57 protein-coding genes, 1 tRNA gene and 2 pseudogenes (1 of these 60 cut by a window edge) are annotated in these 55,542 nt (G+C 65.2%); 45 read left to right on the top strand and 15 right to left on the bottom strand.

Features of this window, described 5'->3' with window-relative positions:
* The 4 genes in view from pdxA to D002_RS0102585 are tightly spaced (at most 7 nt apart) and all read right to left on the bottom strand, a layout consistent with a single transcriptional unit that may run on beyond the window.
* A protein-coding gene (gene pdxA, locus D002_RS0102600; protein ID WP_018140350.1) for a 4-hydroxythreonine-4-phosphate dehydrogenase PdxA crosses the window boundary here: on the bottom strand, positions 1-883 show its 5' portion. Its footprint begins 176 nt before the window's first position; 883 of the gene's 1,059 nt are visible here — the first part of the coding sequence; the start codon lies at positions 881-883; its stop codon lies beyond the left edge, outside the window.
* Positions 849-2,285 (bottom strand): peptidylprolyl isomerase, encoded by a 1,437-nt coding sequence (locus D002_RS0102595; protein WP_018140349.1) that lies wholly within the window; start codon positions 2,283-2,285, stop codon positions 849-851. Before D002_RS0102595 ends, pdxA begins: the two co-directional genes overlap by 35 nt.
* Positions 2,269-4,521, bottom strand: coding sequence for an LPS-assembly protein LptD (locus D002_RS0102590; RefSeq protein ID WP_026181465.1), 2,253 nt, complete (start codon positions 4,519-4,521; stop codon positions 2,269-2,271). The genes D002_RS0102595 and D002_RS0102590 overlap by 17 nt, the downstream gene beginning before the upstream one ends.
* 7 nt (positions 4,522-4,528) lie before the next feature.
* A complete protein-coding gene (locus D002_RS0102585; protein WP_018140347.1) occupies positions 4,529-5,170 on the bottom strand; it encodes an adenylate kinase in 642 nt (213 codons plus the stop codon).
* Between the two features lie 285 nt (positions 5,171-5,455).
* Between D002_RS0102585 and ppa the strand changes: the two genes are divergently transcribed.
* The 10 genes and pseudogenes from ppa to D002_RS13930 all read left to right on the top strand — a co-directional run bounded on the left by ppa (position 5,456) and on the right by D002_RS13930 (position 14,891).
* Entirely contained in the window at positions 5,456-5,992 is a 537-nt protein-coding gene (gene ppa / locus D002_RS0102580; RefSeq protein WP_018140346.1) for an inorganic diphosphatase, read from the top strand.
* Positions 5,993-6,108: 116 nt separating this feature from the next.
* Positions 6,109-7,986: a penicillin-binding protein 2 gene (gene mrdA / locus D002_RS0102575; protein WP_018140345.1), complete on the top strand. Its 1,878-nt coding sequence runs from the start codon at positions 6,109-6,111 to the stop codon at positions 7,984-7,986.
* Entirely contained in the window at positions 7,983-9,101 is a 1,119-nt protein-coding gene (rodA, locus tag D002_RS0102570) for a rod shape-determining protein RodA (RefSeq protein ID WP_018140344.1), read from the top strand. The genes mrdA and rodA overlap by 4 nt, the downstream gene beginning before the upstream one ends.
* Positions 9,098-10,129 carry a lytic murein transglycosylase B gene (gene mltB / locus D002_RS0102565; protein ID WP_018140343.1) on the top strand — a complete coding sequence of 344 codons (1,032 nt, stop codon included), beginning with the start codon at positions 9,098-9,100 and terminating at the stop codon, positions 10,127-10,129. Before rodA ends, mltB begins: the two co-directional genes overlap by 4 nt.
* A complete protein-coding gene (locus tag D002_RS0102560; protein ID WP_018140342.1) occupies positions 10,086-11,087 on the top strand; it encodes a septal ring lytic transglycosylase RlpA family protein in 1,002 nt (333 codons plus the stop codon). The genes mltB and D002_RS0102560 overlap by 44 nt, the downstream gene beginning before the upstream one ends.
* An 85-nt stretch (positions 11,088-11,172) precedes the next feature.
* Complete coding sequence (locus D002_RS0102555; RefSeq protein ID WP_026181463.1) at positions 11,173-12,426, top strand: D-alanyl-D-alanine carboxypeptidase family protein; 1,254 nt, start codon at positions 11,173-11,175, stop codon at positions 12,424-12,426.
* Between the two features lie 15 nt (positions 12,427-12,441).
* Entirely contained in the window at positions 12,442-13,329 is an 888-nt protein-coding gene (locus D002_RS0102550; RefSeq protein ID WP_026181462.1) for a D-amino acid aminotransferase, read from the top strand.
* Positions 13,326-13,589, top strand: a complete 264-nt coding sequence (locus D002_RS0102545) for a YbeD family protein (RefSeq protein ID WP_018140339.1) — start codon at positions 13,326-13,328, stop codon at positions 13,587-13,589. The genes D002_RS0102550 and D002_RS0102545 overlap by 4 nt, the downstream gene beginning before the upstream one ends.
* A complete protein-coding gene (lipB, locus tag D002_RS0102540; protein WP_018140338.1) occupies positions 13,586-14,296 on the top strand; it encodes a lipoyl(octanoyl) transferase LipB in 711 nt (236 codons plus the stop codon). The genes D002_RS0102545 and lipB overlap by 4 nt, the downstream gene beginning before the upstream one ends.
* A 389-nt stretch (positions 14,297-14,685) precedes the next feature.
* A pseudogene (locus tag D002_RS13930) lies at positions 14,686-14,891 on the top strand (hypothetical protein).
* Positions 14,892-15,217: 326 nt separating this feature from the next.
* Here the strand turns inward: D002_RS13930 and lipA are convergent.
* The 6 genes from lipA to D002_RS0102510 all read right to left on the bottom strand — a co-directional run bounded on the left by lipA (position 15,218) and on the right by D002_RS0102510 (position 19,974).
* On the bottom strand, positions 15,218-16,174 hold the full coding sequence (gene lipA, locus D002_RS0102535; RefSeq protein ID WP_018140337.1) for a lipoyl synthase: 957 nt from the start codon (positions 16,172-16,174) through the stop codon (positions 15,218-15,220).
* 69 nt (positions 16,175-16,243) lie between these two features.
* Entirely contained in the window at positions 16,244-17,449 is a 1,206-nt protein-coding gene (locus D002_RS0102530; protein ID WP_018140336.1) for an HDOD domain-containing protein, read from the bottom strand.
* A 7-nt stretch (positions 17,450-17,456) separates the two neighbouring features.
* Positions 17,457-18,668 (bottom strand): HDOD domain-containing protein, encoded by a 1,212-nt coding sequence (locus D002_RS0102525; RefSeq protein WP_018140335.1) that lies wholly within the window; start codon positions 18,666-18,668, stop codon positions 17,457-17,459.
* A 90-nt stretch (positions 18,669-18,758) separates the two neighbouring features.
* Positions 18,759-19,313, bottom strand: a complete 555-nt coding sequence (locus tag D002_RS0102520; RefSeq protein ID WP_018140334.1) for a hypothetical protein — start codon at positions 19,311-19,313, stop codon at positions 18,759-18,761.
* Positions 19,310-19,714 (bottom strand): hypothetical protein, encoded by a 405-nt coding sequence (locus D002_RS0102515; protein WP_018140333.1) that lies wholly within the window; start codon positions 19,712-19,714, stop codon positions 19,310-19,312. Before D002_RS0102515 ends, D002_RS0102520 begins: the two co-directional genes overlap by 4 nt.
* 20 nt (positions 19,715-19,734) lie before the next feature.
* Positions 19,735-19,974, bottom strand: coding sequence for a BolA family protein (locus tag D002_RS0102510; protein WP_018140332.1), 240 nt, complete (start codon positions 19,972-19,974; stop codon positions 19,735-19,737).
* A 198-nt stretch (positions 19,975-20,172) separates the two neighbouring features.
* Here D002_RS0102510 and D002_RS0102505 point away from each other — a divergent pair, with 198 nt between their 5' ends.
* Genes D002_RS0102505 through D002_RS0102495 form a run of 3 tightly spaced genes read left to right on the top strand, consistent with a single transcriptional unit; the run spans position 20,173 to position 22,618 of the window.
* Complete coding sequence (locus D002_RS0102505; protein ID WP_026181461.1) at positions 20,173-20,925, top strand: MBL fold metallo-hydrolase; 753 nt, start codon at positions 20,173-20,175, stop codon at positions 20,923-20,925.
* A gap of 44 nt (positions 20,926-20,969) precedes the next feature.
* Positions 20,970-21,893 carry a nucleoside triphosphate pyrophosphohydrolase gene (gene mazG, locus D002_RS0102500; protein WP_018140330.1) on the top strand — a complete coding sequence of 308 codons (924 nt, stop codon included), beginning with the start codon at positions 20,970-20,972 and terminating at the stop codon, positions 21,891-21,893.
* Positions 21,890-22,618 carry a ferredoxin--NADP reductase gene (locus D002_RS0102495; RefSeq protein ID WP_018140329.1) on the top strand — a complete coding sequence of 243 codons (729 nt, stop codon included), beginning with the start codon at positions 21,890-21,892 and terminating at the stop codon, positions 22,616-22,618. The genes mazG and D002_RS0102495 overlap by 4 nt, the downstream gene beginning before the upstream one ends.
* A gap of 205 nt (positions 22,619-22,823) precedes the next feature.
* On the opposite strand, the gene nadB is transcribed toward D002_RS0102495, so the two are convergent.
* Positions 22,824-24,464: an L-aspartate oxidase gene (gene nadB, locus D002_RS0102490; RefSeq protein ID WP_026181460.1), complete on the bottom strand. Its 1,641-nt coding sequence runs from the start codon at positions 24,462-24,464 to the stop codon at positions 22,824-22,826.
* A 144-nt stretch (positions 24,465-24,608) separates the two neighbouring features.
* Between nadB and rpoE the strand changes: the two genes are divergently transcribed.
* From rpoE to D002_RS0102400, 18 genes are all read left to right on the top strand, one after another.
* Complete coding sequence (gene rpoE / locus D002_RS0102485) at positions 24,609-25,190, top strand: RNA polymerase sigma factor RpoE (RefSeq protein ID WP_018140327.1); 582 nt, start codon at positions 24,609-24,611, stop codon at positions 25,188-25,190.
* 12 nt (positions 25,191-25,202) lie between these two features.
* Positions 25,203-25,763 carry a sigma-E factor negative regulatory protein gene (locus tag D002_RS0102480; protein ID WP_018140326.1) on the top strand — a complete coding sequence of 187 codons (561 nt, stop codon included), beginning with the start codon at positions 25,203-25,205 and terminating at the stop codon, positions 25,761-25,763.
* Positions 25,764-25,769: 6 nt separating this feature from the next.
* Positions 25,770-26,753: a MucB/RseB C-terminal domain-containing protein gene (locus D002_RS0102475; protein WP_026181459.1), complete on the top strand. Its 984-nt coding sequence runs from the start codon at positions 25,770-25,772 to the stop codon at positions 26,751-26,753.
* A gap of 28 nt (positions 26,754-26,781) precedes the next feature.
* Positions 26,782-27,270 carry a SoxR reducing system RseC family protein gene (locus D002_RS0102470; protein WP_018140324.1) on the top strand — a complete coding sequence of 163 codons (489 nt, stop codon included), beginning with the start codon at positions 26,782-26,784 and terminating at the stop codon, positions 27,268-27,270.
* A 98-nt stretch (positions 27,271-27,368) separates the two neighbouring features.
* Positions 27,369-28,778, top strand: coding sequence for a DegQ family serine endoprotease (locus D002_RS0102465; protein ID WP_018140323.1), 1,410 nt, complete (start codon positions 27,369-27,371; stop codon positions 28,776-28,778).
* 135 nt (positions 28,779-28,913) lie between these two features.
* A complete protein-coding gene (locus D002_RS0102460; protein ID WP_017940958.1) occupies positions 28,914-29,153 on the top strand; it encodes a glutaredoxin family protein in 240 nt (79 codons plus the stop codon).
* The gene (lepA, locus tag D002_RS0102455) at positions 29,150-30,955 is read left to right on the top strand and encodes a translation elongation factor 4 (RefSeq protein ID WP_018140321.1); all 1,806 of its coding nucleotides are present in this window, start codon (positions 29,150-29,152) and stop codon (positions 30,953-30,955) included. Before D002_RS0102460 ends, lepA begins: the two co-directional genes overlap by 4 nt.
* 69 nt (positions 30,956-31,024) lie before the next feature.
* Positions 31,025-31,795: a signal peptidase I gene (lepB, locus tag D002_RS0102450; protein WP_018140320.1), complete on the top strand. Its 771-nt coding sequence runs from the start codon at positions 31,025-31,027 to the stop codon at positions 31,793-31,795.
* 59 nt (positions 31,796-31,854) lie between these two features.
* Entirely contained in the window at positions 31,855-32,211 is a 357-nt protein-coding gene (locus tag D002_RS0102445) for a DUF4845 domain-containing protein (protein WP_018140319.1), read from the top strand.
* Between the two features lie 42 nt (positions 32,212-32,253).
* Positions 32,254-32,931 carry a ribonuclease III gene (rnc, locus tag D002_RS0102440; RefSeq protein WP_026181457.1) on the top strand — a complete coding sequence of 226 codons (678 nt, stop codon included), beginning with the start codon at positions 32,254-32,256 and terminating at the stop codon, positions 32,929-32,931.
* The gene (era, locus tag D002_RS0102435; protein ID WP_018140317.1) at positions 32,928-33,848 is read left to right on the top strand and encodes a GTPase Era; all 921 of its coding nucleotides are present in this window, start codon (positions 32,928-32,930) and stop codon (positions 33,846-33,848) included. Before rnc ends, era begins: the two co-directional genes overlap by 4 nt.
* Positions 33,849-33,870: 22 nt before the next feature.
* The gene (locus D002_RS0102430) at positions 33,871-34,527 is read left to right on the top strand and encodes a DNA repair protein RecO (RefSeq protein ID WP_018140316.1); all 657 of its coding nucleotides are present in this window, start codon (positions 33,871-33,873) and stop codon (positions 34,525-34,527) included.
* Positions 34,528-34,562: 35 nt separating this feature from the next.
* On the top strand, positions 34,563-35,330 hold the full coding sequence (gene pdxJ, locus D002_RS0102425; protein WP_018140315.1) for a pyridoxine 5'-phosphate synthase: 768 nt from the start codon (positions 34,563-34,565) through the stop codon (positions 35,328-35,330).
* Positions 35,331-35,337: 7 nt separating this feature from the next.
* Positions 35,338-35,730 carry a holo-ACP synthase gene (gene acpS / locus D002_RS0102420; RefSeq protein ID WP_026181456.1) on the top strand — a complete coding sequence of 131 codons (393 nt, stop codon included), beginning with the start codon at positions 35,338-35,340 and terminating at the stop codon, positions 35,728-35,730.
* 153 nt (positions 35,731-35,883) lie between these two features.
* On the top strand, positions 35,884-37,098 hold the full coding sequence (gene hflK, locus D002_RS0102415; protein ID WP_018140313.1) for an FtsH protease activity modulator HflK: 1,215 nt from the start codon (positions 35,884-35,886) through the stop codon (positions 37,096-37,098).
* Entirely contained in the window at positions 37,098-37,982 is an 885-nt protein-coding gene (gene hflC / locus D002_RS0102410) for a protease modulator HflC (protein WP_018140312.1), read from the top strand. The genes hflK and hflC overlap by 1 nt, the downstream gene beginning before the upstream one ends.
* Positions 37,983-38,112: 130 nt before the next feature.
* Positions 38,113-39,297 carry an ATP phosphoribosyltransferase regulatory subunit gene (locus D002_RS0102405; protein WP_018140311.1) on the top strand — a complete coding sequence of 395 codons (1,185 nt, stop codon included), beginning with the start codon at positions 38,113-38,115 and terminating at the stop codon, positions 39,295-39,297.
* Between the two features lie 5 nt (positions 39,298-39,302).
* Positions 39,303-40,601 carry an adenylosuccinate synthase gene (locus D002_RS0102400; RefSeq protein ID WP_018140310.1) on the top strand — a complete coding sequence of 433 codons (1,299 nt, stop codon included), beginning with the start codon at positions 39,303-39,305 and terminating at the stop codon, positions 40,599-40,601.
* A gap of 161 nt (positions 40,602-40,762) precedes the next feature.
* On the opposite strand, the gene D002_RS0102395 is transcribed toward D002_RS0102400, so the two are convergent.
* Positions 40,763-40,849: transfer RNA gene (locus D002_RS0102395), tRNA-Leu, on the bottom strand.
* A gap of 236 nt (positions 40,850-41,085) precedes the next feature.
* On the opposite strand from D002_RS0102395, the gene rnr reads away from it, so the two are divergent.
* The 14 genes from rnr to D002_RS0102325 all read left to right on the top strand — a co-directional run bounded on the left by rnr (position 41,086) and on the right by D002_RS0102325 (position 53,289).
* Positions 41,086-43,815, top strand: a complete 2,730-nt coding sequence (gene rnr, locus D002_RS0102390) for a ribonuclease R (RefSeq protein WP_018140309.1) — start codon at positions 41,086-41,088, stop codon at positions 43,813-43,815.
* A gap of 79 nt (positions 43,816-43,894) precedes the next feature.
* Complete coding sequence (rlmB, locus tag D002_RS0102385; protein WP_018140308.1) at positions 43,895-44,650, top strand: 23S rRNA (guanosine(2251)-2'-O)-methyltransferase RlmB; 756 nt, start codon at positions 43,895-43,897, stop codon at positions 44,648-44,650.
* A 27-nt stretch (positions 44,651-44,677) separates the two neighbouring features.
* Positions 44,678-44,992, top strand: coding sequence for a hypothetical protein (locus tag D002_RS0102380; RefSeq protein WP_018140307.1), 315 nt, complete (start codon positions 44,678-44,680; stop codon positions 44,990-44,992).
* Between the two features lie 65 nt (positions 44,993-45,057).
* Positions 45,058-45,684: a cytochrome c gene (locus tag D002_RS0102375; protein WP_026181455.1), complete on the top strand. Its 627-nt coding sequence runs from the start codon at positions 45,058-45,060 to the stop codon at positions 45,682-45,684.
* Positions 45,668-46,123, top strand: a complete 456-nt coding sequence (locus tag D002_RS0102370; protein WP_018140306.1) for a cytochrome c — start codon at positions 45,668-45,670, stop codon at positions 46,121-46,123. The genes D002_RS0102375 and D002_RS0102370 overlap by 17 nt, the downstream gene beginning before the upstream one ends.
* Positions 46,124-46,292: 169 nt before the next feature.
* Positions 46,293-46,697: a 30S ribosomal protein S6 gene (gene rpsF, locus D002_RS0102365; protein WP_018140305.1), complete on the top strand. Its 405-nt coding sequence runs from the start codon at positions 46,293-46,295 to the stop codon at positions 46,695-46,697.
* Positions 46,698-46,739: 42 nt separating this feature from the next.
* Entirely contained in the window at positions 46,740-46,964 is a 225-nt protein-coding gene (gene rpsR, locus D002_RS0102360; RefSeq protein WP_017940974.1) for a 30S ribosomal protein S18, read from the top strand.
* Positions 46,965-46,995: 31 nt separating this feature from the next.
* Complete coding sequence (locus tag D002_RS0102355) at positions 46,996-47,943, top strand: hypothetical protein (RefSeq protein ID WP_018140304.1); 948 nt, start codon at positions 46,996-46,998, stop codon at positions 47,941-47,943.
* A 68-nt stretch (positions 47,944-48,011) separates the two neighbouring features.
* Positions 48,012-48,461 carry a 50S ribosomal protein L9 gene (gene rplI / locus D002_RS0102350; protein ID WP_018140303.1) on the top strand — a complete coding sequence of 150 codons (450 nt, stop codon included), beginning with the start codon at positions 48,012-48,014 and terminating at the stop codon, positions 48,459-48,461.
* A 79-nt stretch (positions 48,462-48,540) separates the two neighbouring features.
* Positions 48,541-49,905: a replicative DNA helicase gene (dnaB, locus tag D002_RS0102345; protein WP_018140302.1), complete on the top strand. Its 1,365-nt coding sequence runs from the start codon at positions 48,541-48,543 to the stop codon at positions 49,903-49,905.
* An 8-nt stretch (positions 49,906-49,913) separates the two neighbouring features.
* Positions 49,914-51,023, top strand: coding sequence for an alanine racemase (gene alr / locus D002_RS0102340; protein ID WP_018140301.1), 1,110 nt, complete (start codon positions 49,914-49,916; stop codon positions 51,021-51,023).
* Positions 51,024-51,063: 40 nt separating this feature from the next.
* On the top strand, positions 51,064-52,269 hold the full coding sequence (locus D002_RS0102335) for an O-succinylhomoserine sulfhydrylase (RefSeq protein ID WP_018140300.1): 1,206 nt from the start codon (positions 51,064-51,066) through the stop codon (positions 52,267-52,269).
* Between the two features lie 26 nt (positions 52,270-52,295).
* Positions 52,296-52,427, top strand: coding sequence for a hypothetical protein (locus tag D002_RS13880; RefSeq protein WP_018140299.1), 132 nt, complete (start codon positions 52,296-52,298; stop codon positions 52,425-52,427).
* Between the two features lie 19 nt (positions 52,428-52,446).
* On the top strand, positions 52,447-53,289 hold the full coding sequence (locus D002_RS0102325; protein ID WP_018140298.1) for a ferritin-like domain-containing protein: 843 nt from the start codon (positions 52,447-52,449) through the stop codon (positions 53,287-53,289).
* A 244-nt stretch (positions 53,290-53,533) separates the two neighbouring features.
* Here the strand turns inward: D002_RS0102325 and D002_RS13925 are convergent.
* From D002_RS13925 to D002_RS0102315, 3 genes and pseudogenes are all read right to left on the bottom strand, one after another.
* Positions 53,534-53,741 (bottom strand): annotated as a pseudogene (locus tag D002_RS13925) (hypothetical protein).
* A 412-nt stretch (positions 53,742-54,153) separates the two neighbouring features.
* On the bottom strand, positions 54,154-54,909 hold the full coding sequence (locus D002_RS0102320) for a UDP-2,3-diacylglucosamine diphosphatase (RefSeq protein WP_018140297.1): 756 nt from the start codon (positions 54,907-54,909) through the stop codon (positions 54,154-54,156).
* Between the two features lie 7 nt (positions 54,910-54,916).
* Positions 54,917-55,432, bottom strand: a complete 516-nt coding sequence (locus tag D002_RS0102315; protein ID WP_026181454.1) for a peptidylprolyl isomerase — start codon at positions 55,430-55,432, stop codon at positions 54,917-54,919.
* Between the last annotated feature and the right edge of the window lie 110 nt (positions 55,433-55,542).

Genomic DNA, 55,542 nt, shown 5'->3' with positions numbered 1-55,542 from the left:
TACCGAAGCCGGCATGTTTGAGCACCGGCAGGCCTTGGTCGTGATACATGGCGAGCACGGCATCGACCCCTTCCAGGGCGCGCGGAGTGAACGCGGTATCGGCCGGCAGCGGGCCGCGCAGGCGCATGCCGGCATCCCGTAGGCGGTCGAGCGTGGGGGTGATGATCTCGATTTCCTCGCGTCCGAGAACGCCGTCTTCACCGGCATGTGGATTCAGCCCACAGACCGAGATGACGGGGTCCTCGATCCCGAAGTCACGCCGAAGGTCGTGGTGCAGGACGCGGGTCACGGTCTCAAGACGTTCGACCGTGATGGCATCGGGAACAGCGCGCAACGAGAGGTGGGTGGTCACCAGCGCGACCCGCAGGTGCTCGGTCGCCAGCATCATGACCGGCATGGGGGCGTCCGCCCGCTCGGCGAGCCATTCGGTATGGCCGCTGAAGGCGAAGCCGGCGCGATTGATCACCCCCTTGTGCACGGGCCCGGTGACCATCGCCTCGAAGGTGCCATCGAGGCAGCCATCAGCGGCGGTGGCGAGTAGGGCCAGCACATGTTCGGCGTTGGCCGGCTCCAGGCTGCCGGGGACGACGGGTGCGGCGGCCGGGATTGGCAGAATCTCCAGGGTGTGGGCCGGGGTGGCCTGACGCGGGCGATTGGGGTCGAAGTAGACCAGATGCAGGGGTTCGCCGAGCTGCCGGGAGCGGGCCGCGAGGACGCTTGGGTCCGCGATCGCAACACGCTGGGCCTGCCCCGGTTTCCGGGCCATGGCAATCAGCAGATCGGGGCCGATCCCGGCCGGATCGCCCGCGGTCAGGGCCAGGCGAGGGACCGGGTGAGCCCTGCGTCGATCAGGATTCGAAGCCGTCGACCCGGTATTCGACATAGGCCTCGTCCCGCAGGCGGCGCAGCCACAGCTCGAGCTCTTCGTCGCGCTTGCGATTTTGCAGGATTTCTCGGGCACGGGCCCGGATCTGTTCTCTCGAGGTATCGACCTCGCGGCGTTCCAGGACCTCGATGATGTGCCAGCCGAACTGGCTCTCCACCGGTTCGCTGACCACGCCAGGTTCCAATGCGTCCATAGCCTCTTCGAAGCCGGGTACCAGCTCGCCCGGGCTGACCCAGCCGAGGGCGCCGCCTTGAGCGGCCGAACCGGGGTCATCCGAGTTGGCGCGCGCCAGGTCTTCGAAGCTCGCCCCTTCGCGGATACGGTTGTACAGCGACTGCGCCTGGCGTTGGGCGTCCTGTTCGCTGCGGACCTGGTCCGGGCTGATCAGGATGTGGCGTACGCGCGTCTGTTGTACGCGGGTCTGGTCGCCGCCTTCGCGGTCCAGCAGCTTCATGATGTGGAAGCCGCTGGGTGAACGTAGAACGTCGCTGACTTCGCCGGTGCGCATCAGTACCGCCTCGCGGGCGAACACGGTCGGAATTTCGCCCGCCGAACGCCAGCCCAGGTCGCCACCTTCCAGGGCTTGTGGCCCTTCCGACTCGCTAATCGCCACGGTGGCGAAATCTTCACCTTCACGCACCCGCTCGCGGATCGCGGTGGCCTTTTCGCGGGCCTCGGCGATCTGGCGAGCATCGGCCCCCTGGGGCAGTGCGACCATGATCTGTGCAATGCGGTAGCGCACGCCGCGGTCAATGGCGCCGCTTTCCGAGGCAATCAGGTCGGCGATCTCCTGGTCGGAGACGCGAATGCGCTGGTCGACCTGCCGCCGCTGAAGTTGGTTGACGGTCAACTCGTGGCGGATCTGTTCGCGGAAGGCGTTGAAGTCGACGCCATCCTGCATCAGGGCCTGGCGCAGTTGCGGGAGGTTCATGCGATTCTCGCGGGCGATGTTTTCCATCGCCCGGTTCAGGGTCATCTCATCGATGTTGATGCCGACCCGGTCGGCCTCCTGCAGTTGCACGCGCTCGACAATGAGACGTTCCATGACCTGGCGCGCCAGCGTGTCCTGGTCCGGCGGACGGTTGCCGCGTTCGATCATCTGCTGGGCGACCAGATTCATGCGCTCCACCAACTCGCGCTGGGTGATCACGTCGTCGCCGACCACGGCCAGGATGCGGTCGGTGAAGCGATCGCCCTCGGGCGTGATCGGGGCGGCCGGCGCGCCGCCCTCGGTGGCGGCCCCCGGCGTCACCGGGGCCTCCACCGCGCCCTGCGAGAGCTCGCCGGCGGCTGGACCGGGGGTCTGGGCCAGGGCCGGGAGCCCGAACCCGTAGACCAGGGCGGCCAGAAGCGGCAGCAGGGCGCGGGCCCCGCGGCGGCAGTTAGTAGCGTGCGTCATATCCGGCAATACCCTCGCGTAATAGCGAATCCACGCCGGAATCGAACCGTGCCAGGCCGTCCAGCGTGAGTTGGAAATAGATCGAATTGTCGTAGGTCTCGTCGAAGGAATACGCGCGGCGCGCAACCACGCGGATACCATAGCAGCAACTACGATACTGAAGCCCGGCCAGAAGTTCGAGATCGCGTTCCTCTTGCAGGCTGTAGTTCCAGCGTCCGATGGCGTCGATGCGCTCGGTCACCGGCCACATCACCGAGACATCGGTCTGGTCGATGGAGCGTGCGCCCGCCTCGCGTTGGCGATAACCCACATTGATCCGCGCCCTGTCATGGGGGCTGTAGCCGACCGAAACGGCTGCCAGGGTCGTTTCGTCGCGGTCGACGTTGTAGAGGATCGAGCCGCGTCCGTCCCAGGCGTCGCCGATGCGGACTCGGCCTTCCAGTGCCAGGTCGGAGGTGGAGGCATCCAGGGCCGGGGCATCGGGGGCGCGACGCACTTCGCGGTCGGCGAGGTAATGGATCTGTCCGGCGGAGAGGCTCAGGCGTTCCCGGCCTGTCTGCTGGTCGAAGATGCGCGTGGTCAGGGCGGTGGTGACCTGGTGGGTATCACCCACGCGGTCGGCGCCGACAAAGCGGTCCAGACTGAACAGGTTGTCAAAGCTGAAGTCGGCCTCGCCGGTATCAAAGATCGGGATGTTGTCCTGATCCCGGTAGGGCACGTAGCCGTAGAAGATGCGCGGCTCCAGGGTTTGCAGGCGGCGGCCGTCGGCGATCGGACGTTCGAAGATCAACCCGGTGTCGATGGAGGCACGCGGCACTGTGCGACTGATCGATTCCGGGCCGGTATCCAGGCCGCGACGGTCGAGATCGTAATGTGTATGGCGCACGCCAGCGCTGGGCGAGAAGAAGAAGCCGCCGGAATCGTAACGCCAGGAAACCTCTGGATTGATATCCACGCGGGTGCCCACCGGGCGATCCGAGCGGGTCTCGTCGAGGTCAAAGCGTACGAGTTCGGTGTCCAGGTCCCAGGACAGGCCGTGACCGAGGTACTCGCCGGCTTCCAGTGTGACTTGCGGCAGGCGTTGATACGGCTCGCCACTGGCGCTCAGGTCAGGATCGATGATCTGGTAGTCCTCGATCCGGGTGCGCAGGCGATAGGCGGGTTGGTTCCAGGTCAGATCCGCGCGCCGACGCAGATACGGAGTGCTGCCGGAATAGCGGTCGGCGCCGCCGAAATCGCGGAAATAGTCGCCGTCGGATGCATCGGCCACATCGAGGCGAAAGTTGAGGTTCGAGGTGATGCGGGTGCGATGATCCCACTGGATGTAGTGCCGATCATCACCGAACTCGCGATCACTCGGTAGGTAGCGGACGTCTGCGATGCCTTCGTGTCGCGGTTGCAGGTAGCGAAACTCGGTGCCCAGCATGACCCCGCGATCGGACATGACGCGCGGGGTGAAGGTGGCGTCGTAGTTGGGCGCGATATTCCAGTACCAGGGCGTGCTGACATCCACTCCGGTCCGGCTGCTGGTGCCGGCGCTGGGCAGCAGGAACCCACTCTTGCGCCGGTCGTCCAGTGGGAAGTTGATGTAAGGGGTGTAGGCGATGGGCACACCCTTGAAGTGGATGGTGGCGTTGCGGGCTACGCCCACGCCACTCTCGCGATCCAGTTCCAGATTGCCCGTACGCAACCACCAGGCGTCGTTGCCGACTGGACAGGTAGTGTATTCGGCATCCTCGAAATCATGACGGTTCGAGGTGTGCTGAACTCCGCGCGCGGCGCTGCCGCGAGCGGGAACGGACTGCACCAGGAAGTCAATCTGGCGGAATTCGCCGGTTTCAGCGTCCAGGCGGTATTCCCCGCCCTGGGTGTGCAGCAGCAGGTCGCCATCGAACAGGCGAGTGTCGCCTTCAGTGCGGGCCGTGCCAGAGGCTCGATCGTATTCGAGGAAGTCGGCGTCCAGACGCCGCCCGGTCTCAAATAGCTGGACATTGCCCGAGGCCGATAGGCGCTCGCCATCACGGCGAACATAGTCGGCGTCGATCTCGGTGAGTTCACTTTCGAGGGTGCGCAGTTCCGGCCACTCCACCCCGGGGGCGAATTCGCAGCCCGCGGGCCGCTCGATGGCGGGGGCGGCCAATGGCATCAGGCTAGCCGCCACTACGCCCAGGCTCGCAGCGATCTTCCGTCTGCGAGGGCGATGGAGTGGCGCGGAGCGGGCAGGCCGGTGGCTCATTCCGCGTTCAGGACAGCAGTTGGCGGATCTCGTCGAAGATCAGCTCGATGTCGCGTGTGCCGTTGACATGGTTGAGCAAGCCGTGACGATCGTAGTATTCGATCAGGGGCTGGGTCTGTTCTTCGTACACCTTGAGGCGGTTGACGACGGTCTCTTCATTGTCATCCGCGCGATGGATCAGGGCGCCGCCACAGAGATCGCACACACCTTCTTTCTGGGGCGGGAAGGTGTGTGTGTTGAACACGGCGCCGCAATCCCCGCAGGAGACGCGGCCGGTCAGGCGTTGCTTGAGCTCGTCGAACGGGACGTCGATCTGGATCGCGCGGTCCAGGGGCGATTCGATATCGGCGAGCATGGCGTCCAGCGCCTCGGCCTGCGCAACATTGCGCGGAAATCCGTCGAGGATGAAACCCTGTTGTGCGTCGGGTTCCTGCAGGCGTTCGCGGATCATCCCCAGGACCAGGTCGTCCGGGACCAGCTGGCCGGCATCCATCGCGCTTTTGACCTTGAGACCCAGTTTGGTCTCGGCGGCGATCGCGGCGCGGAGCAGATCCCCGGTGGAGATCTGGGGAATGCCGAAGGTGGCGACCATCTTCTTGGCCTGGGTGCCTTTGCCGGAACCCGGGGCGCCCATCAGGACGATACGCATGACTGACTCCTGCTGCCCGGTGTGCCGCCGACCCGCAGCACAAGCCGGGTATCGAGCGGCGCGGTGAATGGCCCTGGTGAACGGTTTGTCGCGCGCCAGGGAGACCGCGGATGGCTCCCTGTGCAAACCGTTTCCCGAGCGCGGTCTTATACCGCCTGGGGCCGATGCGCCGCAACCGCACGCATTTATCAGAGTTTCCTTAGGTTGCCTGATGATGGGTGCCATTGCGGGCGTGGTCCCCTGTATAATCGCCCGCTCTTCAAAGCAATCGGAAAGTACTCAAGCATGGACCTCAACCAGATCGAAGCCGGCAAGGATCTCCCCCACGACATCAACGTGGTGATCGAGATCCCCACCCAGGGCCAGCCCGTCAAATACGAGATGGACAAGGACAGCGGGGCTCTGGTGGTCGATCGCTTTATGGCGGTCGCGATGTTCTACCCGTGTAACTACGGATTCATCCCGAACACGGAGTCGGAAGACAACGACCCGGTGGACGTTTTGGTGATCACCCCGGTGCCGCTGCTGCCGGGTTCGGTCGTGCGTTCGCGCCCGATCGGTATGCTGAAAATGACCGACGAGGCCGGGGTGGATGCGAAGATCCTCGCGGTGCCGGTGAGTAAGCTGTGTTCGCAGTCCGAGCGATTCAAGGGCCCGGAAGACGTGCCGAAGGAATTGCTGGAGTCCATCAAGCACTTCTTCGAGCGCTACAAGGAGCTGGAGAAGGGCAAGTGGGTCAAAGTAGAAGGCTGGGTTGGCGCCGAGGAAGCCAAGGCGGAGATTGTTGCCAGCTACAAGCGTTATCAGAAGAGCAAGATCTGACGTCGCCCCCCGCTGTATTCAGCGGCCGACGCAAGCCGGGCCGGACCTGTGGGCCGGCTCGGCTTGCGTGTGGGCGGTCGTCAGCCGCGCTCATCGTGGTGGTCTGAACCACTGAGATGGCGGAACGCGACGCCTACGGTGAAGAACAGCAGGATCGTGAACGCTTTGTCGTGCGCATCCTGCTGGCTCTGGTGGTCCTGTTAGCGATCGTTCTGGCACTGGGCTGGCGGCTGTCAGGTCTGCAAGTGGGCGCCCATTCCCACTTCACCACGCTGTCGGAGAATAACCGCCTTCGAGTAGAGCCCATTGCCCCAACCCGCGGCGTGATCCGTGATCGCAATGGTGTGTTGCTCGCGGGGAATCGAGCCTCCTACCAGCTGGAAGTGACCGTCGAGCAGGTGCGCGATCTGGATTCGCTGCTTGCGCGCCTGCGGGGCTATGTGGAATTGAGCGAGGCGGATGTCGAGCGCTTCCGCCGCGGTGTTCGCCAGCGCCGGCCTTTCCAGCCGGTGTTATTGAAGGCGGGGCTGGATGACGAGACGGTAGCCCGCATTGCCGTCTCGCGGCATGAACTCCCGGGTGTCGAGATCGAGGCACGGCCACAGCGTTTCTATCCCCAGGGCTCCACGCTGTCCCATGCCGTGGGTTATGTCGGGCGTATCAATCAGCAGGATCTGCAGCGCATCGACCGGCGGGCCTACGCCGGTACAACGCATATTGGCAAGAGCGGGGTCGAGCGCTTCTACGAGGACCTGCTTCACGGCAGGCCGGGCTATCGCCAGGTGGAAGTGAATGCCCAGGGTCGGGTAATCCGCGAGCTGTCGGTGACGCCGCCGCAACCGGGTACGGACTTGACCCTGACCCTGGACGTCAACCTGCAACAGGCGGCGTATCGCGCGCTGGCCGGACAGGATGGCGCCATCGTGGCCCTGGACCCGAACAACGGGGAGGTCCTGGCGCTGGTGAGTGCCCCAGGCTTTGATCCGGGGGCCTTCGTTCATGGGATCTCGCAGGCGGACTTTGCGGCCGTGCGCGATGACCCGCGGCGGCCATTGTTCAATCGTGCCCTGACCGGCCAGTATCCGCCGGGCTCGACGATCAAGCCGCTCGTCGCCCTGGCAGCGCTGGATGAAGGGGTCACTACCGCCGAGCGCGAGATGTTCGCTCGTGGTTACTTCCAGCTCCCCGGTCACGAGCGGCGCTACCGCGACTGGCGCCGTGAGGGTCATGGCCGGGTGGATATGTCGCGCGCCATCGCGGTGTCGTCGGACGTCTATTTCTACGACTTGGCCCACACCATGGGGATCGACCGCATGGTGCCGATCCTCGGGGCCTTCGGGCTGGGCCAGCGCGTCGGGATCGACTCCACTGGCGAGCGGCCGGGTATCCTCCCCAGCCGGGACTGGAAGCGCGCGACCCATGACCAGGTGTGGTTTCCGGGCGAGACCCTGATCACCGCCATCGGTCAGGGCTACATGCTGTCGACGCCACTCCAGATGGCGGATTTCACTGCGGCACTTGCGACCCGCGGACAGCGCTACCAGCCGCATTTGTTGCGGGCCATGGACAACGGCAGCGGCGAACCGGAGTATCCGCTTCCGGTGGCTCGTGATCCGGTGACTGTGGACGAAAAGCATTGGGATTCGATACACGATTCTCTGATCGAGGCTGTCCACGCCCGCCACGGCACGGCCTGGGGCAGTGTGGGTAGCACCCGGCCGGCGTACACCATTGCCGGCAAGACCGGTACTTCCCAGGTGTTCAGCCTGGGCGAGGATGAAGAGTATGACGAGGACGAGCTGGCCCGGCGCCTTTGGGACCATGCCTTGTTCGTGGGGTATGCCCCGGCCGAGGATCCGCGTATCGCGGTGGCGGTGCTGGTGGAGCACGGTGGTTCGGGCGGGCGCGTGGCCGCGCCGGTAGCGCGTCAGGTGATGGATGCCTATTTGTTGGATGATGCCGGCATGACGATCAACGTCCCGGAGGATGAATGATCAGCGTGACCGGTCGCGAGATGTCCGTCAGCCAGTGGGCGCTGCGCAGTCTGCGCCTGGATAGTGTGCTGCTGGTCCTGCTGTCGATCCTGCTGTTGTTGGGGCTGGCGGTCTTGTTCAGCGCCTCCGGCGAGAGTGTCCTGGCCGTGGAGCGTCAGATTATGCGTATCGGTCTGGGGGTGGCGGCGATGCTGTTGGTGGCCCAGGTGTCGATGCATACCCTGCGCGCCATCTCGCCCTGGCTGTTCGCGGCCGGGATCCTCCTGCTCCTGGCGGTCATGTTTGTTGGGGATGTGGGCAAGGGGGCACAACGCTGGCTGGACCTCGGTTTTATGCGCTTCCAGCCTTCCGAGATCATGAAGCTGGCAGTGCCTATGATGGTCGCTTGGTACCTGTCGCAACGTCATGGTTGTCCGCGAATCCGGGATCTGCTGATCACCGTGACCCTGATTTTGGTGCCGGTGTACTTAATCATGCAGCAGCCGGATCTGGGTACCTCGATGCTGGTGGGGGCCGCCGGTTTCATGGTGATCTTCCTCGCGGGGCTGGGTTGGCGCTGGTTCCTGGGGTTGGGTGTGGTGGTGGCGGCCGCCATCCCGATTCTGTGGTCGCAGATGCTCGACTATCAGCGCCAGCGCGTGCTGACCCTGTTCAACCCGGAGTCCGATCCGTTGGGAGCGGGCTATCACATCATCCAGTCGAAGATCGCGATCGGGTCCGGCGGGCTCTATGGCAAGGGCTGGTTGAACGGGACCCAGTCGCAGCTGGATTTTCTTCCGGAGCGCTCCACCGACTTTATTTTTGCGGTGTATGCCGAGGAATTTGGCTTTATTGGTGTCGCGCTGCTGCTGCTGCTGTATTTTGCGATTGTGGCGCGGGGGCTCTGGATCGCCGCGCTGGCACAGGACCGCTACGCGCGGCTGCTGGGCGGGAGTATCAGCCTGACCTTTGCGGTCTACATGGTGGTCAATATCGGCATGGTGACCGGACTCTTGCCGGTCGTTGGCGTGCCGCTACCCCTGGTCAGTTACGGGGGGACTTCGCTGGTGACCCTGATGGTCGCCTTCGGTATTCTCATGAGCATAGCCTCCCAGAAACGCCTGGTGAATCGATGAACCCGAATCCGAGTGCCCTGTGGGCCTCCCTTGTACGACCCGCTCTGTTGCAGGCCGGCTTGGGCCTGTCCCTTGCTGTGATCTCCCTCCCACTGATGGCCGAGAGCGAGTTTCGCGCCGGTGACCCGCCCTACCTGGAGCGTGACGAGGTGCAGGCGTTCATCGACGAGCAGGTGGAGGCCGGCCGCGACCGCGAGGCGCTGGAGTCGATGTTTGCCGCGGCGGATCCCCAGCAGCGTATCCTTGACTTGATCTCCAGTCCCGCCGAGGCGCGGCCATGGAAGGATTACCGGCCGATCTTTATCACCGACGAGCGTATCGAGCGCGGCCGCGAGTTCATGGAAGAGCATGACCTCTGGCTGAAGCGGGCGGAGGATCGGTTTGGCGTCGAGAAAACCGTCATCGCTTCCATCATCGGGATCGAGACCTATTACGGTCGTAACACCGGGGGTTTCCGTGTGTTGGATGCCCTGGTGACGCTGGGTTTCGACTACCCGCCACGGTCGGACTTCTTTCGCCGTGAACTCGGCGAGTTTCTGACCCTGGTGGATGAGGAGGACCTGGATCCGCGCGAGACCCGTGGCTCCTACGCCGGGGCTATGGGGCGTGGCCAGTTCATCTCGTCCAGCTACCGCCACTATGCCGTGGATTTCGACGGGAGCGGTCGCCGCGACCTGTTGAACTCCTGGCCGGACGCGATCGGATCGGTGGCCAACTATTTCCGCGAGCATCACTGGAACCACGGTGAGCCGGTGGTGGCACGGGCCCGGGTTGAAGGCGATGCCCACGAGGACCTGATTAGCCGCAATTACCAGGCGCGCTTCGACCTGGATGAGCTGGCCGAGCACGGTATCTACCCCGATGAGGCAGTGGATGAGGATGGTCAGTATTCTTTTATCCGTCTCGAGGGCGATGACGGCTACGAGTACTATCTTGGGTATCCGAACTTCTACGTGATTACCCGCTACAACCGGAGCCCGCTGTATGCGATGGCCGTGCACCAACTGGCCGAGGCACTGGCCGAGTAGTCGAGCACCCGGGTTCGCGCCCGGGGCCATCCTGCTGGCGGCGGTGTTGCTGGCGTTGGTGGGCTGTTCCGGCACTCCGGAGCGTGACCCGCGCCCCCTGGGCGACGCCGCCTACGATAGCTACCCCGATCCGGACGATATCCCGCAGGACTTGGCGCTGATCCCGGAGCCCGAGCCGCGCGACGAGCCGCCGAGCCGTTATGGCAACCCGCCCGAGTACGAGGTGTTCGGGCAGCGCTACCGTACCTTGCGGACCAGCGATGGCTTCGAGGAAGAGGGTCTCGCGTCCTGGTATGGCACCAAGTTCCATGGCCGGCGTACTTCCAGCGGTGAGCCGTACGACATGTATGCGATGACCGCCGCGCACAAGTCACTGCCGCTGCCGAGTTACGTGGAGGTCACCAACCTGGAGAACAATAAACGCGTGGTCGTGCGGGTGAATGACCGGGGCCCGTTCGTGGACGAACGGATCATCGACCTTTCCTATGCCGCGGCCCACCGCATCGATATGACCGATGCCGGCGTGGCACGGGTACGCGTACGAGCGGTGGGGCCGGGTGATACGTCCTCGCAGCGCATCGCGGCGATCGAACCCTTACCGGAGTCGACCGCCGAAGAAGATGCCGTCGAAGACTCGGAGCCATCCAGGCAAGAGGCACGTGAACCCACCGAGCTGGCGGCGGCTGCGCCTGGGGCCAATGGCGCCACACCCGGCAATGGGCGCTTCGTCCAGGTCGGGGCCTTCGCGGAACGCCAGTCGGCCGAGCAGGTCCGCGATGATCTGAGGGCGTTGGGCTTCGAGGCGGTGCGTATCTCCTCGGTGGAGCGCGACAATGATTCGGCGCTTCATCGCGTGCGCATCGGTCCACTGGAGGACGCTGACGCGGTGCGAGCCATCACGGATCGTCTCCAGGGTGCCGCGCATGTGGATTACCGCGTGGTCCGGGACGCCCCATAACGCCGGCGTTGACGTTCTTGTCGTGCCCCGACGTGCCCTCGAACTCTGCTATCGTATTCACCCCTTCAGGAGGCCCCGCCCCACCATGAATTCGTCCGCCCGTATGCCTTTTCTGCCGCTCGTGATCACCTGCCTGCTGGCCTTTCTGATGCTGGTGCCTGCGCTGGGGTCGGCACAGGCGGAGCGTTTGCCCGTGGCCGGTTCCGGGCCGACGACTCCTAGCGGGATTCCAAGTCCGCCTTCGGATGTGACGGCGGCCAGTTATGCGCTGATGGATTTCGATTCCGGCCTGATGCTGGCTGCCCGTGATCCAGAGGTGGAGCGCGAGCCGGCGAGCCTGACCAAACTGATGACCGCTTACGTAGTGTTCGGCGAGATCACGGAGGGTCGGATGGCGCTGGACGACATCGTGACGGTGAGCGAACGGGCCTGGCGTACCGGCATGCGTGGGGCGTCGCGCATGTTTATCGAGGTGGGTGAGGAGGTCGAGGTCGAGGACCTGTTGCGCGGGATGATTGTTCAGTCCGGTAATGATGCCTCCACCGCTCTGGCCGAGCACGTTGCTGGATCCGAAGGCGCCTTCGTCGACATGATGAATGCCCAGGCACGCGAGTTGGGCATGCGCCAATCCTACTTCGCCAACCCTCATGGCTTGCCGTCGGATGAGTCGCAGCACACCACCGCGCAGGATATGGCCCTCCTCGCCCGCGCCCTGATCCGGGACTACCCGGACCTCTATGGCTATTACAGCGAGCGCTCCTTCGAGTACAACGACATCTCGCAAAGCAATCGCAATATGCTGCTCTGGCGCGATGCCGGGTTTGACGGTCTGAAGACCGGCTGGACCTCGGGCGCCGGTTACAACCTCGTCTCGTCGGCCAAGCGGAATGACCGCCGCCTGGTTGCGGTGGTCATGGGGATCGAGGCGTCCGATCATCAGCAGGGCGGGACGCGGCGCGCAAATGAATCCCAGGCGCTGGTGAATTGGGGGATGCGCTTCACCGCGACGCGCAAGCTGTTCGACGGGGGTAACGCGCTCGGCACGCCGCGGGTTTATCGTGGTGCGGATACTGAAGTCGCCGTGGGCCTTGCCGAAGATTTTTGGGTGATGGTGCCGCCTGGCCGTGAAGAGAATCTGGACGCCTCGATGGAGGTGCGCCAGCCGCTGGAAGCGCCGCTGGCTGTGGGCGATCCCGTTGGCGAGGTCGTGGTGCGTCTGAATGGCGAGGTTCTTAGCACCCAGCCCCTGGTGGCGTTGCAGGCGGTCGAGTCAGGTGGGTTCTTCCGTCGCCTGTGGGACGGCGCTGCATTGTCGATTCAGGCAGTCTGGCCTTTCTGAGCCTCGGGTTTGCGCGTGAGCATTGCCTACTTCAACGGCGCCTACCTGCCACTGGAAGAGGTGCGGATCTCGCCCCTGGATCGTGGGTTCCTGTTCGGGGATTCGGTCTACGAGGTGATCCCCAGCTACGCGGGCGAGTTCTTTCTCCTGGCCGAACATCTGGAGCGTCTGCAGCGGTCCCTCGCCGCCGTCCGGATTCGCAATCCCCATGACGCCGGAGCGTGGTCCGCGCTGCTCGCGGAACTGCTGGCCCGCAACGCCGACCCTGCGACCCCGGATCTGGGGGTCTATCTGCAGGTGACCCGGGGCGTGGCCCCGCGCGATCACGCCTTCCCGGCGAACGCACAACCCACGATCCTGGCCATGGTCAGTCCGATTCGCCCCCTGCCGGACCGCATTCGTACGGAAGGGGTGGCCGCGATTTCCGCAGAGGACCGACGGTGGGGACATTGCGACATCAAGGCCACCACGTTGCTGGCCAATGTCCTGACGCGTCAGAGCGCGACCGAGCAGGGGGCTGCGGAGGCCATCCTGCTGCGCGACGGCCAGTTAACCGAGGGTGCCGCGAGTAACGTGCTGCTGGTTCTTGACGGACAGCTTGTCACGCCACCGTTGGAGCCTTCCGTTCTGCCGGGAGTGACCCGTTCGCGGGTCCTCGATCTGGCGCGCGAACTGGGTTATGCGGTCGCGGAACGCCCGGTCAGCGAAAATGAGCTGGCCCGGGCCGAAGAGATCTGGCTCACTAGCTCCACTCGCGAGATTCTGCCGGTTACTCGCCTGGATGAACGGGCCGTGGGTGGCGGGCGTCCCGGTCCGGTCTGGCAGGCGGTGCATACGGCCTATCAGAACGCCAAGCCGGGTGCCCCAGCGAGCGAGCCAATGCAGTCAGGAGGTGCCGCATGAGCGACCGCGAAACCCTGATCGAGTTTCCCTGCCGATTCCCGGTCAAGGTGATGGGGGATGCTCATCCCGAGCTAATGGAGGCGGTAGAAGGGTGTGTCGCTGAACATCTGGACCCCGATGACGCGGTGATCGAGCAGCGTGCCTCACGCGCGGGACGCTATGTCGGCATCACCATCACCTTTACCGCCACCAGCCAGGAACAGTTGGACGCCTTTTACCGCTCGCTGGGCCGCTGCGACCGGGTGCGCATGATCCTGTGACCGACGCGCTCGTGCCTGGTCCGGAGGTCCGCCTGCTGGGCGCGCAGCCCTACGTCCCGGTCTGGCAGGCGATGCAACTCCAGGCGCGGGAGCGCGATGCAGCCCGCTCGGACGCGTTCTGGTGCGTCGAGCATCCGCCCGTCTTTACCCAGGGCCGCAATGGCCGACCCGAGCATCTTCTGGGTCCCGGCGCGACGCCGGTGGTGGCGATTGATCGCGGGGGGCAGGTGACCTGGCATGGCCCCGGACAACTGGTCGTCTACACGCTGGTGGATCTGCCGCGCCTGGGGATCGGGGTTCGACGCCTGGTCGCGGGTCTGGAGCAGGCGGTGATCGATACGCTGGCGCAATGGGGGATCCATGCGCAACGTCGGGAAAAGGCGCCAGGGGTGTACGTCGATGGGGCCAAGATTGCGGCGCTGGGGCTGCGCATACGGCATGGGCGCAGCATCCATGGGCTGGCGCTGAACATTGCCCCGGACCTGGCGCCGTTTCAGCGCATGAATCCCTGTGGCTATCCTGGGCTCGCCGCGACCTCCATGCAGCAGCTGCTCGGTCCGCTGGACGCCGCCCGCGTCCGCGAGCAGTTGCTCGCACATCTCACCGCGCAGCTGTTTCCCGCCGAGGTTGAGAGCATCCGGCATGAACCTGTGTTGCCGCCCGAGTTGGTCCGCGTGCTGGCGCTGGGACGTTGTCCCGCGCTCTGAGGCTTCCCCCTGGTTCGACCTCGAGTGTTTTCGGTGGCTATGTCCGGCCGCCTGCCATGTTGTGGCTGGTCCTGGATTGGGCTCCGTGTTTACGGTGCCTCCGGTCCGCATACTGCCGAGCGCTGACTCGCCAGCGCGCCGCGAGGTACTTCTTTGCTCGTGCAAAGAAGTACCCAAGAAACACGCCCGACTGCCGCGACCCCGGCCCGCTGTGCGGGCCGGGGTTTCCCTCGCTCCGAGGGTTTTCGCGGGCGGCGCTGAACTCGCTGCGCCTTCGGCTCCGCTCAGACATCCAGCACCTTTTCTCCCGCGAAAACCCTCTCCACTCGGCGCGACGACAACGGGGAGGCAGGTCAAGACAACGGCCGTCCCGACGATCGTGCCAGTGGATGAAGGCTGGGTCTTCGGACATCTTCGGCACGCTCGGCCTTTGGCCGTTGCGTGCCGCGCCCGCACACGGGCGCCGGGGGCTTTCAGGCGGCAGGGCCCATTGTTGTTTCGTGGAGCCGGAATACCTTCTGTCTTGACCTTCGCCTCCCGTATGGAGCCCCTTGCGGAGGGGTTCTCGGGCCGGGAGAAGGCGCTGGATGTCTGAGCGGAGCGCCGCGCAGCGAGTTCAGCGCCGCCGGCCCGAGAGCCCTGGAGCAAGGTTCCCGGGCGAAATCCGGGTGCCCTTCTTTGGGTCCTTTCTTGGGCAAGCAAGAAAGCCGGTTGTTGATCAAAAACGGGCGGGGCGCGCTGGCGAGTCAGCGCCGGGCAGTATGCGGACCGAAGGCACCGTAAACACCGAACGACGAACTAGGCCCAGCCACATCATGGCAGGCGGCTGGACGAAGCCATCGCAATCACCGGGGCTCGAAGCGCCAGCGCCAGCCTCGGGGCGCGGGATGGTGGCCCAGAGGCTGGGAACGGCAGGAGGGGTCAGGCGGTTTCGAGGCCCTGGGCCTGGAGGTCGGCGTGGTAGGACGAGCGGACCATCGGGCCGCTGGCCACCTGCTTGAAACCCATCTCGCGGGCGCGCTCGCCCAGTTCGTCGAACTCCTCGGGCGAGAGGAAGCGCGTAACCGGCAGGTGGTGGCGCGACGGCTGCAGATACTGCCCCAGGGTCAGCATGTCGCAGCCGTGATCGCGCAGGTCCTGCAAAACCTCCAGCAGCTCGTCACGAGTTTCGCCCAGACCCAGCATCAGGCCGGACTTGGTCGGGACGCCCGGGTGCTGTTCCTGGAATTTCCTGAGGAGCTCCAGCGACCAGGTATAGTCCGCGCCGGGCCGGGCCTCGCGATACAGGCGCGGCACGGTCTCGAGGTTGTGGTTGAAGACGTCCGGCGGGGCCTGATGCATGATGTCCAGGGCACGGTCCATGCGTCCGCGGAAGTCCGGCACCAGGATCTCGATCTTGGTGTTCGGATTCAGGGCGCGGACCTTGCGGATGCAGTCGACGAAGTGTCCGGCGCCACCATCACGCAGATCGTCGCGGTCCACCGAGGTAATCACCACGTACTTCAGGCCCAGGGCCTGGATGGTCTCGGCCAGGTGGCGTGGTTCGTCGGCGTCCAGTGCCTCCGGGCGGCCGTGTGCGACATCGCAGAACGGGCAGCGGCGGGTGCAGATGTCGCCCATGATCATGAACGTGGCGGTGCCGTGGGCGAAGCATTCTCCCAGGTTCGGGCAGCTCGCCTCTTCACAGACGGTGTGCAGCTTTTGCTCGCGCAGGATGCCCTTGATGCGTTGCACCTCGGGACGCGCCTGGCTCTGAGCGCGAATCCACTTGGGCTTGCGCTGTGGCCGTTCCGTGGGGTTGATCTTGACCGGGATGCGCGCGACCTTGTCGGCGGCGCGCTGCTTTTCACCAGGCTGTGGGCGGGCTCGAGTTTCCATGGACCTTCCCTGAATCTCTTGGCGGCCGGAGGGCATCCGGATACATGGGGCGATCGGGCGGAACCGGAGTCAGGCGATCTCGCGGATCAGCGTGTCGACTTCCTGCCGTGCGGTATCGATGGCGGGCAGGTTGCCGTCTTCGTCGACGACAAAGCCAAGGCGCTGCACCGCGTGCAGGTCAGTGAGCGGGATGCGGTCGGCGAGCGGGTCGTCTTCGGCATCCCGCGGACAAGCGGCGCGGGCGATTCGCACGATATCGGTCAGGGCGTGGGCCTCGGGGTTCTCCGGGCCGCCAGAATCGCGAATGGCGCTTATGATATCGGATGCCAGGTCCCATTGCTGGGCAACCAGTTCGCCGATCAGGCCTTCCAGACGGAACAGTACTCGCTCCACTTCTTCCGAGCTGCGGTCTGGGTGGGCGCGGGCGACTTCGGCAATTACCGGCAGCGCACCTACGCGATGCAGTAAGCCGGCCAGCAGGGCAGTTTGCGGGTCGGCGGCCTCGGATTGGTCGGCCAGGACGCAGCTGATCGCCGCAATGCGGGCTGAACGGCGCCACAGGCGCTCAAGCAGGTCGTGATAAGGACTGTCCCGATGGATGAAGACCTGGTGCATCGCCAGGGCCATGACCAGCTGACGTGTGCGTTCCAGTCCGAGCCGCGCCACCGCGTCCTGTAGCCGTGCGACCTCGCGGCGGCTGCCCATGGCGGGACTGTTGGCGACACTCAGCAAACGACCGGCGACGCTTGGGTCCTCCTCGATGATGCGGGTGGCCTCACCGATGGAGACGTCGGGTTTCTTCAGGGCCTGCTGCAGATGTAAGGCGACCTCGGGCAGCTGGGGCAGGGCCAGCTCGCCGGAATAGGCGTGGGTGTAGATGCGGCTGAATAATTCGCCCTCGAGGTCGGATAACTCGATTTCGCTGACCTCGACGCTCTCTTGATCGCCATCGTCGACCAGTGTTTCGTAGACCCTGCGGTCCAGCATGGCCAGAGTCGACCGGGATGCCACGATGGCATGGCTGTGATAGTCGTTGGCCTCGAATAGCGGGCTGAGGGACTCGCTGCTGCCGCCCCGCAACATCACGGAATTGCGGCCACTGGCCAGGATCAGGCGGCCTTCCAGCAAGAAGATCATGCTGCGGAATTCGTCGCGTGCATGCAGCTTGAAGCCCGGGTCCACCGTCAAGGTGCGGGCATGTTGCAGCAGCTTTTCCCGGGCTCGTGCGCTGAGCTCGGTAAGCGGGCGTAGCTGGGTAAGACGTTCCTCAATCACCGCGACATCAGACGTTGAACATGGCGCGGAGTTCCGCCAGGTCTTCGGCGCGCTCTTCAAGGAAGGCAATCGGCTCGCCGGGGGCGGGTGGGGTAACGCCCAGCACCTCGAATGCGGCGACCTCGGAAGCGTCAGGGACGGTATCGCCCTCGGCGCGGCGGGTGGCCCATTCGGCGACCAGTGTGATGCTGGTGTAGTCCGGTTGATCCGCGCGGTAGGTCCAATCTCCAGCGTGCTCGGCGACGGTGACGAGATCCCCGCCGAGATCCCAGTAGTTGATGACCAGTACGCCCGCGAGGTTGCGCAGGCGTCGCACCAGCGACTGCACGCGTTCGGTGTCGGGGTGATCCTCGCGTAATTCGACGAATTGAATGATGGGCACTGCACCGATGCCGGCGACCAGGCCGGCCAACAATGCGCGCTCGCGGTCCAGTTGCTTCAGCGAGTCGGCGATCAGGTAGCTGTAGGCCGACTGCAGGGCACCGTATTTCCAGCTGGCCTCCATCGCATCCCGGGTGCTGGCGTGTTTGGCCTTGAAAGCCTGCCGCAGGGCCATGTTCATCGCCAGCATGCGGGTATTGCGAAAGCCCAGTCGGTTGACTGCATCGCGGACCGACTGAATCTGCTTGGCGGCGCGGAACAATGGGCTGTTGGTGGCGTGCAGAAGGGCACCGGCGATGGTGCCGTCGCGCTGGATGACCTCGGTCAGCTTGTCGAGGTCGGCGTCCGGATCGTTAGTCAGCTCCTGGATGCGCAGCGCGATCTCCGGCATGGTCGGCAGCTCCAGCCGATTACTGGTGATCAGGTCGTAAAGCTCGCCGAAAAAGGCGCCTTCGGTGTCATCCAGATCGGTGCCGTGTACCACCAGTGAAGCGCTGTGGGCCTTTTCCAGCGCGGCTGTCGGGACCTCCAGTACGTGGCAGGGCTTCTCGGTGATGATGAAGTCCTGCTGACCAATGTTGTGATCGAACATCTGCATCGGGCTGTCCGGATCGGCCGCGTCGAGGGTAATGCGGGACGGATTGCCGCCGCTGACGCGGACCAATTGGCCCTGTACCAGGAACAGATAGCGGTCGTCGACATCCTGCGGGCGCAGGCGTCGGCCTGCGTCCAGTTCCCTGGATTCGCAGGCCTGGGCCAGTTCGTTGCGGGCTTGCTCCGATAGGCTGGAGGTCAGGTCCAGGTCCTTTAGCAGGGCATCAATGCTGGTGCTGTCCATGGGGCGGTTCCCGATCCGTGCTGTGCCAATCCATTCCCCCTCGTTACGGCGCCGCATGATGCGCAGTGAAGCCTGCTGGCTTGGGGGCGATTATTTGATTGGCGCCAGTGTAGCATCCGATTCGCCCGCGGAAACCGGCGGCGGCGCCTGGCGGCAGGCGAAACCCAGGCGGTCGTCGGTGTCGAGCAGTCCATGGGCCAGCAGGAAGGCGCGCGCATCGGCCGCATCTTCGAGGAACCAGGCCTTCGTGCTCCCCAGGCGGAAGCTGTAGCCCCAGGCGTCCATGTCCCGCATCAGGCGTTCGCGGCCCACATTCGGCAACGCGTCGGCCAGCAGGATCTGCAGGTAACAGACGCCGCATTCCTCGAGGTCATCGCCACCGGCGTTGGTATGCAATTTGGCGCGCCGTCCAGCATCCATGCAGATGACGTGACCGGCCTCGTGCAGGGCTGAGTGGAGTGGGGTGTCCGGGCGTACGTGCACGGTGGTGCCGACGATCCCTGCCTCGGGCTCGCCCCACCAGCTACCGGGCAGCGGGGCCTGTTCCGGGTGGCGTTTCAGCTGTAGACCGTAGCGGTCGAGCAGGGCCGCGAGTGCATCGCCTATGCCCGGGTCGCCGCAGGTCAGGACAGGGGCATTACTCACGGCTTGGGTTCGCTCGGTAGGGCGGTACTGCGCTTGCGCGTGCGGCGCGGGCACTCCTCGGGATGCTCGCGACACCAGGCGTCGACGCGTTCGGTCAGGTCGTCCTGAAAGCAAAGCAGGTAGAAGCGGGCCTGTTCGCGATTGGCGATAGCGGGGCGACCGAGGGTGTCCGCGACCCCCGTGCGCAGTGCCGCGATAATGGCATTGGCCGCCTTCTTCTGTGGCCAGCCGGTAATCTGTTCCCAGGCCTCGGGTGTGAAATACAGCCGCAGCAGGTCCGGTCGGGTGGTCAGCAGCATCCGCGTGACATTGCGCAGGGTGGCCTCGGCCTCGCCCCAGTCGTGGACCAGGCCGCCCTCGAGCAGGCGCTCAATCTCCTCGCGGCCCTTGGGTGACAGCATCGGCGCTCGTGGCGAACGCCTTAGGCGTTCGGGGCGTCCTCAGGCGTGAAGGCACGGATGGACAGGGCGTGCACCTCGCCGGAGTCGATCTGGCTGCGCACGGTCGCGTAGACCGTCTGGTGCTTCTTCACCGCGTTCATGCCGGCAAACTGCGGGCTTACGACCAGGGCCTCGAATTTGCCCTCGCCGCCGGTGACCTCGACCTTTTCGGCCTCCGGCAGGCCGGCGCGGATGAGTTCGGCCACTTGATTGGCGTCCATGATGCGTCCCCTGGTTGGTGCGTGTCGGTGAACGGGGCATGATAGCGGGATGGGTTTCCGGACAGAAGTGCCCGCGCCGCGCATGCGTCTCCCCAGAAACACCTGCATGGAAAGTCGGGGTAGTTTGGGTTGAACCTGTGCGGCTCGCTAGCATCGAACCAAGTCATTGCGGCCCGCCGGGCCATGGAGGAAAACACGATGATCTTCAAGCAACTGTTCGAAGACGAATCGTCCACCTATACCTATCTCTTGAGTTGCCCCGATACCGGGAAGACGGCGCTGATCGATCCGGTCATCGAGACCGTGGACCGTGATCTGCGCGTACTGCAGGAGATGGGCCTGAGCCTGGACTACGTGGTCGAGACGCACATTCACGCCGACCACATCACCGGTGCGCGGATGCTGCGCGAGAAGACCGGCTGCAAGGTCGGCGGGCCGGCGATGGACGAGCTCCCCTGCCGTGATTTCGGCCTGCGCGAGGGCGAGCCTTTCCAGGTGGGCAACCTGGTGGTCAATCCGCTGTACACCCCGGGGCATACCGATGCCCACCACGCCTATCTGATGGATCACGTGGGACTGAAGATGCTGTTCTCGGGCGATGCGTTGTTGATCGAAGCCTGTGGCCGCACGGACTTCCAGTCGGGAGACGCGAAGACCCTGTACCACTCGATTCATGACAAGTTCTTTACGCTTCCGGACGAGACCCTGGTCTATCCCGCGCACGACTACGAAGAGCGTCAGATCACGACGATCGGTCAGGAGAAGATGCGCAATCCGCGTCTGGGCAAGGGCAAGTCGGAAGACGAGTTCGTGAAGATCATGGACGAAATGGACCTGCCCTATCCCAAGAAGATCGACTGGGCCCTGCCCGGCAACGAGGGCTGCGGCAGCTGCCCGGATAACCTGCCCGAGGACAAGCAACGTCTCTGCGAGACCGATAAGCAGGGCTGATTCCGGCGTGACCCTCGACCCACCCGCAGGGCCGAGGGTTGTGAATGTTCATCCGCCGGGCGGTTTTTCCCGCCCGTCGGACCTCGTACACTCCCGCGATGGCCGACAACACCCCGCTTGATTCCCCGGATGCGCTCGGCCCGCTGGATCGCCTGCGCGCGATCATGGCGCGTCTGCGTGACCCTGACTCTGGCTGCGCCTGGGACCGGGCGCAGACGGCCGGGACCATCGTCCCCTTTACCCTGGAAGAAGCCTACGAGCTGGCCGACGTGATCGCGCGCGACCAGGGCGAGCCGGGGGATGCCCGCGAGCTGCGCGACGAACTGGGTGACTTGTTGTTCCAGGTGGTATTTCAGGCCCGTATTGCCGAGGAGGGGGGACGCTTCGATCTCGACGACGTGGCGCGTGCCATCGGGGACAAGCTTGTTCGCCGGCATCCGCATGTGTTTGCCGACGCCGAACACGGCTCGGACGCGGAGCGCGAGGCCGCCTGGGAGGCGGGGAAGGCCAGTGAACGCGCAGAGCGTGCCCAGACCAGTGCCATGGATGATATTCCGTTGGCCCTGCCGGCACTAGCGCGCGCGATGAAGAGTCAGCGGCGCGCGGCGCGTCTGGGTTTTGACTGGGATGATCCGGCACCGGTGGTCGACAAGATCCAAGAGGAATTGGCTGAGGTGCAGGCCGCCGTGGATGACGGAGAGCCCCCGGAACGGGTCGCCGAGGAAGTGGGCGACGTGCTGTTCGCCGTTAGCAACTGGGCGCGCCACCTGGGGGTGGATCCGGAAAGCGCGTTGCGCGCGAGTACACGCAAGTTCGAGGCCCGCTTTCGGGACATGGAGGCCCTGGCGGCCGAGCGCGGGCAGGGATTGGGGGAACTGGACTTTGATGCCCAGGAGGCCCTTTATCAGGAAGCGCGCCGCCGCGAACGAGGTGGGCGAACGGAAAACGAGACCAAGGACCCGAGATGAGCCACGCCGTCGAATTGCCCGACCACTTTCTGCCGGCCCGCATCGAGACGATCGAACAAGTCACCCCGCTGATCAAGGTGTTCACCCTGGCCGCAGATCCGCAGCGGTTTACCAGCAAGGCCGGGCAGTGGCTGGACTTGGTGGTCCCGCAGCCGGAGGGCAAGCCGTTTGTCGGTGGTTATTCGGTGGTTTCGCCACCGCGTGCCGATGGCCGTCTGCAGCTGGCCATCAAGTACGCCGACCATCACCACGCGACCCATTACCTGCACAGCGTCACGCAAGAGGGTGACACCGTGTATATCACCCCAGGTCAAGGCAGCTTCTACTTCGAGCCCGGAATGGCGAAGAACGTGGTGTTGCTGGGGGCCGGCATCGGGGTGACCCCGCTGTTCGGCATCCTGCGCGCGATCCACGCCGATATGCCCGAGGTCTATGCGCATCTGGTGTACAGCGTGGCGCACCAGGACGAGGTGCTCTTCCCGCAGGAGCTCGCCGCCATGGCGGAGGCGCCGAATATCGATGTCAGCCTGACCGTAACCCGCGAGGCCGAGGACTGGCTGGGCCACACGGGTCGCATCAGTCACACGCTGCTGGAGTCGCTGGATCTGCCGCGCGATGCGCTGTTCTACTTTTGTGGCTCGCGCGAGTTCATCGAGGACATGGCAGCCCTGCTGGCGGAATGGGGCATTCCCGAGGCCCAGCTGAAGTACGAGAAGTGGTGGTAACGCGCCAGGCGCCGCCCTGGATTCGTCATTGCGAGGAGCATCGCGACGAAGCAATCGGTATCCGCAAGCCACCGCATCCCAGTGCTCTGCCAGCTGTGGGAGATTGCTCGCTCCGCTCGCCCTTCGGGCCGGCCTGTGGCCGTTCAACGCAGCTTCGCTGCTTTTGTGCTTCGTCGCCTGCGGCGAGTCGCAATGACGGAGCGGCCTACGGGCGGCGGTTGTCGCTCGGGCGCAGGGCGTTTTCCGGTGCCAGGATGGTCGGCTGGCCGTCCAGGGCCGGATCGGTGTCCGGGTAGTCGCGGATATAGTGCAGCCCGCGGCTTTCCTTCCGCGACAGGGCGCTCTTCACGATGATCTCGGCGACCATGGCCAGGTTGCGCAGCTCCAGCAGGTCCGGCGAGATGCGGAAGTGGCTGTAATACTCGTGGATCTCTTCCTGCAGGATACGGATGCGGCGCTCGGCGCGATGCAGGCGTTCGCGGGCGCGCACGATGCCGACGTAGTCCCACATCAGCCGGCGTAGCTCGTCCCAGTCGTGGGCGACCACCACCTCTTCCTGTGACTCGGTTACCCGGGATTCGTCCCAGGCCGGCGGGACCGGCAGCTTTTCGGGGGTGGGCAGGTCGGTCTGCGACAGGATGTGATCGACGGCCGCACGCGCGTACACCAGGCACTCCAGCAAAGAGTTACTGGCCATGCGATTGGCGCCGTGCAGGCCAGTGTAGGAGACCTCGCCAGCGGCATACAGTCCGGGCAGGTCGGTCTGGCCATAGTGATTCACCATCACGCCACCGCAGGTGTAGTGCGCGGCCGGGACCACGGGCAGCGGTTCTCGGGTCATGTCGAAGCCGTATTCCAGGCAGCGTTCGTGAATCGTGGGGAAGTGCTCGCGGATGAACTCGGCCGGTTGGTGGCTGATGTCGAGATTCACGTGATCGATGCCCAGGCGCTTCATTTCGTGGTCGACTGCGCGTGCCACGATGTCGCGCGGGGCCAGCTCGGCACGTTCATCGAAACGCGGCATGAAGCGCTCGCCATTCGGCAACACCAGCACCCCGCCTTCGCCGCGCACCGCCTCGGAGATCAGGAACGACTTGGCCCGGGGGTGGAACAGGCAGGTTGGGTGGAACTGCATGAACTCCATGTTCGCGATGCGGCAGCCGGCGCGCCAGGCGATCGCGATCCCATCACCGGTGGAGCCGTCCGGGTTGGAGCTGTACAGATAGACCTTGCTGGCGCCACCGGTTGCGAGGATCACGGTGGGGGCGAGGAAGGTCTCCACCTCGCGGGTCTTGCCATCCTGCACGTAGGCGCCGACGACCCGGCGGTGGCCGTCGATCACCTGGGTGATCAGGTCCACCGCCACGTGGCGTTCAAAGACTTCGATGCTCGCCTGGCCGGAGGCATTGCGCACCAGCGCCTCCTCGATTGCACGCCCGGTGGCATCCGCCGCATGCGCTACGCGCCGGGCGCTGTGGCCGCCCTCGCGGGTCAGGTGCAGCCGGCTGCGTCCCTCCAGGGGCTCGCGGGTGAAGGGGACCCCGAGATTCAGCAGCCAGTGGATGGCCTCAGGGCCTGCCGCCACGGCGCGGCGTACCGCGTCCGGGTCACACAGGCCGGCGCCAGCGTCCAGGGTGTCCTGGATGTGGGCATCAAAGGAGTCGGTGCGGTCCAGGACCGCGGAGATCCCGCCCTGAGCATAGCGGGTGGAGCCCTCATCGACCGGCCCCTTGCTGATTACAGTGACACGCCGGTGCGGCGCCAGGTGCAGAGCTGCGGAAAGTCCCGCCGCGCCGCTTCCGATCACGAGGACGTCCGACAGGCGCGGTTGTTGTACTGTCCCCATGGGTCAGGTAACGTGCTGCGCTTGTTGCCAGAGCAAATTGTGGCCCTTGCGCAACAGTGTTGTGCGCAAAGCGAACTTAATGCGAGTCAGGCGGTCCATGCACCATAGATTACCGGAGACCGGTGTGCTGGCGGGAGTCCCCGCATGAGCGAGAAGGCTTCCGACGAGGCCCTGGTCAAGCGAGTTCAGAAAGGCGACAAGGCGGCGTTCGACATTCTGGTGCTGAAATACCAGCACAAGATCGTCAACTTGGTCGGGCGGTATGTCCACGACCATGCGGCGGCCCTGGACGTGTCCCAGGAGGCTTTTATCAAGGCCTACCGGGGGCTGGCGAACTTTCGCGGCGAGAGCGCGTTCTATACGTGGCTTTACCGCATCGCCATCAACACGGCCAAGAACCACCTTGTCTCTCAGGGACGGCGGCGGCCCGAGGCCGAGGTCGATGCGCAGGATGCGGAACAGATGGGCGGTGACTCCGCCCTGAAGGACAGTGCAACCCCGGAGGGGGAGCTGTTGTCCGAAGAGATTGAAGGGGCGGTGCGTCGCACCATCGAGGAATTGCCCGACGACCTTCGGATGGCCATCACATTGCGCGAGATCGAAGGACTGAGTTACGAGGAAATCGCGCAGACGATGGGATGTCCGATCGGTACGGTCCGGTCGCGCATCTTCCGGGCCCGCGAGGCCATCGATCGGACCTTGCGTCCGTTGTTAGACGACAACTGAACGAGTAGCGCCATGAAAGAACAAGTCTCCAAGAACGAACGTCTGTCGGCCCTGGTGGACGGAGAAACGGATGACTTCGAGACGCGTCGCCTGATGGATGAACTGGCCAAGTCCGAGGAGGACCGGGCCCAGTGGGAACGCTATCACCTGATCGGCGACAGTTTGCGCGGCGGGTTGCGTCGCACAGCCCCCGCGAATTTCATGGACGGCATTCATGCCGCCCTGGCCAACGAGTCCCCGCTGGCCGTCGCGGACAAGCCGGCCCAGCCCCGCTGGTTGAAGCCGGTGGCGGGTACCGGCGTAGCCGCCACCGTGGCCATGGTCACTCTGGTCGGCATGCAGATGGTCGGTCCCGAGTCGGGTTCGCCCGAGGCGACCCCGGTGGCGAGCGAGACCAGCGCCCCGGCACAGATTGCCGACGGCGTGCAGCGCGCCAGCACGGGTGAGGCGCCCGCCGTCGAGCGCGAGTCGCTGGACCCGCGCTTTGCCCGCTATCTCGAGAACCATGCGGAACTGACCGGACCGGGCTCCACCGCCCTGGGCCGAGTCCGCTACACGGTTGGTGACGAGTAACGCGTGATGCGCCGCGGCCTGCCGCTCTTCCTGATTGCCGCTGCGCTTAGCTGTCTTCCGCCGTCGCTACTGGCTGGAGATTCGTCTCCGGCCGAGTGGCTGGAGAGGATGACCAGCAGCCTGCATGCCCAGAGCTATAAGGGCACCTTTGTGCTCCAGCGTGATGACCGACTGGACACCATCCGGGTTGTGCATGCCGCCGAGAACGGGGGCTATCGCGAACGCCTCGAGACGTTGACCGGACCCGCCCGCGAAATCCTGCGCTCGGTGGATCGTGTGAGCGCCCAGAAGGGTGCCCGGGCCCCGGCGGGCGAGGGCTCGTCCGGTGCTCCGCACTGGCCGGCGGGCGCGCCGGTCTTCCTGTTGGAAGGTCATGACCACTACGCCCTGAAAGACATGGGTCTGGATCGCGTGGCCGGGCTCGATTGCCGCATGGTCCTGGCTCGCGCCCGCGACACCCTGCGCTACAGTCATCGCTACTGCCTTGACGTGTCCACGGCTCTGCCGCTTCTGAGCGAGCTGTACGATGGCCATGGGAAGCTGCTGGAGCGTCTGGCCTTCACCGATCTCCAGCGTCTTGACACCGTTTCGGAGTCTGATCTGCAAGCCACCCGCGAGGATGCCGAGCGCGTGGAAGTGCGTGCCGATCACGGGCACAAGAAGCCGGACTGGGACGAACGTACTGGCGTGGACGGCTGGTTGTTCGAGGGGCTTCCGGATGGCTTCACCGCCATCGCGGCGACCGATCGCCGCGTGGGCGATGATGAGTCTTCCCTGCGCCATTTCGTGCTGAGCGACGGTCTGGCCTCGGTGTCGGTCTACATTGAAAAGACCAGCGGTGAGCAGATGTTCGAAGGTACAACCCGGGCGGGTGCCACTCATGGGGCGGCACGTTCGATCGCTGGCCACCAAGTGACGGCGGTGGGGGACGTACCCCATGACACGGTGCAGGCCGTGCTCGATGCCGCGGTCTATCACGCCGGCGATTGACTGCCGTGTCTCACCCGAAGCGAATGCCATGAGCGAATGGATCCGCGAGCAGGGGACGGTTCTGTCGGTCACCGGCTACGAGGCGCGGGTACGCATTGAACGCCAGTCCACCTGCGGTAGCTGTTCGGCCCGCAGCGGCTGTGGCAGCGGGGTGTTGTCCGAGGTGCTTGGCCGCAAGGCTGTAGAGGTGTCCATCGGTCATCCCGGGACGCTACAGCCTGGGGATACCGTGACCCTGGGGATTCGCGACCAGGCGCTCGTCTCGGGCGCGCTGGCCATGTACCTGTTGCCGCTGGCGGGGTTGGTGGCAGCGCCCGCGTTGTTAATGCTGATGGCGCCGGGGCTGAGCGAAGGTTTCCATCTGCTCGCCGGGGCCCTGGGCTTTGCCCTGGGATTGTTGGGCGTGCGCACCTGGTTACGCCGCCGTGCCCCGGACCTGGCCCCGGTATTGTTGGAACGCCACCCCCAATCCGGGGCCCATCGTCCCGCTGGATCCATGCTCACGCCCCGTCCCTGACTCTATTGCATCTGCCCACGGGAACTTGTGGGTGGCTGCGGCTTTCTAGAGCGATGAATCGACGACTTCCCAATGTGGGTTAGATAATGATGAAACCGATGCAGTGGGCCCTGGTGGCCCTGACCTTCCTGGCCCTTTCCCTGCCGGCCTCGGCACGCATGTTGCCGGATTTCGTACCGCTGGCGGAGGAGCACAGCCCAGCGGTGGTGAACATTGCGACCACCCGCGAGCGCGAGAATCCGCATCGTAGTCAGATGCCGGACTTCGAGGGCTCACCCTTCGAAGACCTGTTCGAACGCTTCTTCGGGGGTCCCGGCGGCGAAGGTCGCGGTGCACCGGAGAGTTTCGAGCGCAACTCCCTCGGCTCCGGTTTCATTTACACCGAGGACGGCTACATCATCACCGCGAACCACGTGGTGGAGGGTGCCACGGAGGTGGTGGTGCATCTGTCGGATCGGCGCGTGTATGACGCCGAAATCGTCGGCAAAGACCCGCAAAGCGATGTCGCGCTCCTCAAGATCGACGCCGAAGACCTCCCGACCCTGAAGCTGGGCTCGTCGTCGGATCTGAAAGTGGGCGAGTGGGTGTTGGCGATCGGTTCGCCGTTCGGCTTCGATCACTCGGTCACGGCCGGTATCGTCAGCGCCAAGGGTCGCAACCTGCCGACCGAGAACTATGTCCCGTTCATTCAGACGGACGTCGCCATCAACCCGGGGAACTCCGGTGGGCCCCTGCTGAACATGGATGGAGAGGTCATCGGGGTGAACGCCCAGATTTACAGCCGCACGGGCGGCTTCATGGGGTTGTCCTTCGCCGTGCCGATCGAAATGGTCGAGGACGTGGTCCAGCAACTGCGTGAGCATGGCGAGGTCACACGTGGTTGGCTGGGCGTCCTGATCCAGGAGGTGACGCGCGAGCTGGCCGACTCCTTCGGCATGGATAAGCCCACCGGGGCCCTGGTCGCGCGCGTTCAGGCGGACAGCCCGGCCAAGAAGGCCGGGTTCGAGACCGGGGACGTGATCCTTTCGTTCAACGGGATCGAGGTCCCCAATTCCTCCGCGCTACCGCCGATTGTTGGGCGCACGCCGGTGGGTACCGAGGCCGAGGTCGAGGTGCGTCGGGGTGACGAGACCATCACGATCAACGTCGAGATCGAGCGCCTGCCAGAGGACATCTCCGCCGAGCGCGGTGGGCAGCGTCCGAGCGAGCCGGAGCCCACCCAGCCGCAGAGCTTGCTGGGCATGGTCCTGGAGCCGCTGGATGCGGCTCAGGCCGAGGAGCTGGATGTCGACAGCGGACTCGTCGTGCGAGAGGTCACCGATAATCCGGCGCGTTCGGCAGGGGTGCGCTCCGGCGACGTGATCGTCCAATTCGGCGGCGACGCGGTGGATTCGGTAGAAACCTTGGAGCGCCTGATTGAAGAGGTTGGGGATCGCCGCACGGTGCCGGTGCTGGTCTACCGCGGCGGCAACCCGACTTACATCGCCTTGCGCGTGCCTCGGGATTGAGCCGATTTCGGACGGGCCTCGCCCGGGTCGACAGCGTCCGGGTCGACAGCGCCCGGGTCGACAGCGCCCGGTGCGAAGGCTCGCGGCGGCGGCCACTGCGTATGGGCCTGCCTGGGCCGACTCACAGGCATCCGCATGACTGAACTGACGCTTTACCATCGGGAGAGCTGTGGTCTCTGCCACGACATGCTGGCGGAGATCATGGCGCTCAAAAGCCGTTATACTTTCGCGCTTACGGTCGTCGATATCGATGAGGACCCGGAGCTGCAGGCGCGTTTTAACGTCAAGGTCCCGGTGCTTGCGGTCGACGGCGACATTCTCTGCTGCCATTTCCTCGACCGAAAGGCACTGCTGGACCAACTGGCCCCTGCATGACCGAAACCCGCCTCACCCGCAATTTCTCCATCATCGCGCATATCGACCACGGCAAGTCCACGCTGGCGGACCGCCTGATCCAGGGTTGCAACGGCCTGACCGAACGCGAGATGTCGGAGCAGGTGCTGGACTCGATGGACCTGGAACGCGAGCGCGGAATCACCATCAAGGCGCAGAGCGTGTCGCTGTTCTACGACGCCCAGGACGGTGAGCGCTATCAGTTGAATCTCATCGACACCCCAGGGCACGTGGACTTCTCGTACGAGGTCTCGCGCTCGCTGTACGCCTGCGAGGGTGCGCTGCTGGTGGTCGATGCCTCCCAGGGTGTCGAGGCGCAGAGTGTGGCGAACTGCTACACCGCGATCGATCAGGGCCTGGAAGTCGTGCCGGTCCTGAACAAGATTGACCTGCCGGCTGCCGAGCCGGACCGGGTGGCGGCCGAGATCGAGGACGTGATCGGTATTGAGGCGGCGGATGCCCTGCGGGTCTCCGCCAAGACCGGCGAGGGGATGGCCGAACTTCTGGAAGAGATCGTGCGCCGGATCCCGCCGCCGGAGGGGGATGCCGAGGCTGCGCCCAAGGCGCTGGTGATCGACTCCTGGTACGACAATTACTTGGGTGTGGTGGCGTTAGTGCGCGTCAAGGCTGGGCGCTTCTATGCCAAGCAGAAGATCAAGGCGATGTCGGTGGGGCGGGCGCACGAGGTGAGCCGGGTCGGGGTGTTTACGCCGAAACCGGTGGATCGCGAGACCCTGGAAGTGGGCGAGGTCGGCTACCTCATTGCCACCATCAAGGATATTTCGGGGGCCAAGGTCGGGGATACCTTTACCGACTTCCATAACCCGGCGAGCGAGGCGGTGCCAGGGTTTCAGGAGGTCCAGCCACGGGTGTTCTCGGGCTTGTTCCCGATTAGTTCGGACGACTTCAATGACCTGCGCGATGCGCTGGACAAGCTGCGCCTGAACGATGCCGCTCTGAGCTTCGAGCCCGAGACCTCCAAGGCTTTGGGCTTTGGGTTTCGCTGCGGCTTCCTGGGCATGTTGCACATGGAGATCGTGCAGGAGCGTCTGGAGCGCGAGTACGGGTTGGAGCTGATCAACACGGCACCCACGGTGGTCTACGAGGTGGAAAGGCTCGATGGCGCGATCGTCACCGTGCACAACCCCTCCGAACTGCCGGCGAACAACGAGATTGCCGAGGTTCGCGAGCCCATCATCGAGGCGAACATCCTGGTGCCACAGGAGTACGTGGGTGCGGTCATCACCCTGTGCGTGGAGAAACGCGGTGTGCAGACCAAGATGGTGTACCTGGGGCGCCAGGTGCAATTGGTCTACGAGCTGCCGATGTCCGAGGTGATGCTGGATTTCTTTGATCGCCTGAAATCGGCGACCCGTGGGTATGCCTCTTTCGACTATCAGCCGTTGCGCTTCCAGGCCGCGCCGTTGGTACGCGTGGATGTGCTGATCAATGGGGACCGGGTGGATGCGCTGTCCGCGATCGTCCACCGCGACCACGCGGAGTCCCGCGGGCGCGAGATGATCGAGCGCATGGCCAAGATCATCCCGCGCCAGATGTACGAAGTCGCGATCCAGGCGGCCATCGGCTCCAAGATCATCGCGCGTTCTACCGTCAAGGCGTTGCGCAAGAACGTGCTGGCCAAGTGCTACGGCGGCGACGTGAGCCGCAAGCGCAAGCTGCTGGAGAAGCAGAAGGCCGGCAAGAAGCGCATGAAGTCCATCGGCAAGGTGGACGTGCCGCAGGAGGCCTTTCTTGCGGTACTGTCGGTGGACGACGACAAGTAATCACAATCGAGTCGGCAGGCCACCGGCCTGCCAGACAGGGCCGGTAATACCGGTAACAGAGGACACGGCATGGCGAATCTTGAACTGATCCTGGTGCTGGCAACCGCCGTCACCGGCCTGATCTGGCTGGGCTGGTTGATCCTGCGGCGGCGCCGGAGCCCGGAGCGGCAGCGGGCGATGCCCTGGTTTGTCGATTACTCGCGTTCGTTCTTCCCGGTGCTGCTGATCGTACTGATCCTGCGCTCGTTCGTGGCCGAGCCGTTCCGTATCCCCTCCGGTTCGATGATGCCGACGCTGCTGGTGGGCGATTTCATTATGGTCAGCAAGTTTTCCTATGGGATTCACCTCCCGGTCACGCGCACCAAGATTTTCGATACGGGCGCGCCGGAGCGTGGCGAGGTCGCGGTGTTCAAGTACCCGAGGAACCCGCAAGAGGACTACATCAAGCGGGTGGTCGGTCTTCCGGGGGACACCATCGCGTTCCGTGATCGCGTGCTGTACGTGAATGACGAGCCGCAGCCGGCCGAGCGTGTGGGCACCTTTGAAGGCGAGGGGTCCGGGCAGGTGATGTCGGGTGCCTCGATGTTCGAGGAGACCCTGGATGGGCGCACCTACAACACCCTGATGCGCGAGCAGCAGGCCAGCCTGGACGGCTCCGTGACGGTCCCCAAGGGCCATTACTTTATGGTCGGCGACAATCGCGACAATTCCAACGACAGTCGTTCGTGGGGATTTGTCGCCGAGGAGCTACTGGTAGGTCGGGCGCTCTTCATCTGGCTGCATTGGGATTACAATGAAGGTTATCGGGACTTTTCCCGGATCGGGCAGGCCATTCGCTAGTCCGTTCTCAAGGGCGTGGCAACAGGGGCGGGACAACGATGCGACATTCCAGACACTCGATGCAGGGCGCTGGCGCGGTCACCATTCTGGCGCTGATCTTTCTGGCGCTGCTGGTGGGGACCTTTGTGATCAAGATGGGTACGCAGTACACCCAGTTTCTGACCGTGCGCTCCATCATGCAGGACGTGGCCACCCAGACCGGCGCCGCCGAGAAGAGTGAGCGCGAGCTGTGGCGCGAGATTAATCGACGGTTTCAGATCAATTCCGTGTACGACGGGATCGACGAAGACAATTTCAGTGTGACCGAGAATGGTGAGACCCGCCGTTTGCATCTGGAGTACGAGGTGCGGCGCGAATTCCTCGGGAATGTCGATGTCGTGGCCCGATTTTCGAATACCGAGACCCTTGCTCCCTGATGGGGTCGTTCGGGTTCTCGGCAGCGGGTGCCAGGTTGTTCTGTGAGTCGTGATTTCCGCAGTCTATTGCCGCCCGCCGTGCGCGATGGCGAGGGGATTGGTCAGGCGCTGACCCATCGCAGTGCCGGTGGGCGCAACAACGAGCGCCTGGAGTTCCTGGGCGATGCGGTGTTGGGCCTGGTGATCGCCGATGCCCTGTACGAGCAGTTGCCCGAGGCGCCGGAGGGCGACCTCACCCGTCTGCGCGCCGCGCTGGTCAATCGCGAGTCGCTGGCGGCCCTGGCACGCGAGACCGGGCTCGAGGGCACGCTGAATCTGGGACAGGGTGAACGCAAGAGTGGCGGGCAGCGACGCGACTCGATTCTGGCTGATGCGGTGGAGGCCCTGATCGGGGTGACCTACCGCGAGGCCGGCATGCAGGCAGCCCGCGAATTTACCCTGGCCCTGTATGCCGAGCGCTTGCAGGATCTTCCTTCGGCCGAATCGCTGAAGGACCCGAAGACCCGGCTGCAGGAACAGCTTCAGGGGCGCAATGCCGATCTCCCGGTCTATGAAGTGCTGGAGGTCGCCGGTCCCGATCACCAACGTCAATTCACCGTGGCCGTGCATCTGCCCACGCAAGGGTGGGGGCAGCGGGGCCAGGGTTCCAGTCGGCGCCGCGCCGAGCAGGCCGCGGCCGAGGCCGCCCTGAAACGCCTGCAACAGGTACAGGAACAATGAGCGAAACTGAAGGATCCGAGTCCGCCGCCACGCGCTGCGGGCTGGTCGCGCTGATCGGTCGACCCAACGTAGGCAAGACCACGCTGATGAATCGCCTGGTCGGCGAGAAGCTGGCGGCCACGACCCGACGCCCACACACCACCCGCAACCGTATCCTCGGGATCGTGACCGAGGGCTCGGATCAGGTCGTCCTGATGGACACCCCGGGGATCGACACTGAGCGTACCCGGTTGGTCAATCGCGTCCTCAATCGCACGGCCAGCCAGGCGCTGGCGGATGCGGACCTGGTTTGTTTCATTGTCGAGGCCGGTCAGTTCGGCGTTGGGGACGAGCGGATCGAGGAGACCATACGGCAGTCCGGACGCCCGGCTTTGTTGGTGATCAATAAGGTTGACCAGTTCCGCGACAAGGAGGCGATGCTGCCGTTCATCGAAGAGCGTATGGCCGCCTTTGATTATGGTGGCGTGGTGCCCCTGTCGGCCAAGACCGGTTCTAACCTGGACGGCCTGATCGCCGAGATCCGCGCGCGCATCCCGGAGGGGCCATTTCTGTATGACCCGGAGCAACTCTCGGATCGCCCGGAACGTTTCCGCGCCGGGGAGATGATCCGTGAGTCCATGCTGGAGCACCTGGGGCAGGAGGTTCCGTACTCGGTGGCGGTGCGCGTGGAGGACTGGGCCGACGAGCCGCGTACCACGCATATCGACGCGGTGATCCTGGTCGAGCGCGATAGCCAGAAGGGGATCGTTATCGGTAAGGGCGGGCAGCGGCTCAAGCGCATTGGGCAGGCTGCCCGCATCCAGCTCGAGGAACTCCTCGGACGCAAGGTGATGCTGCGCTTGACGGTGCGCGTGGAGGCGGACTGGACGCGTAATCCGCGGGCCCTGCGCGAGCTTGGGATCGAAGAGTCCCGTTGAGGCGCGGGTCCCGCGACGCGCCATGAGTGCAGGTATCAGCGTCACCCAGGGGGTGGTACTGCATGCACGTCCGCTGCGCGAGAACAGCCGCATACTCGATTTGTTGACCGCCGAATCCGGTCGCCTGTCGGCCGTGGTGCGGGGCAAGGCGGGCTCGGTGCAGCCCTTCGTGTTGCTGGATCTGGGCTGGCGTGGGCGTGGCGAGCTGCCAACACTGAGCGTGGCCGAGCAGCAGCGCGTGTTCCCGCTCACCGGACGTTCGCTGGTCTGCGGCCTGTACCTGAACGAACTGATTCTGCGGCTTTATCCGCGCGAAGCGCCGATCCCGGAGGCCTTGCCGGCCCTGTTGGGGGCGTACGCACGACTTGCCGCCGGGGAACGGGCCGATACCGTGCTCCGGCGAGCCGAATGGGCATTGCTCGCGCCGCTCGATTCCGGGATGGAACACGTGGATCCGGAAGAGCTCGACCCGGACGCCTGGTATCGCTACGACCCCGAGGCCGGTCTGGAACCGGCACCCGCCGGTCGCGGGGCGACCATACCCGGTGCCGCCTTGCGGGCGCTGGTCAGCGGGCACGACGTGCCGGATAATCAGTCCCGCGTCAGCCGCGATTTCATGCGCTGGTTGATCGACACCCATCTGGCCGGGCGGCCTCTGCGGACCCGCGGTCTGCTGTAGTCACTCGCGTCGCAGCCACACAAGGGCACCGCATCATGTCGCATCCAGCTCCGTTGAAGCTCGGGGTCAATCTCGATCATATCGCCACGATTCGGCAGGCGCGGCATACGCCGTATCCGGATCTGATGCAGGCGGTGCGCCTGGCCGAGGCGAGCGGTGCGGACTCGATCACCCTGCATCTACGCGAGGACCGCCGCCACATCCAGGATGACGATGTGTTCGGGATCAAACCCCGGCTCAAGGTCCCGATGAACCTGGAGATGGCGGCAACCGAAGGGATGCAGGCGATTGCCCTGAAACTGCGCCCGGAGGCCTGCTGCATCGTGCCGGAAAAGCGCGAGGAGCTGACCACCGAAGGTGGGCTGGATGCGGTGGGGCAGCGGGAGCGGCTGCGCGCGTTTGTCGAGCCGCTGACGGCCGCCGGGATCGAGGTCTCGCTGTTCGTGGAGCCGGATGCTCGCCAGCTGGAGGCCGCCGTGGCGATCGGCGCCCCGGTTGTGGAACTGCACACGGGCGCCTACGCCAATGCCCGTGATGCGGGCGAGCGCGAACGTCTCCTGGCCGGGATTAACGATGCGGCCGAGGCAGGTCGACAGATGGGCTTGATCATCAATGCCGGACACGGTCTGGATTACGACAATGTTCGTCCTATCGCCGCCAACCCGGTATTCCACGAACTGAACATCGGCCACTCGATCGTGGCCCGCGCCCTGTTCACGGGCTTGCCGGAGGCGGTCAGTCATATGCGTGGTCTGATGGATGCCGCGCGGCAAGGGCTGCCGGCCGGACAGTATCCGGTCTGAGCGCGCGATGATCCTCGGCATCGGGACCGATCTGGTGCAGGTGGCACGCATGCAGGGCATGTGGGAGCGCCACGGCCGCCGGCTGGCGGAGCGCATCCTGCATCCGCAGGAGCGCCTGGAGTTGCCCGAGCAGAATCCCGCCGGGTTCCTGGCGCGCCGCTTCGCCGCCAAGGAGGCCCTTTCCAAGGCGCTGGGCTGCGGGGTGGGAGCGGACATGGCCCTGGCGGAAGCGGCGGTGACGCACGATAGTCGAGGGCGCCCGGAGTTTTTGCTGGAGGGCCGTGCTGGGGCGACCGCCGAGCGCCTTGGGGCGGGGGTGATCCATCTGAGTATCAGTGACGAACGCGAATACGCCCAGGCGTTTGTGATTATCGAGTCCGCGGGCGTCGCCAGACCCTGATCGACGCTCCGCTGAGGGCCTATACCCGCAATCCCCGCCGGGCGCGCTTGCCGGGCCGGGGGTGGCTCCCTAGAATGTGTCCCCTTATGCCTGCCACGGTGTCTCTGGATTCCGTGTCGGGCGCAGCCCTGAGTGAGTGACGGAGTCCAGTCCATGCCCTGGAATGAACCGGGAAACAACAACCGCGACCCCTGGAGTGGAGGTGGTGGCGGCCAGCGCGGTAGCGGTGGCGGTGGTGGGGGCAACCAGCCCCCCGATCTCGAAGAGATGATGCGCAAGCTGTCGCGTCAGCTGAACGGGATCTTTGGCGGGGGCGGCAGTGGCGGTTCCGACGGTTCCAGTTCCGGTGGCATGGGGCGTGGTACCCAGGCGCTGGTCAGCCTTGGTTTGATCATCGCCCTGGTCGTCTGGCTGGCCTCCGGTTTTCATATCATCTCGGAAGGCGAGCGCGGCGTCGTGCTCCGGTTCGGTGAATTCCAGCAAGTGAAGAATCCGGGGCCGGGCTGGCACCTGCCCTATCCCATCGAGCGCATCGAGATCGAGAACGTCGACAACGTGCGTACGTTGGAGCACCGCGCGCTGATGCTGACTCGTGACGAGAACATCATTGATGTGGATATCGCGGTGCAGTACCGCATCCTTGATCTGGTCGACTTCCTGTTCAACGTGCGTAACCCCGACTCCACCGTGAACCAGGTGATGGAGTCGGCGATTCGTGAGCGAGTGGGCCGGTCGAACCTCGATTTCATCCTCGGCGAGGGGCGTGGCGAGATCGCCTCGACGGCGCGGACGGTGATGCAGGAGAACCTGGATGCCTATGGCGCCGGGATCGTGGTGACCGCCGTGTCCATGCAGCAGGCGCAGCCGCCGGAACCGGTGCAGGAGTCCTTCGCCGACGCCATCCGCGCGCGTGAGGACGAGGTTCGTTTCCGTAACGAGGCCGAGGCCTACGCCAACGGCGTGATCCCGCGGGCTCGCGGTCAGGCGGCGCGCATCATCGAAGAGGCCGAGGGCTATCGGGACCAGGTCATTGCCCGTGCCGAGGGTGATGCATCCCGCTTCGACCAGCTGCTGGTCGAATACCAGCAGTACCCGGAAGTGACCCGGGATCGTCTCTACCTGGAAGCGGTCGAGGCTGTACTTGAGGATTCGCGCAAGCTGATGCTGGATGTCGGGAGCAGCAACAACCTGATGATGCTCCCGCTGGATCAGTTGTTCCAGGGCGGGCGTACCGGCAACCGTTCGAGTGATGGCCCGACGCCGCAGCCGCTGGACACCAGTCGCGGTAGTTTTACCAACAGTGGCACGAGCACGGGCCGTCTGGGTGATCGCAACCCGGCCACCCAGCGTTCGCGGGAGGTGCGCTAATGTTCCGCATAGCCGGTATTGCCGTGGTCGTGCTCGGTATCGTGGTCGCGTTGTCGACCTACACCGTCGACGAGCGTGATCGCGTGATCAAGTTCGCCCTGGGGGAGATCCGCGAGGTGGATCCCTCCCCGGGTCTGCATTTCAAGTTCCCGCTGATCCAGAACGTCGAGAAATTCGACGCCCGGATCATGACGCTGAACATCCCGCCGGATCGGTTCCTGACCTCCGAGGCGAAAAACATCATCGTCGATTTCTATGCCAAGTGGCGGATTGACGATGTCGGCCAGTTCTACCGCGCAACCCGCGGCGACGAGCGCCTGGCCGAGGAGCGTTTGGCGCAGATCCTGCGCGACGGGATGCGAAACGAGTTTGCCCGTTTCGAGCTCCAGGATGTGGTGGCGGGCGAACGCCTGACCATCATGGGTGCAGTGCGTCAGACAGCGCTGGAGACTGCGCAAGAGCTGGGGATCGATCTGGTCGATGTGCGTATCCGCCGGATGGACCTGCCGGAGGAGGTCTCCGAGTCGGTGTACGAGCGTATGCGGGCCGAGCGTCAGCGTGTGGCGCAGGACTTCCGCGCCCGAGGGCAGGAAGAGGCCGAGCGCATTCGCTCGCGTGCTGACCGCGACCGCACCGTGATCCTGGCGAATGCCTATCGCGATTCCGAGGAGATCCGGGGTGCGGGTGACGCCCGCGCCACCGAAACGCTCGGGCAGTCGTTCGGCGAGGACGAAGAGTTCTTCCGCTTCTACCGCAGCCTGATTGCCTATCGCAACAGCATGAGCGGCGAGAACAGCACCTTTATCCTGGAACCGAACTCAGAGTTCTTCCAGTTCTTCAACGCGCCCGGCGGTGAACGTCCGGCCCCGTTGCCGGCTCGCTAGCTCGGCCTCCGAGGGCAAGCGGCAGCGGCCGCATTGAGGCAGGCCGTTCGCATCGGGCCCGGAACATTCCGGGCCCGTCTTTTGCCGGGCGCCCGCGCGTGATGCACCACAGGACACGAACAGGGACGAGATGACCGATATCAATCGCTGGTTGCTGCCGGATGGGCTGGAGGAGGCGCTTCCGGATGCCGCGCGTCGACTGGAGGCCCTGCGTCGCCGGGTGCTGGATCAGTTCGATACCTGGGGCTATGACCTGGTCATGCCACCGCTGGCCGAATACCTGGAGTCTTTGCTGACCGGGGCGGGGCATGCCCTGGATCTGCAGACCTTCAAGCTCACCGATCAGATGACGGGGCGCATGATGGGTGTGCGCGCAGATTTGACGCCACAGGTCGCCCGCATCGATGCCCACCGTCTACGGGTCGAGGGAACGAACCGCCTTTGCTACGTCGGTAGCGCACTGCGCACGCGAGCGGACGAGTGGTCCGGTTCGCGCAGTCCGCTTCAAGCCGGTGCCGAACTGTTTGGGCATGATGGGCTGGATAGCGATATCGAGATCATCCGACTGATGTTGGCCACCCTTTCGGTTTGCGGTGTCGAACACACAAGCCTGGATCTGGGCCATGTCGGCATCTATCGTGCGCTGGCGCGTGACGCGGGCCTGGACGAAAGTCAGGAGCAGGATTTCTTCGATCAGCTTCAACGCAAGAGTGTGCCCGAGATCGAAGATACGCTGGCGCGTTGGCAGGACACCGGGATGGATGCGGCTGCCTGTGCACGGCTGCGGCGGCTGGCGGACTTGAATGGCGATGCGACCGTGCTGGACACGGCACGCGAGGCGTTGGAAGGTGCACCGGCCGAGGTAGTCACGGCGCTGGATCACCTGCAGGCGGTTGTTGCCCGTCTGGAGGCGAGCGAGCCCGGGCTCGATCTGCACCTGGACCTGGCCGAGTTGCGAGGCTACGCCTATCATACGGGCCTGGTATTTGCGGCCTTTGTGCCGGGTTCGGGGCAGGCCATCGCGCGCGGCGGACGCTACAACGAGATTGGGCGCGTCTTCGGGCGCGCTCGCGCCGCCACGGGTTTTAGCACGGACCTGCGGGCATTTGTGCGGCGCGAAAACGGTCAAAATGGACCGGTCCGCCAGACGGTCGCTGCGCCGGCCACGGGTGGTGCGGACCTCGAGGCCGCGATTGCGGACCTGCGTGCTCGAGGGCAGCGTGTGGTGCGTGAACTGGAAGGGCAGAACAACGAATCTCCCACGGATGCGCGTCTTGAACGGCGTGATGGGCAATGGACGGTAGTGGAGCATTGAAGGCGATGGGACGTTTTGTAGTCGTACTGGGAAGCCAGTGGGGAGACGAGGGCAAGGGCAAGATCGTCGATCGTCTGACCGAGGATGCCGCGGCCGTCGTGCGCTTCCAGGGCGGCCACAATGCCGGCCACACCCTGGTCATCAATGGCGAAAAGACCGTGCTCCATCTGATTCCCTCGGGCATCCTGCGCGAAGGCGTGGAGTGCATGATTGGCAACGGGGTGGTGCTGTCCCCCGAGGCGCTGATCACCGAGATGGAAGAGCTGGAGGCGCGTGGTGTGCCGGTGGCGGACCGCCTGCGGTTGTCCGATGCCTGCCAGGTGATCCTGCCGTACCACGTGGCGCTGGACCATGCGCGTGAGAAGGCCCGTGGGAAGGCGGCGATTGGCACTACCGGCCGGGGTATTGGCCCGGCGTACGAAGACAAGGTCGCCCGCCGGGGTTTGCGCCTGGACGACCTGTTTCACCGTGAGCGCCTGGCCGCCAAGCTGGGCGAGGTCATGGACTATCACAACTTCGCGCTCAAGCATTACTTCAAGGCGCCGACCGTAGATCAGCAACAGGTCCTCGAGCAGTGCCTCGCCCATGCCGAACGTCTGCAGCCGATGGTCACCGATGTGGCCGGACGCCTGCACGAGCTGCGCGAGCAGGGCAAGGACGTGATGTTCGAGGGTGCCCAGGGGACGTTGCTGGATATCGACCACGGGACCTACCCGTTCGTGACCTCCTCCAATACCACTGCTGGCGGGGCCTCGACCGGTTCCGGGGTGGGCCCGCGCGATATCGACTACGTGTTGGGAATTACCAAGGCGTACACCACCCGCGTCGGCGCCGGTCCGTTCCCGACTGAACTGTTCGATAACATGGGCGAACACCTGGCCCGCCAAGGCAACGAATTTGGGTCTACCACCGGGCGTGCGCGTCGGTGCGGCTGGTTCGATGCCGTCGCCCTGAAACGGGCGGTCAAGATCAACAGCATTAGCGGTCTTTGCATGACCAAGCTGGACGTGCTGGACGGGCTGGAGAACGTGCAGATCTGCGTGGGCTACAAGTGCGATGACGGCGCGACCCGCGAGGCGCCCCCGTCCGGTGCCGAGGCCTATGCCGCCTGTACCCCGATCTACGAGGAGATGCCGGGTTGGAAGGAATCCACCGTAGGGGTCCGCGAATACGCGAAGCTGCCGGCGAATGCACGGGCGTATCTGGAGCGTCTGAGCGAAGTGGTTGGGGTGCCGATCGATATGATCTCCACCGGGCCGGATCGGGACGAAACCCTGGTCCTGCGCGATCCCTTCGACAGCTGATTCTTGGGGTCGCGAGGTCGGGGCGTGTCGCCTCCGGCCCGGGGCTACCCTCGCGGGTCCCATGTGCGATTCAATCGGGATTGCACACGCGAAAATCGACGTCATCCGTTCGGATGTCGCGCGAGTCAGATCAGCAGAAGGGTTTTGGTGAAGCTGAAAAATGGTGCCGAGGAGAGGACTTGAACCTCCACGAGCTTTCGCTCACTAGCACCTGAAGCTAGCGCGTCTACCAATTCCGCCACCTCGGCACGAGGTTGGACCTTGAGGGGTCCTGCGCTTCAGGAGCGCGCAATATAGTGTGCGGCCGAGAGGCTGTCAACGCCCCGCGGCCTTAAATCTGCGCGCCCGGGGTAGGCGGTCGACGCCCTGCAAATGCCGTTCTGCGCAACAAAATTCCGCATGCCTCATAATGGGCGTTTACTTGCGCGCCCGGCCGGATTCCCGGCAAGGGGCTGCCCATTGCAACATCCACAGAGTTCACTGAATGCCAAGACAACGTCGCAAGACCCCCGCCGATCCGAATTTCGAGCGCGAGGCGCAGAAGTACGACAACCCCATCCCCAGCCGCGAGTTCATTCTCGGGCTCCTGCAGGAAGCCGACAATCCGCTGTCCTACGACGAGATCGCGGAACGGCTGAAGATCGACGACGATGATCGTCTCGAGGCCCTGCGCCGCCGCCTGAAGGCGATGGAGCGAGACGGCCAGGCCCTTTGCAACCGGCGTGGTGCCTATCTGCCCGTGAACCAGGAAGACCTGATCCGCGGTCGCGTGATCGGTCACCCGGACGGTTTTGGCTTCCTCGTGCCGGACGAGCAGGACGATGACTTGTTCCTGTCGCCCAAGCAGATGCGCGGCGTGTTTCATGGCGACCGCGCGCTGGCTCGTGTCATGGGCGTGGATCGTCGTGGTCGCCGCGAGGGCGGGATTGTCGAGGTGCTCGAGCGCAATACCACCCAAGTGGTCGGGCGCCTCAAGATCGAGGACGGCGTGGGTCTTCTGACCCCGGACAACAAGCGCATTACCCACGAGATCCTGGTGCCGCCGGATGGTCTGGGCGAGGCCGACGACGACCAGATCGTGGTCGTGCGCATTCGCGAGTCCGCTTCGCGTACCGCGCGCCTAAAGGGCGACGTGGTCGAGGTGCTCGGCGAGCACATGGCGCCGGGTATGGAGATCGACATTGCCATCCGTGCCCACAGTCTTCCGCACGAGTGGCCGGACGAAGTGATCGCCGCAGCTGATTCCCTTGGCGCCGAGGTGGCGGAGAAGGACAAGAAGGGTCGCCTGGATCTGCGCGACAAGCCCTTCGTGACCATTGACGGGGACGATGCCCGCGACTTCGACGACGCCCTGTACTGCGAGCCGGAAGGCAAGGGCTGGCGTTTGTGGGTCGCGATTGCCGACGTATCGCATTACGTCGAACGCGATTCGGCCCTGGACCGCGAGGGACGGACTCGTGGCACCTCGGTGTACTTCCCGAACAACGTGATCCCGATGCTGCCGGAGGCCCTGTCCAACGGACTGTGCTCGCTGAACCCGAACGTCGACCGCCTCAGTATGGTGTGCGAGATGGAAATCGGCGCCCGCGGTGCACTGAAGGGCTTCCGTTTTCACGAGGGCCTGATTCGTTCGCATGCGCGACTGATTTATGAAGATGTGGCGCAGATGCTCCAGGGCGATTCCGCGCTGCGTGAGAAGAATGCGCACGTGATGCCGCACTTGGAGACGCTGCAGCAGGTGTTCAAGGCGCTGCACGCGTCGCGCAATCGGCGCGGGGCGATCGATTTTGATACCACCGAGACGAAAATCGTCTTCGGTGAGGACCGCAAGATCGAGAAGATCGTCCCGACCGAGCGTACCGACGCGCACCGCCTGGTCGAGGAATGCATGATCATGGCGAACGTGGCCGCCGCACGCTTCCTGAAGAAGCACAAGGTGCCGGCCTTGTACCGCATCCATGATCAGCCGCCGTCGGACAAGATCGACGACCTGCGAGAATTCCTGAATGGTGCCGGTCTGAACCTGGGGGGTGGTGCCGAACCGACCCCGGCCGACTACACGACGGTCCTGAAGGCCGCGCGCCAGCGCACCGATCAGCAACTGATCCAGACCGTCCTCCTGCGGTCGCTGAGTCAGGCGGTCTATGCGCCGGAGCTCGATGGGCATTTTGGCCTGGCCCTGGATGACTACGCGCACTTCACCTCGCCGATCCGTCGCTATCCGGATCTCCTGGTGCATCGCGGTATCCGCCACGTCCTGCGCAAGGGCAGTCGCAAGGGTTTCCCGTATTCGCACACCGAGATGGAACAGCTGGGTGAGCACTGCTCCATGGCCGAGCGGCGTGCGGACGATGCCACCCGTGACGCCATCGCCTGGCTCAAGGCCGAGTACATGCAGGACAAGGTCGGGGAGACCTTCGAGGGCGTGGTCTCGGGCGTCACCGGATTCGGTTTGTTCGTCGAGATCAAGGATGTCTATATCGAGGGGCTGGTCCATGTGACCAGCCTGGACAACGACTTCTATCACTTCGATCCCTCGCGCCATTCGCTGACCGGCGAGCGCGGTGGTCGCGTGTTCCGTATTGGTGATGTGCTGAAGGTGCAGGTGGCACGGGTCAGCCTGGACGATCGCAAGATCGACCTGGCCCTGGCCGAAGAGGCCGGCAAGCCCCGGTCGTCGGATCCGCCGCCGAAGAAGCGCAGTCGCCGCAGCAAACGCCGCAAGGACGCCGACGCGCCCAGTGCCGAGTCCGCCGCGGCCGAAGCGACAGCGGAAGCCACCACCGAGAAACCGTCGCACGAAGCGGCACCCGCGCCGAAGAAGCGCAACCGTCGCGGCAAGCGGCGCCAGGATGCCGATGCGTCTGCTGCCGAATCGGCTCCAGTCGAGTCAGCACCGAAAGCGCCTGTCGGGAAACCGGATGCCGATGAGACGCCGGCGCCAAAGAAGAAACGCCGTCGTCGTGGGGGGCGCCGTCGCGGCGGTGGTGGTGGCGATTCCGGTGCGTCCGACGCACAGCCGGATTCCCAGGCGGATACGCATGCGGATCACCAGGCCGAGGCCGTCCCGGATGCTCCGGAGCCTGGCAACGAGGCGGTGCCCCCGCCGAAGCCAGAAAGCGACAAGGATGGCAATACGATTGTCGAGTCCGGTCCGACCGACGAGGCGTCCAAGTCTCCGCGTCGCCGGGGACGGCGCCGGCGCCCGTCCTGAGGGGCCGCGTGCCGACTTCGCGTAGCCATCTTGCAAGATCCGCGTCCGCTACTGCCGCTGGACGGGTCGGGAGCGCACGATGAGCAAGGGTGGCAAGGGTAGCCGGGCCGAGACGTTTGGCGGTATCCATGCGGTGGCGGCTGTGTTGCAGCAGGCGCCCGAGCGCGTCAAAAGCCTGCAGCTGGCGACCGACCCGATCGAGCCCGCGCTGGAGCGGCTGCTTCGGCTGGCCGAATCGAGCGGGATATCGGTCGAGCGCGTCGGCCGCGAGCGCCTGGATCAGCACCATCCCGGGTTTCAGAACCAGGGTGTAATTGCGCATTGCAAACCGCGGCCGGTCGTGGACGAGCGGACCCTGGTGGAGCGCGTCCGCGACGGGCTTGATCTGATTCTGGTGCTGGATGGCGTGACCGACCCGCATAACCTTGGGGCTTGCCTGCGCACTGCGGATGCTGCCGGCGCCGGTGCGGTGGTGATGCCGCGCCATCACAGTGCGGCTCTGACCCCCGCGGCTATCAAGGTCGCCTCCGGTGCAGCCGAGACGGTTCCCGTCGTCAGTGTTGGGAACCTTGCCCGCACCCTGTCGGGGCTGAAAGACGCCGGGATGTGGACGGTGGGGCTGGCCGGGGAGGCGGAGCAAAGCCTCTACCAGGTGGACCTGCGTGTACCCACCGCCATCGTGATGGGGGCCGAGGGCGAAGGGCTGCGCCGTCTGACCCGCGAGGCCTGCGATCATCTCGCCAGGATCCCGATGGGCGGCACGGTGGAGAGCCTGAACGTCTCGGTGGCGACGGGCATCACGCTGTTCGAGGTCCGCCGCCAGCGCCAATGCTGACGGCGCCGGCCCTGATACACTCGGTACATGCGCGTACGTCCTCGACCGTTCCTCTGGCTGTTGCTGCTGTTGCCCCTGCTGGTGATGGCGCAAACCGCGCATGCGGCCGACATGGCGACTATGCACACCGAGCCCGTGGAGATGGAGGCCTCCATGCACTGCGAGGGCGCGCACTGCGATCATCACGCCGAGCATGAATGTTCCAGCCACGGTGGCTGTTGCATGGCCCCGCTGGCGACTGTTGTCTCGCTTGCGACGAAGCTGACCCGGGTGCTCGCCGACCCCCTGGTCCAGCCGACCCGGTTGTCCGTCGAGCCCCCGAGCCCTCCACCGAGATCCTGATTCCCCTGTCCCGGGACGCGGCCTGGCCGCGTCCGTTTTGATGATTGCGACAGCGAGGAATCGAGATGTCTTTTGCAACCGCTTTTCCGGTCAGCGTCCTGCTGGCCACGAGCCTGACCCTGGCCACGCCGCTCGCGGCGAGCGAGGGCCACGACCACCATCACGGTGAGCCGACCCATGATCACCATGACCATTCCGGCCAGGGTGACCACCACGGCCATGACCATCACGCGCACGATGACCCCATGCACGACCACGACGCGCATGAACATCGCTGGGAGGCACCTTCCGATGCGGCCGAGCGCGATAACCCCCACGCGGCGGACGAGGTATCCATTCGCATGGGCCGGGATGCCTACAAGGCCCAGTGCCTGGTCTGCCACGGGGAGGCCGGCGCCGGTGACGGCCCGCGGGCGCGTGCGCTGGAGTCGCGTCCAGCCGATTTTCGGGAACACGCCGGGGGGCACACCGCAGGCGAATACCACTGGATGATTCGCGAGGGTTCGGGCGAGATGCCCGCCTTTGCCGGTGTGCTGGACGACGACGAGATCTGGCACGTGGTCAATTACATCCGCTACGAGCTGGCCGATGCCGGCGACGACCCCTCGGATGACCACGATGGCCAGCACGCGCCTGAGCGGCACGACGACCACGACCACCACAACGGGGGCCATCATGGGCATGCGCATTAAGTCGGTCGGGGCACTGGTGGTCGCGCTGGCCCTTGCCGGCCTGCTCGCCGGATGTGGCGAGCAGGCCCCGGAGGCGGCGAAGGAGCGCGCGCCCTATCCGATCCAGGGGCTTGCCAATGTCGAGCTGTATGGCGATCCACGCGCGGGTCAGGAGGGCTTCCAGCAGAGTTGCTCGGAGTGTCATGGAGCGGATGCCCGCGGGACGGACCAGGGGCCGGCGATCGTCCATCGGATCTACGAGCCGTCGCACCACGCCGACATTACCTTCTTTATCGCCGTGGAGCGTGGGGTCGTCGCGCATCACTGGGAGTACGGTGACATGCCGCCGATCCCTGGGCTGGAGCACGAGGACGTGGCCGACATCGTTGCCTGGGTTCGTCATGAGCAGCGGGATGACGGGATCATCCCGGATCACGAATGGCCCGTGGGAGGTGACTGATTGCATCGCAGTCCTGACCCCGCACGGGAAGTGGGGCTAGGGCCAGGCTTGTTGCCGAGCTGCGCTTCGGTTATCGTATCGCGCCTTTCTGCCCCGCGGGCGAACCCCGCGCGGCCGAACCCTTGCCTCACCGCGTGGACGGGAGGCTGATACCCGCAAGGAGTTCCCAATGCGTCATTACGAAGTTGTGTTCCTGGTCCACCCCGACCAGAGCGAGCAGGTCCCGGCGATGATCGAGCGCTACAAGGGCCTGGTCGAAGGCCATGAAGGCAAGATCCATCGCCTGGAAGACTGGGGCCGCCGTCAGCTGGCCTACCCGATTCAGAAGCTGGTGAAGGCGCACTACGTGCTCATGAACATCGAAGCCTCGGAAGAGGCGATGGAAGAGCTCGCCAGCGCATTCCGTTTCAACGATGCCGTGCTGCGCCATCTGGCGATGCGCATGGAAGAGGCCGTGACCGAGACCTCCCCGCTGGCCAAGGGCCAGGAAGAGGAGAACGCCAAGGGCCGTCGCCGCGAGCGCGACGACGAGGGTGGCGAGTCCGCTCTCGACGACTCGGCCGTCGCCGAGTAAGTCCTGCCCGTTCACTGACCGAATTGTTGAAGGAGATCTGACATGGCCCGTTTTCCGCGTCGCCGTAAGTACTGCAAGTTCACCGCCGAAGGCATCGATTACATCGATTACAAGGATCTGAACCTGCTCAAGGGTTTTGTTACCGAGACCGGCAAGATCGTGCCCAGTCGTGTGACTGGCACCAGCGCCAAGTATCAGCGTCAGCTGGCTACCGCCGTGAAGCGTGCGCGCTTCCTCGCCCTGCTGCCGTACAGCGACAACCACTAAACCTCGCGCCGGTTTTGCCGGGGCCGTCGTGATGCGGGCACTGGCCGACTTTGCGATGAAGAGCCGGGGCCGCGCCGTGGGCGCGGTCTCCGGCTTTGGCGTGGTGGGGCTGTTCCTGCCGCCGATCGCCATTCTGGGTAGCGCATTGGTAGCCCTGGTCGGGCTGCGTATCGGGCTCGGGCAGGCGGTGCTGGTGGTGGCGCTGTCGTCTGTGGTGCTGGGCGTGGCGATGTTCGCTCTGCTGCCCGGGGCGCCATTGTTCGCCGGCGTGATGGCCGGCTTTGTGCAGTGGGCTCCGGTGGCGTTGCTTGCCGAGCTCTTGCGGCGCACGGTCTCTTGGCCGGTGACGCTGCAGGTGGCCGCCGGGGTTGCCGGGGCCGGGGTGCTGCTGGTGCACCTGCTGGTGCCGGACCTGGAAGCGACCTGGGCGCGGGTAGGCATGGCCCTGCTGGGCCCGCTGGTTGAGGGTGCGGATACCGGCCCCCAGGAGCTGGAGGCCGCGCTTCGTCGGATGGCCCCGTATCTGACGGGCCTGTTCGCCGGGATCGTGCTGCTGAGTCTGACGCTGGCGGTGTTGCTAGGCCGCTATTGGCAGGCGCTGCTGTACAACCCGGGGGCGTTCGGCGAGGAATTCCGGGCGTTGCAGTTCGGCCGGACGACCAGCGCAGCCACTTTGTTGCTGGCGGGCCTCGGGCACCTGGGACCCGTTCCGCTGGCGACCGAGCTGGCGTTCATCCTGGCGGTGCTGTTCTTCCTCCAGGGGGTTGCGCTGATGCATGCGCTGACCTTCCGCCAGGGAATGAGCAGTTTCTGGCTGGTCGGGATGTATCTGCTGATGGCACTGGCGCTGCCGCAGATGTTTCTGCTGCTGGCGACGATCGGGGTGATCGATGCCTGGGCGGACATCCGCTCGCGCCTTGGCGCGCTGGGCGGGCGCAAGGGTCCGGGTGACGGACCGGACGGTGACAACAATTCGTGAGACCGGTCCGCGACCGGTGTAAACTGAGCCCTTTTGGGGGCTGACCCAACGTTACAGGAATACCTAAGATGGAAGTCATTCTGCTGGAAAAGATCGATAACCTGGGCACCCTCGGTGACCGCGTCACCGTGCGCCCCGGTTTTGCCCGTAATTACCTGCTGCCGCAGGGCAAGGCCAAGTTCGCTACCGCGGAGAACATTGCCGAGTTCGAAGCGCGCCGCGCCGAACTGGAGAAGGCCGCCGCCGAAGCCCTGGCCGAGGCGGAAGCCCGCAAGGAAAAGCTGGATGGCACGGTGCTCGAGATCACCGCGAAGTCCGGTGGCGAAGGCAAGCTGTTCGGCTCCATCGGCCCGGCCGATATCGCCGATGCCCTGACCGCCAAGGGCACCGAAGTCGAGAAGCGCGAGGTGCGCATGCCGGAAGGCCCGCTGCGGACGACCGGGGAGTTCGAGCTGACTCTGCACCTGCATTCGGACGTGGACGTCGACATCCGCGTCGTCGTGATCGGCGAAGAGTGATCGGCTGGATGTCGGGAGGGTGGCCCCACCGGGTCGCTGATACCCGGCGCATGGGCGGGTTCGCGGGAGCGGCCCGGTCATGATCCCGAATCCGCGGGTACCCCCGCATTCCGAGGAGGCCGAGCAGGCGGTCCTCGGGGGGCTGATGCTGGACAACGGTGCCTGGGATCGGGTGGCCGACCGCATCACCGCAGAAGACTTCTATCGCCACGACCACCGCCTGATCTTTCGGGCGGTGTCGTCGCTGGCGGATCGTAACGCCCCGTTCGACATGGTGACCGTCTCGGAACAGCTCGACCGCATGGACGAGCTGGAGTCCGCGGGCGGCATGGCCTACCTCGGACGTCTTGCATCCGAGACCCCGAGTGCCGCGAATATCGTGGCCTATGCCGACATCGTTCGCGAGCGTTCCATCCTGCGCTCGCTGATCTCGGTCGGCACCGAGATTGCCGATTCCGCGTTTACCCCCGAAGGCCGCGACTCCAAGGAGCTGCTGGACGTAGCGGAGCAGAAGGTGTTCCGCATCGCCGAGCAGGGCGCGCGGGGTGCGCAGGGTTTCCGTGGCATGAAGCCGTTGCTCACCGCGGCCGTCGATCAGATCGAGCACCTCTACGAGAGCAAAAACCCGATCACCGGTCTGGCGACCGGGTATCAGGATCTCGACAACCTGACGTCCGGGCTGAATCCGGGGGACTTGGTGATCGTCGCCGGGCGGCCTTCCATGGGCAAGACCAGTTTCGCGATGAACATCGCCGAATACGTGGCGATGAAGAACACCGCCCCGGTCGCGATCTTCTCCATGGAAATGCCTGGCGAACAGCTGGCGATGCGTCTGCTGTCCTCCATGGGGCGTATCAATCAGCAGAAGCTGCGTTCGGGGCGTCTGGATGATGGCGATTGGCCGCGGCTGACCAGCGCGGTGCAGATGCTGTCCGAGGCGCCCCTGTTCATCGACGACAGCCCGGCGCTCAGCCCAACCGAGCTGCGGGCACGGACCCGCCGTCTGATGCGCGAGCACAAGGGCCTGGGGCTGATCGTGGTCGACTATCTGCAGCTCATGCAGTTTCCCGGTAGCGGCGAGAGCCGTGCCCACGAGATCTCCGAGATCTCGCGCGGGCTGAAGGCCCTGGCCAAGGAGTTGAGCGTGCCGATGATTGCGCTTTCACAGCTCAATCGCTCACTGGAACAGCGCCCCAACAAACGTCCGGTCATGTCGGACCTGCGCGAGTCCGGGGCCATCGAGCAAGACGCCGATGTGATCGCCTTCGTCTACCGTGACGAGGTCTACAACGACGAATCGCCCGATAAGGGCACGGCCGAGATCATTATCGCCAAACAGCGTAACGGCCCTATCGGGACCGTGCGCCTGACGTTCCGCGGGCAGTTCACCCGCTTCGAGAACTACGCTCCCGACGTCTACGGCGAGATCGGCCACGAGGCCTGAGGCACGGCGTGAGACGCGCGGCCACCATCCAGCTCCATCCCGATGCCCTCCGGCACAACCTGTCCGTGGCGCGCCACCTCGCGCCAGCGGTCCCGATGTGGTCCGTGGTCAAGGCCGAGGGTTACGGGCATGGCCTCACGTGGGCGGCCGAGGCCCTGGCGGAGGCCAGTGATGGTCTGGCGGTCTCCCAGGTCGGCGAGGCTCGTGTCCTGCGCAAGGCCGGCTACCCGGGGCCGCTGCTGGTGCTGCAGGGGCCAAGGGATGCAAGCGAACTTCAAGCCTGCACCGAGTTCAATCTCCAGCCTGTCGTACACGAGGGCGCCCAGCTGGACCTTCTCGAGACGGTGAGCGTGTCCCTTCCGGTGGTCTGGGTGAAGCTGAACACGGGTATGAACCGGCTCGGGTTTGCCCCCGATTTGGCAGAGCCCGTCGCCAGCCGACTCAAGGCTGCCGGCCATGGGGCCGACGGGCTGCACTGGATGACCCACCTGGCCTGTGCCGACGAGCCGGACCATCCACAGAACGCCCTTCAACTGACCGCCTTCCGAGGGGCCGTAGCCGGCCGCTCGGGGCAGGCGAGTGTGGCCAATTCAGCCGCATTGTTCGCCGGCTGGGGGCAGGGCGATGGGCTCGACCCGACGCTGCAGTGCTGGGCCCGTCCGGGCATCATGCTGTACGGCGCCCATCCCGCGACGGTGCCGACCGTCGAACCCCCGGAAGGTCCGGATGCCGATCTGCATCCCGCGATGACGGTGCAGGCACCCCTGGTCGCGACCCAGCCCCTGGAACCGGGTAGCACCGTTGGCTATGGGGCCACGTGGAGTGCCGAGCGCCCTGGGCGGGTCGGGATCGTCGCGATGGGCTATGCCGATGGTTATCCCCGTCATGCCCCGTCCGGTACGCCGGTATTGGTCAACGGCACTCTGTGCCCCCTGGTTGGGCGCGTGTCCATGGACATGCTCGCGGTGGACCTGACCGACTGCCCCTCGGCGGCGGTTGGAGATTGGGTGACCCTGTGGGGTCGGGGTCTGCCCGTAGAGCGGGTGGCGCGCGCGGCCGGCACCATCAGCTACGAGCTCCTGACGCGCGTCGCGGATCGCCTGCAGTTAATCGGCTGAGCCCGGTACACTGTGGTATTGCGCAGCTCAGGATGTCCCGATGACCGATTTTGACCCAAGTGACTTCAACCCCGGCGAGTACGACCCGCAGACCGTAGCCATCCGTTATGGCTATCAGCGCACGCCGGAGGGCGAGCACTCCGAGGCCATCTTCCCGACCTCCAGCTTCGTGTTTGGCTCGGCCGCGGAGGCCGCAGCCCGTTTTGGCGGCGAGAGCCCGGGCAACATCTACTCGCGCTTTACCAACCCCACCGTGCGCACCTTCCAGGATCGGCTGGCGGCACTGGAGGGGGGGGAGGCGTGCGTGGCCACCGCTTCGGGCATGTCCGCGATCCTCGCCACGATGATGGGGCTTCTGAAGGTCGGGGATCACGTGGTCTGTTCGCGCTCGGTGTTCGGTACCACCACGGTGCTGTTCAACAACTACCTCGGGCGCTTTGGGGTCGAGGTGACCTACGTCGAGCTGTCGAATCTCGAGGCCTGGGAAGCGGCCACGCAGCCAAACACGCGGCTGTACTTCTGCGAGACGCCGTCGAACCCGCTGGGCGAGGTGGTCGACATCGCCGCACTAGCCGAGATCGCGCATCGCCATGATGTCCTGCTGGCCGTGGACAACTGCTTTTGCACCCCGATCCTTCAGCGCCCGCTGGATCTCGGGGCTGACATCATCATCCACTCGGCGACCAAGTTCCTCGATGGCCAGGGCCGTTGCCTGGGCGGCGCGGTGGTCGGCGATGCCGAGCGCGTCGGCAAGGACGTCTACGGGTTCCTGCGCACCGCCGGACCAACGCTTTCACCGTTCAATGCCTGGGTCTTCCTGAAGGGGCTGGAGACCCTGGCCCTGCGCATGCGCGCCCACAGCGAGAATGCCCTGGCGCTGGCGCAATGGCTGCAGGCCCAGCCGGCGGTTACGGCTGTCCATTACCCGGGCCTGGAAAGCCACCCGCAGCATGCCATCGCCAAGCGCCAGCAAAGTGGCTTCGGCGGCGTGCTGAGCTTCGAGGTGGCGGGCGGACGCGAGGCCGCCTGGTCGGTCATCGATGCCACGCGCTTTCTCTCGATCACCGCGAATCTGGGTGATACCAAGACGACGATCACCCACCCGGCCACCACCACTCACGGCCGGGTGGACCCGGACAAGCGCGAGGCCCAGGGCATCACCGAAAGCCTGGTGCGTATCGCCGTCGGGCTCGAAGCCATCGCCGACATCCAGGGCGACCTGGCCCGTGGCCTGGACGCGCTCTGACGCGACGCCTTCAGGGTCATTCGGGGATGTCCAGTACCACCGCCGCGGTTGGCCTGCTGCACCTAATGATCGGCGTGATCGCGATGACCGCCAGCTCGCTCTCGGCCATCGGCAACTCCATCCCGCTGCGCCGCAGCATGCCGACCGGCGAGCGCTGAACGGGTATCCTTGGCCGCCATGAGCCAGCCGATCAACAATCCCGGGGGTCCCGATCTCTACCGTGCGGCCGAAATGGCGCTGCGCGAGTGCGATCCCGAGACCAAGTGCGAGCGTGTGCTGGGCCTGATGCAGGCCTGGTGGGCCGATGAGGGGGAGGCTGTCGCCAGCTCCGGTCCGGAGCGTATGGAGATACCCGGACGTCCGGAACGGCCGGTGCTGGTGCACCCGAAGGACCTGCCGCGGCGCGGATTGCACACGACGGCCGGGCGGGTGGCGCTGGTGCACGCGGTCGCGCATATCGAGTTCAACGCGATCAACCTGGCGCTGGATGCCGTCTATCGCTTTCGCGACATGCCGGCGCCGTTCGTCAGTGACTGGCTGCAGGTGGCGGTCGAGGAGGCGCGACATTTCCGCCTGTTGCGCGCGCGGCTCAACGAGTTGGGGGCGGACTACGGCGACCTGCCGGCCCACAACGGGCTGTGGGAGGCCGCACTTGCGACCGACCACGACGTGATGATCCGCATGGCCCTGGTGCCGCGCGTGCTGGAGGCGCGCGGGCTGGATGTGACCCCGGGCATGATCGAGCGCCTGACGGCGGCGGGCGACCACGCGACCGTGGCGCTTCTCGAGATCATCCAGCGCGAGGAGGTCGCCCACGTGGCGATCGGCACGCGCTGGTTCCGCGAGCTGGCCCATGCACGCGGGCTTGACCCCGAGCCGCTGTTCCTCGAGCTGCTGGCCGAGTACATGCCGGGCCGCGTACGCCCGCCCTTCGCCCACGAGGCGCGTCGTGCCGCCGGCTTCACCGATACCGAGATGGCGCAACTGGAGGCCCAGGCCGCCGTCGAAACGTCGTCCTAGAATCAAGCCGATTGGCTCTGCGCCGTTTTGTGGTCAGGCCTGGCAGTGGCTGGTCCTGGTTCGTCCTCCGGTGTTTACGTGCCTTCGGTCCACGTACTGCCGTGCGCTGACTCGCCAGCGCGCCCCGAGGTCCTTTCTTGCTTGCCCAAGAAAGGACCCAAAGAAGGGCACCCGGATTTCGCCCGGGAACCTTGCTCCAGGGCTCTCTGGCCGGCGGCGCTGAACTCGCTACGCTGCGCTTCGCTCAGACATCCAGCGCCTTCTTCCGGCCCGAGAACCCTTCCGCAAGGGGCTCCATACGGGAGGGGTAGGTCAAGACAGAAGGTATCCCAGCCCCACGACACCACGACGGGCATTGCCGTCCGAAAGCCCCCTGGCGCCCGCTACGCGGGCGCGGCACGCAACGGCCCAAGGCCGAGCGTGCCCAAGATGTACGAAGACCCAGTCTTTATCCACTGGCTATATCGCTGGGATAGCCGTTGTTTGGACCTGCCTCCCCGTTGTCGTCGCGCCGAGTGGAGAGGGTTTTCGCGGGGAAAAAGGCGCTGGATGTCTGAGCGAAGCCGCAGGCGCAGCGAGTTCAGCGCCGCCCGCGAAAAGCCTCGGAGCGAGGGAAACCCCGGCCCGCGCAGCGGGCCGGGGTCGCGGCAGTCGGGCGTGTTTCTTGGTGACTTCTTTGCACGAGCAAAGAAGTCACTCGGGGCGCGCTGGCGAGTCAGCGCTTGGCAGTATGTGGACCGGAGCCACCGTAAACACCGGATGCAGAACCAGGCCCAGTCACATCAAGGCAGGCGGTCGAACGAATCCGCCGGAAACACCGACGACGAACCGGAGCGAGCCGGGCAACAGCGCGAAGGAGGTGGTTCAGGCGTGCAGCAGGTGCGCGGGGTAGGGCGAGCCGTCCAGCTCGCGCAGGACGGGACCGGTCGCCGCGACCTCCAGATAGCCCGGGTGCTCGTCCCAGGCCGGGAGGACGCAGCGCTGGCGGGGCTGGCTGTCGACCGTCAGGTCGTGGATCGCGGGGCGGTGGGTGTGGCCATGGATCATCAGCGGGACATCGGCATCGCGGAAGGTGTCCGCCACGGCGCCGGCATTCACGTCCATGATCGCGTCGGCCTTCATCCGGCTGCTGTCACGGCTCGTGGCGCGCATGGACTCCGCCTGCCGTATGCGCTCCTCCAGTGGATGGGCCAGGAATCCGCGCTGCCATTCCCCGCTGCGCACCTGCTGGCGAAAGGCCATGTGCTCGGTGTCGTCGGTGCACAGGGAATCGCCATGCAGCAGCACGGCGGGCCCGCAGGGCAGGGCCGCATGCAGCGGCTCGGGCGCCAGCTGCATCCCGGCGCGCGCGGCATAGTCCGGGCCCACGAGAAAATCCCGGTTGCCATGGATGAAGGCCACCGGGATCTCGAGTGTCTGCAGGGCTTCGGCGAGTTGTTCGGCGGCCGGGAAGCCGGCGTCATCGCCGACCCAGTATTCGAACAGGTCGCCCAGGATGTAGAGCGCCGAGGCGTTGCGCACGGGCCCCTTAAGGAAGGCGAGCACGGCGTCCAGCAGAGGGCCGGGCTCGCGATCCAGGTGCAGGTCAGATATGACCAGTGCCGGTGCGTGGGCACCCACGGGTGAGTCAGTCCTCGACGCGCTTGACGCTTTCCATTACGACGGGTTCCTGGGGGACGTCCTGGTGCATTCCGGCGCGACCGGTTTGAACGCCCTCGATTTCGCGCACGACATCCATGCCTTCGGCGACCTTGCCGAACACGGCGTAGCCCCAGCCCTGGGCGTTTGGCGCGGTGTGGTTGAGGAAGTCGTTGTCGTTCACGTTGATGAAGAACTGCGCGGTCGCCGAGTGCGGATCCTGGGTGCGGGCCATGGAGATCGCACCGACCTCGTTCTTCAGGCCGTTGTCAGCCTCGTTGCGAATCGGCTCGCCGGAGGACTTCTGGTTCATGTCCTTGTCGAAGCCGCCGCCCTGGACCATGAAGCCGGGGATTACGCGATGGAAGATGGTGCCGTCGTAGAAGCCGTCATCCACATAGGAGAGGAAGTTGGCGACCGTTTCCGGGGCGGCGTCGGCATTCAGCTCCAGCACGATGCGGCCATGGTTGGTTTCGATTGCGACCTGCGGGTGGGTATCGGCCATGAGGGCTCCTGACAAAGAAAGGGTAACAAGCAGGGTGGCCAGCACGATGCCGAGGCGGATACGGATGCGCTGCATGGGGCTGACCTCCAGAGGAAAAACGATCGACAATG

This window comes from Thioalkalivibrio sp. ALJ7, from assembly GCF_000376865.1.
Taxonomy (GTDB): Bacteria; Pseudomonadota; Gammaproteobacteria; order Ectothiorhodospirales; family Ectothiorhodospiraceae; genus Thioalkalivibrio.
The sequence above is the reverse complement of the archived record's forward strand: the minus strand, read 5'-3'. Positions and strand labels throughout refer to the sequence as shown.

Coding starts and splice junctions, on each gene's coding strand:
- D002_RS13880 (WP_018140299.1), top strand. CDS start 52,296: ATGTCCAGTACCACCGCCGCGGTTGGCCTGCTGCACCTAATGATCGGC.
- D002_RS0102590 (WP_026181465.1), bottom strand. CDS start 4,521: ATGAGCCACCGGCCTGCCCGCTCCGCGCCACTCCATCGCCCTCGCAGA.
- D002_RS0102480 (WP_018140326.1), top strand. CDS start 25,203: ATGAAAGAACAAGTCTCCAAGAACGAACGTCTGTCGGCCCTGGTGGAC.
- D002_RS0102470 (WP_018140324.1), top strand. CDS start 26,782: ATGAGCGAATGGATCCGCGAGCAGGGGACGGTTCTGTCGGTCACCGGC.
- D002_RS0102515 (WP_018140333.1), bottom strand. CDS start 19,714: ATGCTGTCACCCAAGGGCCGCGAGGAGATTGAGCGCCTGCTCGAGGGC.
- D002_RS0102545 (WP_018140339.1), top strand. CDS start 13,326: ATGAGCGACCGCGAAACCCTGATCGAGTTTCCCTGCCGATTCCCGGTC.
- mazG (WP_018140330.1), top strand. CDS start 20,970: ATGTTCATCCGCCGGGCGGTTTTTCCCGCCCGTCGGACCTCGTACACT.
- rpsF (WP_018140305.1), top strand. CDS start 46,293: ATGCGTCATTACGAAGTTGTGTTCCTGGTCCACCCCGACCAGAGCGAG.
- D002_RS0102405 (WP_018140311.1), top strand. CDS start 38,113: ATGACCGATATCAATCGCTGGTTGCTGCCGGATGGGCTGGAGGAGGCG.
- era (WP_018140317.1), top strand. CDS start 32,928: ATGAGCGAAACTGAAGGATCCGAGTCCGCCGCCACGCGCTGCGGGCTG.
- rpoE (WP_018140327.1), top strand. CDS start 24,609: ATGAGCGAGAAGGCTTCCGACGAGGCCCTGGTCAAGCGAGTTCAGAAA.
- D002_RS0102315 (WP_026181454.1), bottom strand. CDS start 55,432: ATGGCCGATACCCACCCGCAGGTCGCAATCGAAACCAACCATGGCCGC.
- lepB (WP_018140320.1), top strand. CDS start 31,025: ATGGCGAATCTTGAACTGATCCTGGTGCTGGCAACCGCCGTCACCGGC.
- D002_RS0102510 (WP_018140332.1), bottom strand. CDS start 19,974: ATGGACGCCAATCAAGTGGCCGAACTCATCCGCGCCGGCCTGCCGGAG.
- rplI (WP_018140303.1), top strand. CDS start 48,012: ATGGAAGTCATTCTGCTGGAAAAGATCGATAACCTGGGCACCCTCGGT.
- ppa (WP_018140346.1), top strand. CDS start 5,456: ATGGACCTCAACCAGATCGAAGCCGGCAAGGATCTCCCCCACGACATC.
- D002_RS0102495 (WP_018140329.1), top strand. CDS start 21,890: ATGAGCCACGCCGTCGAATTGCCCGACCACTTTCTGCCGGCCCGCATC.
- nadB (WP_026181460.1), bottom strand. CDS start 24,464: ATGGGGACAGTACAACAACCGCGCCTGTCGGACGTCCTCGTGATCGGA.
- pdxJ (WP_018140315.1), top strand. CDS start 34,563: ATGTCGCATCCAGCTCCGTTGAAGCTCGGGGTCAATCTCGATCATATC.
- mrdA (WP_018140345.1), top strand. CDS start 6,109: ATGGCGGAACGCGACGCCTACGGTGAAGAACAGCAGGATCGTGAACGC.
- D002_RS0102475 (WP_026181459.1), top strand. CDS start 25,770: ATGCGCCGCGGCCTGCCGCTCTTCCTGATTGCCGCTGCGCTTAGCTGT.
- D002_RS0102325 (WP_018140298.1), top strand. CDS start 52,447: ATGAGCCAGCCGATCAACAATCCCGGGGGTCCCGATCTCTACCGTGCG.
- rpsR (WP_017940974.1), top strand. CDS start 46,740: ATGGCCCGTTTTCCGCGTCGCCGTAAGTACTGCAAGTTCACCGCCGAA.
- D002_RS0102400 (WP_018140310.1), top strand. CDS start 39,303: ATGGGACGTTTTGTAGTCGTACTGGGAAGCCAGTGGGGAGACGAGGGC.
- D002_RS0102595 (WP_018140349.1), bottom strand. CDS start 2,285: ATGACGCACGCTACTAACTGCCGCCGCGGGGCCCGCGCCCTGCTGCCG.
- D002_RS0102525 (WP_018140335.1), bottom strand. CDS start 18,668: ATGGACAGCACCAGCATTGATGCCCTGCTAAAGGACCTGGACCTGACC.
- D002_RS0102560 (WP_018140342.1), top strand. CDS start 10,086: ATGCGATGGCCGTGCACCAACTGGCCGAGGCACTGGCCGAGTAGTCGA.
- hflK (WP_018140313.1), top strand. CDS start 35,884: ATGCCCTGGAATGAACCGGGAAACAACAACCGCGACCCCTGGAGTGGA.
- rlmB (WP_018140308.1), top strand. CDS start 43,895: ATGAGCAAGGGTGGCAAGGGTAGCCGGGCCGAGACGTTTGGCGGTATC.
- D002_RS0102465 (WP_018140323.1), top strand. CDS start 27,369: ATGCAGTGGGCCCTGGTGGCCCTGACCTTCCTGGCCCTTTCCCTGCCG.
- dnaB (WP_018140302.1), top strand. CDS start 48,541: ATGATCCCGAATCCGCGGGTACCCCCGCATTCCGAGGAGGCCGAGCAG.
- D002_RS0102355 (WP_018140304.1), top strand. CDS start 46,996: ATGCGGGCACTGGCCGACTTTGCGATGAAGAGCCGGGGCCGCGCCGTG.
- D002_RS0102505 (WP_026181461.1), top strand. CDS start 20,173: ATGATCTTCAAGCAACTGTTCGAAGACGAATCGTCCACCTATACCTAT.
- lepA (WP_018140321.1), top strand. CDS start 29,150: ATGACCGAAACCCGCCTCACCCGCAATTTCTCCATCATCGCGCATATC.
- lipA (WP_018140337.1), bottom strand. CDS start 16,174: ATGGAAACTCGAGCCCGCCCACAGCCTGGTGAAAAGCAGCGCGCCGCC.
- mltB (WP_018140343.1), top strand. CDS start 9,098: ATGAACCCGAATCCGAGTGCCCTGTGGGCCTCCCTTGTACGACCCGCT.
- hflC (WP_018140312.1), top strand. CDS start 37,098: ATGTTCCGCATAGCCGGTATTGCCGTGGTCGTGCTCGGTATCGTGGTC.
- D002_RS0102585 (WP_018140347.1), bottom strand. CDS start 5,170: ATGCGTATCGTCCTGATGGGCGCCCCGGGTTCCGGCAAAGGCACCCAG.
- D002_RS0102445 (WP_018140319.1), top strand. CDS start 31,855: ATGCAGGGCGCTGGCGCGGTCACCATTCTGGCGCTGATCTTTCTGGCG.
- D002_RS0102380 (WP_018140307.1), top strand. CDS start 44,678: ATGCGCGTACGTCCTCGACCGTTCCTCTGGCTGTTGCTGCTGTTGCCC.
- D002_RS0102430 (WP_018140316.1), top strand. CDS start 33,871: ATGAGTGCAGGTATCAGCGTCACCCAGGGGGTGGTACTGCATGCACGT.
- D002_RS0102375 (WP_026181455.1), top strand. CDS start 45,058: ATGTCTTTTGCAACCGCTTTTCCGGTCAGCGTCCTGCTGGCCACGAGC.
- D002_RS0102555 (WP_026181463.1), top strand. CDS start 11,173: ATGAATTCGTCCGCCCGTATGCCTTTTCTGCCGCTCGTGATCACCTGC.
- acpS (WP_026181456.1), top strand. CDS start 35,338: ATGATCCTCGGCATCGGGACCGATCTGGTGCAGGTGGCACGCATGCAG.
- D002_RS0102335 (WP_018140300.1), top strand. CDS start 51,064: ATGACCGATTTTGACCCAAGTGACTTCAACCCCGGCGAGTACGACCCG.
- rodA (WP_018140344.1), top strand. CDS start 7,983: ATGATCAGCGTGACCGGTCGCGAGATGTCCGTCAGCCAGTGGGCGCTG.
- D002_RS0102370 (WP_018140306.1), top strand. CDS start 45,668: ATGGGCATGCGCATTAAGTCGGTCGGGGCACTGGTGGTCGCGCTGGCC.
- rnr (WP_018140309.1), top strand. CDS start 41,086: ATGCCAAGACAACGTCGCAAGACCCCCGCCGATCCGAATTTCGAGCGC.
- D002_RS0102460 (WP_017940958.1), top strand. CDS start 28,914: ATGACTGAACTGACGCTTTACCATCGGGAGAGCTGTGGTCTCTGCCAC.